The sequence below is a fragment of the Streptomyces sp. NBC_01012 genome, assembly GCF_045162755.1.
Taxonomy (GTDB): Bacteria; Actinomycetota; Actinomycetes; order Streptomycetales; family Streptomycetaceae; genus Streptomyces.
Genome location: NZ_CP108688.1, coordinates 6,057,633 through 6,114,207 on the forward strand (window position 1 = coordinate 6,057,633; position 56,575 = coordinate 6,114,207).

The 56,575-nt window shown below is 70.7% G+C and carries 51 protein-coding genes (2 of these 51 only partly in view); 33 read left to right on the plus strand and 18 right to left on the minus strand.

The genetic code is table 11. The features are described 5' to 3' along the window. The 3 genes from OG623_RS27215 to OG623_RS27225 form a co-directional block, all read left to right on the plus strand. Positions 1-457 carry the 3' portion of a slipin family protein gene (locus tag OG623_RS27215; protein WP_406150010.1) on the plus strand. The gene continues 635 nt to the left of window position 1, outside the view, so only the last 457 of its 1,092 coding nucleotides appear in the window; its start codon lies beyond the left edge, outside the window; the stop codon is at positions 455-457. Between the two features lie 126 nt (positions 458-583). Beyond that, entirely contained in the window at positions 584-3,472 is a 2,889-nt protein-coding gene (locus OG623_RS27220) for an SNF2-related protein (RefSeq protein ID WP_406150011.1), read from the plus strand. Further along, positions 3,469-4,746 carry an SWIM zinc finger family protein gene (locus OG623_RS27225; protein ID WP_406150013.1) on the plus strand — a complete coding sequence of 426 codons (1,278 nt, stop codon included), beginning with the start codon at positions 3,469-3,471 and terminating at the stop codon, positions 4,744-4,746. The genes OG623_RS27220 and OG623_RS27225 overlap by 4 nt, the downstream gene beginning before the upstream one ends. A gap of 15 nt (positions 4,747-4,761) precedes the next feature. Here the strand turns inward: OG623_RS27225 and OG623_RS27230 are convergent, their stop codons facing one another. Then, entirely contained in the window at positions 4,762-5,076 is a 315-nt protein-coding gene (locus OG623_RS27230; RefSeq protein ID WP_406150015.1) for a hypothetical protein, read from the minus strand. A gap of 111 nt (positions 5,077-5,187) precedes the next feature. Between OG623_RS27230 and OG623_RS27235 the strand changes: the two genes are divergently transcribed. Next, complete coding sequence (locus tag OG623_RS27235) at positions 5,188-5,712, plus strand: HXXEE domain-containing protein (protein WP_406150017.1); 525 nt, start codon at positions 5,188-5,190, stop codon at positions 5,710-5,712. Between the two features lie 62 nt (positions 5,713-5,774). On the opposite strand, the gene OG623_RS27240 is transcribed toward OG623_RS27235, so the two are convergent. The 3 genes from OG623_RS27240 to OG623_RS27250 form a co-directional block, all read right to left on the minus strand. Beyond that, a complete protein-coding gene (locus OG623_RS27240) occupies positions 5,775-6,284 on the minus strand; it encodes a DUF3574 domain-containing protein (protein ID WP_406150018.1) in 510 nt (169 codons plus the stop codon). Between the two features lie 164 nt (positions 6,285-6,448). Next, positions 6,449-7,648 carry a ricin-type beta-trefoil lectin domain protein gene (locus OG623_RS27245; RefSeq protein WP_406150019.1) on the minus strand — a complete coding sequence of 400 codons (1,200 nt, stop codon included), beginning with the start codon at positions 7,646-7,648 and terminating at the stop codon, positions 6,449-6,451. 280 nt (positions 7,649-7,928) lie between these two features. Continuing rightward, complete coding sequence (locus OG623_RS27250; RefSeq protein WP_406150021.1) at positions 7,929-9,140, minus strand: pyridoxal phosphate-dependent aminotransferase; 1,212 nt, start codon at positions 9,138-9,140, stop codon at positions 7,929-7,931. Positions 9,141-9,225: 85 nt separating this feature from the next. Here OG623_RS27250 and OG623_RS27255 point away from each other — a divergent pair, with 85 nt between their 5' ends. Then, positions 9,226-9,936 (plus strand): winged helix-turn-helix transcriptional regulator, encoded by a 711-nt coding sequence (locus tag OG623_RS27255; protein WP_406150023.1) that lies wholly within the window; start codon positions 9,226-9,228, stop codon positions 9,934-9,936. Positions 9,937-9,983: 47 nt separating this feature from the next. Further along, the gene (locus OG623_RS27260; RefSeq protein ID WP_406150024.1) at positions 9,984-10,553 is read left to right on the plus strand and encodes a cupin domain-containing protein; all 570 of its coding nucleotides are present in this window, start codon (positions 9,984-9,986) and stop codon (positions 10,551-10,553) included. Between the two features lie 82 nt (positions 10,554-10,635). Here OG623_RS27260 and OG623_RS27265 read toward each other — a convergent pair whose 3' ends face one another. Further along, on the minus strand, positions 10,636-11,001 hold the full coding sequence (locus OG623_RS27265) for a nuclear transport factor 2 family protein (protein ID WP_406150025.1): 366 nt from the start codon (positions 10,999-11,001) through the stop codon (positions 10,636-10,638). Positions 11,002-11,068: 67 nt separating this feature from the next. Here OG623_RS27265 and OG623_RS27270 point away from each other — a divergent pair, with 67 nt between their 5' ends. Continuing rightward, the gene (locus OG623_RS27270) at positions 11,069-11,737 is read left to right on the plus strand and encodes a uridine kinase (RefSeq protein WP_406150027.1); all 669 of its coding nucleotides are present in this window, start codon (positions 11,069-11,071) and stop codon (positions 11,735-11,737) included. Between the two features lie 55 nt (positions 11,738-11,792). Here the strand turns inward: OG623_RS27270 and OG623_RS27275 are convergent, their stop codons facing one another. Continuing rightward, positions 11,793-12,338, minus strand: coding sequence for a methylated-DNA--[protein]-cysteine S-methyltransferase (locus tag OG623_RS27275; RefSeq protein WP_406150029.1), 546 nt, complete (start codon positions 12,336-12,338; stop codon positions 11,793-11,795). A 48-nt stretch (positions 12,339-12,386) separates the two neighbouring features. Further along, complete coding sequence (locus OG623_RS27280; protein WP_406150030.1) at positions 12,387-13,259, minus strand: glycerophosphodiester phosphodiesterase; 873 nt, start codon at positions 13,257-13,259, stop codon at positions 12,387-12,389. Positions 13,260-13,473: 214 nt separating this feature from the next. Here OG623_RS27280 and OG623_RS27285 point away from each other — a divergent pair, with 214 nt between their 5' ends. The 5 genes from OG623_RS27285 to OG623_RS27305 all read left to right on the plus strand — a co-directional run bounded on the left by OG623_RS27285 (position 13,474) and on the right by OG623_RS27305 (position 20,546). Next, positions 13,474-14,346, plus strand: a complete 873-nt coding sequence (locus tag OG623_RS27285) for an MHYT domain-containing protein (protein WP_406150032.1) — start codon at positions 13,474-13,476, stop codon at positions 14,344-14,346. 39 nt (positions 14,347-14,385) lie between these two features. Next, positions 14,386-16,506: an excinuclease ABC subunit UvrB gene (gene uvrB, locus OG623_RS27290; RefSeq protein ID WP_406150033.1), complete on the plus strand. Its 2,121-nt coding sequence runs from the start codon at positions 14,386-14,388 to the stop codon at positions 16,504-16,506. Between the two features lie 151 nt (positions 16,507-16,657). Beyond that, the gene (locus tag OG623_RS27295) at positions 16,658-17,236 is read left to right on the plus strand and encodes a TerD family protein (protein ID WP_406150034.1); all 579 of its coding nucleotides are present in this window, start codon (positions 16,658-16,660) and stop codon (positions 17,234-17,236) included. Positions 17,237-17,354: 118 nt separating this feature from the next. Further along, the gene (locus OG623_RS27300) at positions 17,355-19,271 is read left to right on the plus strand and encodes a TerD family protein (protein WP_406150035.1); all 1,917 of its coding nucleotides are present in this window, start codon (positions 17,355-17,357) and stop codon (positions 19,269-19,271) included. A gap of 279 nt (positions 19,272-19,550) precedes the next feature. Next, complete coding sequence (locus OG623_RS27305) at positions 19,551-20,546, plus strand: TerC family protein (RefSeq protein ID WP_406150037.1); 996 nt, start codon at positions 19,551-19,553, stop codon at positions 20,544-20,546. A gap of 67 nt (positions 20,547-20,613) precedes the next feature. Here the strand turns inward: OG623_RS27305 and OG623_RS27310 are convergent, their stop codons facing one another. Further along, positions 20,614-21,270, minus strand: coding sequence for an MBL fold metallo-hydrolase (locus OG623_RS27310; protein WP_406150039.1), 657 nt, complete (start codon positions 21,268-21,270; stop codon positions 20,614-20,616). 10 nt (positions 21,271-21,280) lie between these two features. Then, positions 21,281-21,970 (minus strand): maleylpyruvate isomerase family mycothiol-dependent enzyme, encoded by a 690-nt coding sequence (locus OG623_RS27315; RefSeq protein WP_406150040.1) that lies wholly within the window; start codon positions 21,968-21,970, stop codon positions 21,281-21,283. A 175-nt stretch (positions 21,971-22,145) separates the two neighbouring features. Here OG623_RS27315 and uvrA point away from each other — a divergent pair, with 175 nt between their 5' ends. The 11 genes from uvrA to OG623_RS27370 all read left to right on the plus strand — a co-directional run bounded on the left by uvrA (position 22,146) and on the right by OG623_RS27370 (position 35,556). Continuing rightward, positions 22,146-25,178: an excinuclease ABC subunit UvrA gene (uvrA, locus tag OG623_RS27320; RefSeq protein ID WP_406150042.1), complete on the plus strand. Its 3,033-nt coding sequence runs from the start codon at positions 22,146-22,148 to the stop codon at positions 25,176-25,178. A 229-nt stretch (positions 25,179-25,407) separates the two neighbouring features. Then, positions 25,408-25,836, plus strand: a complete 429-nt coding sequence (locus OG623_RS27325) for a Rieske (2Fe-2S) protein (RefSeq protein ID WP_406150044.1) — start codon at positions 25,408-25,410, stop codon at positions 25,834-25,836. Between the two features lie 72 nt (positions 25,837-25,908). Continuing rightward, positions 25,909-27,987: an excinuclease ABC subunit UvrC gene (gene uvrC / locus OG623_RS27330; protein ID WP_406150046.1), complete on the plus strand. Its 2,079-nt coding sequence runs from the start codon at positions 25,909-25,911 to the stop codon at positions 27,985-27,987. Further along, positions 27,984-28,949, plus strand: coding sequence for an RNase adapter RapZ (gene rapZ / locus OG623_RS27335; protein WP_406150048.1), 966 nt, complete (start codon positions 27,984-27,986; stop codon positions 28,947-28,949). Before uvrC ends, rapZ begins: the two co-directional genes overlap by 4 nt. Beyond that, a complete protein-coding gene (gene yvcK / locus OG623_RS27340; RefSeq protein WP_406150050.1) occupies positions 28,946-29,980 on the plus strand; it encodes a uridine diphosphate-N-acetylglucosamine-binding protein YvcK in 1,035 nt (344 codons plus the stop codon). The genes rapZ and yvcK overlap by 4 nt, the downstream gene beginning before the upstream one ends. Next, positions 29,971-30,960: a DNA-binding protein WhiA gene (whiA, locus tag OG623_RS27345; RefSeq protein WP_362887330.1), complete on the plus strand. Its 990-nt coding sequence runs from the start codon at positions 29,971-29,973 to the stop codon at positions 30,958-30,960. The genes yvcK and whiA overlap by 10 nt, the downstream gene beginning before the upstream one ends. A gap of 669 nt (positions 30,961-31,629) precedes the next feature. Further along, positions 31,630-32,640 carry a type I glyceraldehyde-3-phosphate dehydrogenase gene (gene gap / locus OG623_RS27350; protein ID WP_406150052.1) on the plus strand — a complete coding sequence of 337 codons (1,011 nt, stop codon included), beginning with the start codon at positions 31,630-31,632 and terminating at the stop codon, positions 32,638-32,640. A 114-nt stretch (positions 32,641-32,754) separates the two neighbouring features. Further along, entirely contained in the window at positions 32,755-33,966 is a 1,212-nt protein-coding gene (locus OG623_RS27355; RefSeq protein WP_406150053.1) for a phosphoglycerate kinase, read from the plus strand. 6 nt (positions 33,967-33,972) lie between these two features. Then, complete coding sequence (gene tpiA / locus OG623_RS27360) at positions 33,973-34,761, plus strand: triose-phosphate isomerase (RefSeq protein ID WP_406150055.1); 789 nt, start codon at positions 33,973-33,975, stop codon at positions 34,759-34,761. A 113-nt stretch (positions 34,762-34,874) separates the two neighbouring features. After that, entirely contained in the window at positions 34,875-35,111 is a 237-nt protein-coding gene (secG, locus tag OG623_RS27365; protein WP_014156893.1) for a preprotein translocase subunit SecG, read from the plus strand. A 109-nt stretch (positions 35,112-35,220) separates the two neighbouring features. Further along, positions 35,221-35,556 carry an RNA polymerase-binding protein RbpA gene (locus tag OG623_RS27370; protein WP_099176117.1) on the plus strand — a complete coding sequence of 112 codons (336 nt, stop codon included), beginning with the start codon at positions 35,221-35,223 and terminating at the stop codon, positions 35,554-35,556. Here OG623_RS27370 and OG623_RS27375 read toward each other — a convergent pair. Further along, on the minus strand, positions 35,553-36,509 hold the full coding sequence (locus tag OG623_RS27375) for an IS481 family transposase (protein ID WP_406146123.1): 957 nt from the start codon (positions 36,507-36,509) through the stop codon (positions 35,553-35,555). The genes OG623_RS27370 and OG623_RS27375 overlap by 4 nt on opposite strands. A gap of 281 nt (positions 36,510-36,790) precedes the next feature. Here OG623_RS27375 and pgi point away from each other — a divergent pair, with 281 nt between their 5' ends. From pgi to OG623_RS27390, 3 genes are read left to right on the plus strand one after another with little or no spacing between them, the layout of a single operon-like run. Next, the gene (pgi, locus tag OG623_RS27380; protein WP_406150057.1) at positions 36,791-38,443 is read left to right on the plus strand and encodes a glucose-6-phosphate isomerase; all 1,653 of its coding nucleotides are present in this window, start codon (positions 36,791-36,793) and stop codon (positions 38,441-38,443) included. A 3-nt stretch (positions 38,444-38,446) separates the two neighbouring features. Next, a complete protein-coding gene (locus OG623_RS27385) occupies positions 38,447-38,950 on the plus strand; it encodes a PH domain-containing protein (RefSeq protein WP_406150058.1) in 504 nt (167 codons plus the stop codon). Continuing rightward, complete coding sequence (locus OG623_RS27390) at positions 38,947-40,455, plus strand: PH domain-containing protein (RefSeq protein WP_406150060.1); 1,509 nt, start codon at positions 38,947-38,949, stop codon at positions 40,453-40,455. The genes OG623_RS27385 and OG623_RS27390 overlap by 4 nt, the downstream gene beginning before the upstream one ends. A gap of 73 nt (positions 40,456-40,528) precedes the next feature. Here OG623_RS27390 and pgl read toward each other — a convergent pair whose 3' ends face one another. The 5 genes from pgl to tkt are packed head-to-tail and all read right to left on the minus strand — an operon-like array spanning position 40,529 to position 47,114. Next, a complete protein-coding gene (gene pgl, locus OG623_RS27395; RefSeq protein ID WP_406150062.1) occupies positions 40,529-41,311 on the minus strand; it encodes a 6-phosphogluconolactonase in 783 nt (260 codons plus the stop codon). Next, positions 41,308-42,339 (minus strand): glucose-6-phosphate dehydrogenase assembly protein OpcA, encoded by a 1,032-nt coding sequence (opcA, locus tag OG623_RS27400; RefSeq protein ID WP_406150064.1) that lies wholly within the window; start codon positions 42,337-42,339, stop codon positions 41,308-41,310. The genes pgl and opcA overlap by 4 nt, the downstream gene beginning before the upstream one ends. After that, on the minus strand, positions 42,336-43,868 hold the full coding sequence (gene zwf / locus OG623_RS27405) for a glucose-6-phosphate dehydrogenase (protein ID WP_406150066.1): 1,533 nt from the start codon (positions 43,866-43,868) through the stop codon (positions 42,336-42,338). The genes opcA and zwf overlap by 4 nt, the downstream gene beginning before the upstream one ends. A gap of 5 nt (positions 43,869-43,873) precedes the next feature. Continuing rightward, the gene (gene tal, locus OG623_RS27410; RefSeq protein ID WP_406150068.1) at positions 43,874-44,992 is read right to left on the minus strand and encodes a transaldolase; all 1,119 of its coding nucleotides are present in this window, start codon (positions 44,990-44,992) and stop codon (positions 43,874-43,876) included. A 34-nt stretch (positions 44,993-45,026) separates the two neighbouring features. Then, a complete protein-coding gene (tkt, locus tag OG623_RS27415; RefSeq protein ID WP_406150069.1) occupies positions 45,027-47,114 on the minus strand; it encodes a transketolase in 2,088 nt (695 codons plus the stop codon). 285 nt (positions 47,115-47,399) lie between these two features. Between tkt and OG623_RS27420 the strand changes: the two genes are divergently transcribed. From OG623_RS27420 to OG623_RS27435, 4 genes are all read left to right on the plus strand, one after another. After that, the gene (locus OG623_RS27420; protein ID WP_406150071.1) at positions 47,400-48,353 is read left to right on the plus strand and encodes a heme o synthase; all 954 of its coding nucleotides are present in this window, start codon (positions 47,400-47,402) and stop codon (positions 48,351-48,353) included. A 112-nt stretch (positions 48,354-48,465) separates the two neighbouring features. Further along, positions 48,466-48,849 carry a hypothetical protein gene (locus OG623_RS27425; protein WP_406150073.1) on the plus strand — a complete coding sequence of 128 codons (384 nt, stop codon included), beginning with the start codon at positions 48,466-48,468 and terminating at the stop codon, positions 48,847-48,849. A gap of 147 nt (positions 48,850-48,996) precedes the next feature. Beyond that, complete coding sequence (locus OG623_RS27430) at positions 48,997-49,650, plus strand: bifunctional 4-hydroxy-2-oxoglutarate aldolase/2-dehydro-3-deoxy-phosphogluconate aldolase (RefSeq protein ID WP_406150074.1); 654 nt, start codon at positions 48,997-48,999, stop codon at positions 49,648-49,650. Further along, positions 49,647-50,612, plus strand: coding sequence for a sugar kinase (locus OG623_RS27435; RefSeq protein WP_406150076.1), 966 nt, complete (start codon positions 49,647-49,649; stop codon positions 50,610-50,612). Before OG623_RS27430 ends, OG623_RS27435 begins: the two co-directional genes overlap by 4 nt. A 56-nt stretch (positions 50,613-50,668) precedes the next feature. On the opposite strand, the gene OG623_RS27440 is transcribed toward OG623_RS27435, so the two are convergent. The 3 genes from OG623_RS27440 to OG623_RS27450 all read right to left on the minus strand — a co-directional run bounded on the left by OG623_RS27440 (position 50,669) and on the right by OG623_RS27450 (position 53,449). Next, positions 50,669-51,682: a COX15/CtaA family protein gene (locus OG623_RS27440; protein WP_406150077.1), complete on the minus strand. Its 1,014-nt coding sequence runs from the start codon at positions 51,680-51,682 to the stop codon at positions 50,669-50,671. Between the two features lie 76 nt (positions 51,683-51,758). Further along, positions 51,759-52,526 carry an ABC transporter permease gene (locus tag OG623_RS27445; RefSeq protein ID WP_406150078.1) on the minus strand — a complete coding sequence of 256 codons (768 nt, stop codon included), beginning with the start codon at positions 52,524-52,526 and terminating at the stop codon, positions 51,759-51,761. Beyond that, positions 52,523-53,449: an ABC transporter ATP-binding protein gene (locus OG623_RS27450; RefSeq protein ID WP_406150079.1), complete on the minus strand. Its 927-nt coding sequence runs from the start codon at positions 53,447-53,449 to the stop codon at positions 52,523-52,525. Before OG623_RS27450 ends, OG623_RS27445 begins: the two co-directional genes overlap by 4 nt. A gap of 232 nt (positions 53,450-53,681) precedes the next feature. Between OG623_RS27450 and OG623_RS27455 the strand changes: the two genes are divergently transcribed. The 3 genes in view from OG623_RS27455 to sufD are tightly spaced (at most 60 nt apart) and all read left to right on the plus strand, a layout consistent with a single transcriptional unit that may run on beyond the window. Next, a complete protein-coding gene (locus tag OG623_RS27455) occupies positions 53,682-54,434 on the plus strand; it encodes a helix-turn-helix transcriptional regulator (protein ID WP_406150081.1) in 753 nt (250 codons plus the stop codon). After that, positions 54,431-55,852, plus strand: coding sequence for a Fe-S cluster assembly protein SufB (gene sufB, locus OG623_RS27460; protein WP_406150082.1), 1,422 nt, complete (start codon positions 54,431-54,433; stop codon positions 55,850-55,852). Before OG623_RS27455 ends, sufB begins: the two co-directional genes overlap by 4 nt. Before the next feature lie 60 nt (positions 55,853-55,912). Then, on the plus strand, positions 55,913-56,575 hold the 5' portion of the coding sequence (gene sufD / locus OG623_RS27465; protein ID WP_406150083.1) for a Fe-S cluster assembly protein SufD. 519 nt of this gene lie beyond the right edge of the window; only the first 663 of its 1,182 coding nucleotides appear in the window; the start codon lies at positions 55,913-55,915; its stop codon lies off the right edge, out of view.

Here is a 56,575-nt window from a genome sequence, read left to right on the forward strand (position 1 = left end):
CCAGCCGGCGGCGCTGCAGCTGCGGCTGCTGCAGACGGTGGTCGCGGTCGCGGCCGAGAAGAACTCCACGCTGGTCCTGCCCTTCCCGGTGGAGCTGCTCCGCTTCCTGGAGCGCGCGCAGGGGCAGCAGCAGCCCACCGCGGAGCAGCCCGCGCAGACGCCCGCTGCGGACCCCTCGACCGGGGACCCGGGTGTCGTGGGTGCGGACGTACCCGGTGCGGATGTGGCGGGTGCGGATCCGGTCGTGGAGCAGACCTTCACGGACCAACCGCTCCCGGACCAGCCCCTCGAAAGCGCGGTGCCGGAGCCGGGCGTGGTGCCGGAGTTCGACTCGGACGTGCTCCCCGAGTTCGAGACGCAGGGGACGCAGGAGACGGAGGAGACGGAGCGGTCGACGGGGGAGCCGTCGCAGGAGTCGTCCGGTCGCTCCCGTTTCGGCCGCCTCAGCCGTCACTGAGATCCTGGTGCTCGCCTTCGGAACGTATCCCGCCAGGCCACACACATGATCATTTGAAGGCACCGCCTAGACTCGCGAGGAGCGGGAGGAAGCATCGACGGAGCGAGTCGGGAGGGGGCGGTGGACATGGCGGACCAGGACCAGGACCAGGACGTCACCGAAGGCCGGCTGCTGCGGTGCGCCGCGGTCTTCCTGCCGGCGGCACTGCCCCGTGAGGGCAGGATCGCCTTCTGGGACCCCGAAGGCGCCGCGGTGTTCCCCGCCGCGGGTCAGGACCGTACCGTCACCCGGCTCACGGTCGTCGGCGCGCACGGCGGGGAGGTCCGCACCCGCACCGTGCCCGCCGTGGTGCTCCCCGTCGGAGAGGCCGTGCCCCTGCTCGCGCGCGCCCGGCACCGTGCGACGGCCCATCCCGCCACCCGCGCGTGGGGCGCCGCCGCTCTGCACGCGCTGACCCTCGTGGCGCGTGGCAGGCTGCTGCCCGGGCTGACGGCCGACGATCACGACGCCTGGCGGGCCGGGCCGCGTGACGCCGAGGACATCGCCCATCTGCGGGCCGTCGCCGCCTCCATGCCGCCCGAGGGACACGCCGTCCCGCTGGAGGGCACACCCCCGCGCGTCCCCGAACCCCGTGCCCTGCTCGGCGCGTTCATGGACGCCGTCGCCGACACCCTGCCCCGCACGCCCGCCGCCGCCCACGCCATGGGCGCGCCGTTCGCGGCCCGCGAGGCACAGCATCTGCCCGAAGCGCGGGCGTGGGCCGTCGATGTGGCCGCCGGACTCGACGCGGGGGTACGCGTCTCGCTGCGGCTCGACCTCTCGGCGTACGACCTCTTCGACTCCTCCGACGCCACCGGCGGTGACGCCACCGGCGGTGACGCCACGTCCGGCAGCGCGGCAGCGGCGCGCCATGCCGCCGCCGCGATCACCCAGGTGCACAGCCTGGCCGATCCGACGTACGTCACCGACGCGGCCACGCTGTGGAGCGGCGGTGCGGGTGAGCCCTTCGGGCCCAGGGCCCGTGTCGACGCCGTCCTCGCGCTGCGCCGCGCGGCCCGTGTCTGGCTGCCGCTGGAGCGGCTGCTTGACCAGCCCGTGCCCGATGTGCTCGCCGTCACCGAGGACGAGCTCCAGGAGCTGATCGGTGTGGCCGGAGCACGGCTCGCCGAGGCCGGGGTGGCCCTCCACTGGCCCCGGGAGCTCGCCCGCTCGCTCAGCGCGGCGGCCGTGGTCCGCCCGGCGCCCGGGTCGGCCACCGACGGCACGTCCTTCTTCGACGCCGAGCAGCTCTTCGCGTTCGACTGGCAGCTCTCCCTGGGCGACGACCAGCTCACCGAGGCGGAGATGGACACCCTGGCCGAGGCGCACCGGCCGGTGGTGCGCCTGCGCGACCAGTGGGTCGTCGTGGACCCCGAGCTCGTCCGCAAGGCACGTAAGCGGGGGCTCGGGCTCCTGGACCCGGTGGACGCGCTCGCCGTCGCCCTCACCGGCAGCGCCGAGGTCGACGGCGAGCAGGTCGAAGCCGTACCCGCCGGAGCACTCGCCGCGCTCCGCGCGCGCATCCTGGACGAGGACGCCACCCTCCCGGCGCCGCCCGGTCTGGACGCCACCCTGCGCGACTACCAGCTCCGCGGCCTGGCCTGGCTGGACCGTATGACGTCGCTCGGCCTGGGCGGCTGTCTCGCCGACGACATGGGCCTCGGCAAGACGATCACCGTCATCGCGCTCCATCTGCACCGCGGCCTCGCCGCACCCACCCTGGTGGTCTGCCCCGCGTCCCTCCTCGGCAACTGGCACCGGGAGATCAACCGCTTCGCACCCGGGGTCCCCGTGCGGCGCTTCCACGGTGCCGAACGCACCCTCGAAGGCTCCGACGGCGGTTTCGTCCTCACGACCTACGGCACCATGCGCTCCAGCGCCGAGCAGCTGGCCGGGCACACCTGGGGGCTGGTCGTCGCCGACGAGGCGCAGCACGTGAAGAATCCGCACGCGTCGACGGCCAGGGCGCTGCGCACCATCCCCGCCCCGGCCCGTGTCGCGCTGACCGGCACGCCCGTCGAGAACAACCTCTCCGAGCTGTGGGCGCTGCTCGACTGGACCACACCAGGACTGCTCGGCCCGCTCAAGGCGTTCCGCTCCCGGCACGCCAGGATCGTCGAGAACACCGGAACCGCCGCCGGCCTGGGCAACGAGGAGGCGGTCGAGCGGCTCTCCCGGCTGGTGCGCCCCTTCCTGCTGCGCCGCAAGAAGTCGGATCCGGGCATCGCGCCCGAGCTGCCGCCCAAGACCGAGACCGACCACCCGGTCTTCCTCACCCGGGAACAGGCCACGCTCTACGAGGCGGCCGTCCGCGAGACCATGGCGTTCATCGAGCAGTCGGAGGGCATCGCACGGCGCGGCCTGATCATGAAGCTGCTGGGCTCGCTCAAGCAGATCTGCAACCACCCCGCGCAGTATCTGAAGGAGCAGCCGACCCGGCTCGCGGGCCGCTCCGGCAAGCTCGCCCTGCTCGACGAACTCCTCGACACCATCCTGTCCGAGGACGGCTCCGTCCTGATCTTCACCCAGTACGTGTCGATGGCCAGGCTCCTCGCCGCTCACCTCGCCTCCCGTGCGATCCCCTCCCAGCTGCTGCACGGCGGCACGCCGGTGCCCGAGCGCGAGCGGATGGTGGACGGCTTCCAGTCCGGTGAGGTCCCCGTCTTCCTGCTCTCCCTCAAGGCGGCCGGGACGGGGCTGAACCTCACCCGGGCCGCCCATGTCATCCACTACGACCGGTGGTGGAACCCGGCGGTCGAGGAGCAGGCCACCGACCGCGCGTACCGCATCGGCCAGACCCAGCCCGTGCAGGTGCACCGGCTGATCGCCGAGGGCACCGTCGAGGACCGCGTCAGCGAACTGCTCAGGTCGAAGCGTGCGCTCGCCGACGCGGTGCTCGGCTCGGGCGAGAGCGCCCTGACCGAGCTCAGCGACCGTGACCTGGCCGATCTCGTCTCGCTCCGGAGGACGTCATGAGCCCCGGTGGGAGCCCCGCGGCCCGCCCGGGCCCCGACGACCTGCGGCGCACCTTCGAAGCGGTGCCCGCCCGTGCGTCGGACGCCGGGGGGCCCTTCGCCGACAGCTGGTGGGGCCGGGCCTGGGTGGACGCGCTCGAATCCCTCTCCATGGACGAGGGCCGGCTCGCCCGCGGCCGTACGTACGCCGACGGAGGCCATGTCGCCGCGGTCACCGTCACCCCGGGCCGGGTCATCGCCTACGTGCACGGCAGCCGCCCGCGGCCCTACCGCGCGGAGCTGCGCCTGCGTACGTTCTCGGCGTCCGACTGGGACACCCTCCTGGACGCCGTGGCCGCCAGGCCGGGGCATCTGTCCGCGCTCCTCGACAAGGAGATGCCGCACTCCCTGGTCGACACGGCGGGGGAGACCGGCGTCCGGCTGCTGCCCGCCGCGGGTGATCTGGACCCGGACTGCTCCTGCCCGGACCGGGGCTGGCCCTGCAAGCATGTGGCGGCGCTCTGCTTCCAGACGGCCAGGCTTCTGGACAGCGACCCGTTCGTCCTTCTGCTGATGCGCGGCCGGGGCGAGCGCGAGCTCCTCGAAGAGCTGGGCCGGCGCAACGCCGAGCACTCGGCGCGCGAGCGCCCCGAGACCCCCGCGATGCCCTCGCTCCCGGCCGACGAGGCACTCGGGGGACGCTTCCTGCCGCCACTGCCCGCACCGCTGCCCGTGCCGTCCCACCCGGGGGAGCCGCCGGCCTACCCCGAGCTGCCCGGCGCCCGCGACCCGCTCGGCCTCGACCACCTGGCCACGGACGCGGCGGCCCGCGCCCATGCGATGCTCACCACGGGCGACGACCCGCTCGGCGGGCTCAGCACCTGGCAGGACGCCGTGCGGATCGCCGCGTCCAGGCCCACCGCCGGGCTCACCGGCACGACCCGGGCGCTCTACCGTGAACTGGCCTTCGCCACCGGCCGCAGCACGACGGAGCTGGCCCGTGCCGTCGCCGCCTGGCGGCAGGGCGGCGCCGAGGGACTGGCGGTCCTGGAGGCGCCCTGGGACCCGCCGGCCGGCCCGTTCGACCGGGCGCGGCCCGCCCTCGCCGCGGCCGACCACCCGCGCTTGACGCCCTGGCGCAACCACCTGACCGACGCCTCGGGCACCCTCCAGCTCCGCTTCGGCCACGACGGCCGCTGGTACGGCTACGAATCCGACCCGGGCGAGGACGACTGGTGGCCCCGTGCCACCCCGGACCCCGACCCAGTCACCGCGCTCACATCGCTGCGGGGCTGACCTCGGGCGCGTACGTCAGCTCGCCAGGAACACCAGCAGGGCGATGAGGACGAACAGGACCGCGAACAGCGGGAGCGCCACCCCACGCGCCTTGCGGAAGGACTCGTTCTCCTGAGCGGCCCGTCCACGGGAGGCCTCGTGGGAATCGGCCAGATGCTCCCAGGCCATGGCGTCGAGCCTTCGCGTGGTCAGCAGGGACGGGGACCAGCCGCAGTGCGCGCAGACGAGGAAATCGCGGTAGGGGTCGTACCGGAAGTCACGCTCGATGTTCACCGTGAACACCTGGTCCCCGGGCCCGATGGCCGTGAAGTGGCGTATCGCCGCACCCATGTCGACTGCTCCCTGCTCTCGTGCCCGACGGTGAGCGCCGGTCCATGAACCCGGCTGCGGAACTGTAGCCAACGGGAGGACGATGGCGTCATCTGCGGACAGGGGGCGTGCATGAGCGGGAAGCCGGTGCCGGGCGTGGTGACATGGGGGCTGCTCGCCGCCTGGGCGCTGCACGATGCGGAGGAGCTGGCCACCATGGCCCGATGGGCCGCGGCGGCCGGGCCCCGCCTCCAGGAGCGCTTCCCTCGGGTGCCGGACGCGGTGTGGCGGCGGATGGACCTCTCACAGCGCGAGGTGAACACCGCCATCGGTCTGATGGGCGGGGTGATCGCCGCAGCCTCCGCCGCCGGCGCGCGCACGGGAGGCCGCAGCCCCTTCTTCGGGACGGTGCTGGCCGGCTTCGGGCTGCACGGGGCGGTCCACCTCGCCCAGTCGGCGGCGTACCGCGGTTACACCCCGGGTGTCGTCACCGCCCCGCTGGTCGTCATCCCGTACTCGGTCTGGGCCGTGCGGCGGCTGGCGGCGGCCGGCGTGCCGGTCGGGGGCGGGCGTTCGGCCGCCGTGGGTCTGGCGCTGTTCCCGGTCGTCGCCGGCGGAGTGCAGGGGCTCGCCCGGCTGCTGAGCAGGGGACGCTGAGCAGAGGCGCCGAGCAGAGGCGCCGAGCAGAGGCGCCGAGCGGCCGGCGGGCGGTGCGGGGCTCAGAAGTCGGCGAGGGTGCGTGCGTCGAGCCGGGCCACCGACTCCTGGGCGTACGCCTTCTCGTAGGCGGTCCGGATCCGCTCGATCTGCGGGTCCCGCCGGCGGGCCTCGGACGCCGGGTACAGCAGGATCAGTTCGTACGAACGCTCCCGCTCGATCACCCCGCCGGAGTCGCGCCACTGCCCCCGGCCCTCCTGGAACGTGAGGCCTTCAGGGAAGCGCGGGGTGACCACACGGTCGATGAACGACCGGAACTGCGCGTCCGTCACATCGGGCCCCCCGTCGGGGCGTTGGGTGCCGAAGAGGAGCCGGGTCTCGACATGGACCGTGCCCCGTCCGACGGGAGCGCCGCCCGCCGCGGTGGTGGGCGGCGCGTCGTCGCCGAGGGTGGCGTACGCGATCGGCGTCCCCCCGGCCAGCACGGCACAGGCCGTGACGGCGGCCGTGAGCGCGGTGCGCCTGCCGGAACGCTCCCGACGCGGCTCCCGCTGTGTACGCGGACGTGGCAAGACGGTCTCCAGGGACGGCCGGACAGGGGCGCGCCCACCGTGGCACGGGAGCCCCACGCCCACGCGGCGGAACAACCTGATCCCGGCCGAACCACCCGTAATGGTGAGCCGCTACGCGCCTGTTGCCGCACCACGGCGACTCACCCCCCGCCCGCGCCCCGCCACTACCCCGGCAGGGTCCACCGCTGGGCATCGGTGCCGTTGCAGTCGTAGATCTGGAGCCGGGTCCGGTCGGTGGTGGAGCCGGCGGGGTCGTCCAGACAGCGGCCGGACTGCGGGTTGACCAGGGAGCCGTTCGCACCGGCCTGCCAGCGCTGTGCGCCGCTGCCGTTGCATTCCCACAGCTGTACGAGCGTACGGTTCGCGGTGCCTCCGTCGGCCACGTCAAGACAGCCGCCCATGGCACGCAGGGTCCCGCCGGCCCCCGGGACGACCGCCCAGGACTGTGCGGCGGCGCCGTTGCAGCTGTAGAGCTGGACCGCCGTGCCGTTCGCCGTCCCGGAGCCGGCCACGTCCACGCACTTGTCGGCGAACGCGGAGCGGACCGGGCCGGTGCTTGTCGTGCCGGTGGCGGCGAGGGAGGTTTCGACCAGCCCCGCGGCGGCGTTCATCCCGGCCTCGTTCGGGTGGTAGGTCGCCCGGCCCGTGGCGGGTGTGTACGTCTCCACCCAGGGCGATGAGGAGCAGGCGTCGTGCCCGTGGCTCGCTCCTGCCAGGTCCACCAGGGTCGCGCCGGTCGCCTGTGCCGCCGTACTCGTCGCGTCGGCGAGCCGGGTGCCGATGCTGCGCTCGAACGCCGCCTGGTCGGCGGTGAGCGGAACTCCGGTGCAGACACCGGAATCGGGGAGGAGGGTGAAGTAGCTGACCAGCAGCACCTGTGCCTGTGGGGCGGTGGCGTGGACGGCGTTGACGACGTTCTCCAGCCGGCCTGTCAGGGTGTCGAAGTTCTTGTTGATCGCGTCCTGGTCGACGGTGCCGCAGTCGCTACCGCCGCTGGTCAGACAGGAGTAGACGTTGATGCTGCCCAGGTAGTCGACGTCGTTGCCGCCGATGGTCACCGTGACGAGTCGGGTGTCCGCGGTGACGGCGCTGATCTGCGGCGCCTGCCCGCCCTGGCTGTCGGTGAGGATGTTGGCGGTGGTGGCCCCGCTGCAACTGACGTCGGTGAGGCGTGCGCCGGTGTCACGGGCGATGACACTGGGGTAGTTGTTCGCCGACCGCGAGCACGAGGCGGCTCCGCTGCCGGACTGGACGGGCGGTATACCGGGGCCCGCGGCGAACGAACTGCCCATCGCCACATAGGCGAGGCCGGTGTCCGCTGTGGAATCAGCTGTGGCGGTGGTGACGGCCGGTCCCGTCAACACCAAGGCCAGTGCCGCAAGAACGGTGGAACAGAGCCTGAACCGGGAGAGGGGGCCAAAGGCGGTACCGCGTTGCTGCCTGCTGTGCGGAAAGCTCATGCGACCTCCGGATGCGTGCGGCGGAAGCGCTCGCGGCTCCCGCGTCTGGCAACGTTGTCGAACCGGAAGCTAGCAGTTCACGACCGGCCCGCCAACGGGGCAGGCCATACCGCACAGATGGCCTGCCCGGCGCGCGCGAGGCGAACCGCGTGAGCACGGGGGGAGCTTCAGGTCCGGCAGGTCGTCACTGGCGGTACCCGTTCAGGAAGCGGCCGATGCGGCTGATCGCGGCGTCCAGGTCGTCGGCGTGCGGGAGGGTGAGGATGCGGAAGTGGTCAGGGCGCGGCCAGTTGAAGCCGGTGCCCTGCACCACCTGGATCTTCTCCCGCAGCAGCAGGTCCAGGACGAACCGTTCGTCGTCGACGATGGGGTGGACCTTCGGGTCGATGCGCGGGAAGGCGTAGAGCGCGCCCTTCGGCTTCACGCAGGACACCCCCGGGATCTCGTTCAGCCGTTCCCAGGCCCGGTCGCGCTGCTCGTGGAGCCTGCCGCCCGGGGCGACCAGCTCCCGGATCGACTGCCGGCCGCCGAGCGCCGCCTGGATCGCGTACTGCGCGGGGGCGTTGGGGCACAGCCGCATGGAGGCGAGCATGGTGAGCCCCTCCAGATAGCTGCGGGCGTGCTGCCGCGGGCCCGACACCACCATCCAGCCCGAGCGGAATCCCGCGACGCGGTACGTCTTGGACAGTCCGCTGAAGGTGAGGCAGAGCAGGTCGGGAGCCAGCACCGCCACGCTGTGGTGCTCGGCGTCGTCGTACAGGATCTGGTCGTAGATCTCGTCGGCGAACACCATCAGCCCGTGCCTGCGCGCCAGGTCGAGCATCCCGTCGAGGACCTCACGGGAGTAGACGGCGCCCGTCGGGTTGTTCGGGTTGATGATCACCATGGCCCGGGTGCGGTCGGTGATCTTGGAGGCCATGTCGGCGAGGTCGGGGTTCCAGTCCGCGCCCTCGTCGCAGGTGTAGTGCACGGCCTTCCCGCCCGCGAGCGTGGTGACGGCGGTCCACAGCGGAAAGTCGGGGGAGGGGATCAGGATCTCGTCGCCGTCCTCCAGGAGCCCCTGCACGGCCATGGAGATCAGCTCGGACACCCCGTTGCCGAGGAAGATGTCATCCACGTCGACATCGGCGAGCCCCATCGCCTGGTAGCGCTGCGCCACGGCGCGGCGGGCGGACAGGATGCCGCGCGAGTCCGTGTAGCCGTGTGCCTGGGGGAGCATCCGGATCATGTCCTGGACGATCTCCTCCGGTGCCTCGAAGCCGAAGAGCGCCGGATTGCCCGTGTTGAGGCGGAGCACGCTGTGGCCCGCCTCCTCCAGGGCGTTGGCCTGCTCGATGACCGGCCCCCGGATCTCGTAACAGACCTCGTTGAGCTTGCTGGACTGCCGGAACTCCATGCGGTGCCTCCCCGACCCGATTGCGTTACTTGGTTTTACCAAGCTCGGGCTTGGAAAGTCCAACAACATGTCTAGACTGCGTCGTATGCCACGTCAGCAGCAGCCCGCACGTCCCGCCCGCCGCCGGAGCTACGACCAGTTCTGCGCCACTGCCCGTGCTCTCGACTCCGTCGGTGACCGGTGGACGCTGCTGATCGTCCGTGAACTGCTGGCGGGCCCCCGCAGGTACACGGATCTGCATGCCGACCTGCCCGGAGTCAGCACGGATGTGCTGGCCTCCCGGCTCAAGGACATGGAGCAGGGCGGCCTGGTGGAGCGCCGCCGCCTGCCACCGCCCGCCGCCGCCGCGGTCTACGAACTCACCGAGCACGGCCGGGGGTTGCTCCCGGTCCTCACCGCGCTCGCCCGGTGGGGCGGACCCGCGCTCGGTGTGCGCCGCCCCACGGACGCGGTCAGGGCCCACTGGTTCGCCCTGCCGCTGCTGCGGGCCCTGGACGGCCTCACCCACGGCGGGGTCGTCGAAGTCAGGCTCGCCGAGGGCGAGTTCCACATCCGTACCGGCGCGGAGGCGGCGACAGGCGACCCGTACGGATACGGACCCGCCGCGCACCCGGACACGTGCCTCGTGCTGGACGCGGAGGCCGCCCTGGCGCTCGGGCGCGGTGAGTACACCCTCGCGCGAGCCGTGGAGGAGGGCAGGGTCGAGGTGCTCGGCGAAGGGCCACTGGCCGACGAACTACGCGGGGCCCGATCCCCGCTCACTCAGCACGTCCCGCCCAACTCGCCGGTAGCGTAGGCGTCTTCACGGGGGGCTCTCACTGGACGGATGCTGAGGAGTCGGTCATGGGGTTCGGCGGCGTGGACGGTGCCAAGAGTGTGAAGGGCACGAGGGGCGCGAAGGGCGCCGGGATTGGGCACGGCGCCGGGTGGCGTGAGGGCGGCGCGAAACGGTGGGGGACGGTGCGCAAGGTCCTGCTCGTGGGCGTCGGCGTGGCAGCCCTGGGCCTCTTGCCGGCCGCGGCGGTCGCCACCCCCGGCAGCGGAGTGACCGGCACGGTCGTCGCCGAGGGCACATCCGAGGGCAAGCTCAAGGTCAAGACCCCTCCCGGGCGTACGGACGTCACCTTCCGGAAGATCACCGTGGAGCCCGGCGGTTCCACCGGCTGGCACACCCACGAAGGGCAGCTGATCGCCGTCGTCAAGGCCGGGACGCTCACCCGGACCCTCGACGACTGCACGGTCGAGGTGTCACCCGCCGGGACGACGTTCATCGAGCCGTCGGGGGCCGACCACCGGCACATCGGCCGCAATCTGGGCACCGAGCCCGTGGTGCTGTGGGTGACCTATCTGCTTCCCGAGGGAAGCGAACTCTCCGACGACGCCGACGCGGTGGAGTGCCCGGCGACCGGATGAGGCACGGCGGGGGCGCCCGGCCTGCGACGGTCGCCCCCGCGTGCGCTCCGGTGCACGTACCCGCGCGCGGCCCGGGTGTGCGTCAGACGGCTGCCGTCTCCCCGTATGCCCCGAAGCCGGAGACGACCAGCCCGTCGCGGAAGGTCAGCACCTCGTACACCCGGCCGCCGATCTGGTTGCGGTAGTCGATGACCAACGCGTCGACGCCCGCCCGCACGTCCATCACCTCGAACTCCAGGTCCGGGATCTTCTCCAGCCCCGCGGTCCAGTACGCGCGGAGCGCCGCCTTGCCGTGCAACGTCCCGGCAGGGGAGCCCGTCAGCCGGGCGATCATCGGCGAACTGAAGGTCACGTCCTCGTGGTAGTGGGCGAGGATGCGGTCCAGGTCGTGGGAGTTCCAGTCGTCCTGCCACCGGGAGGCGAACCTGCGGGCGTATGCGAGATCCATACGGAGAATGATGCGCCGGGCCTACCCGTGCGGGTGATCCGGGGCAGGGCATGGTGATGATGGACGGGTGCGATTCGAACCGATCACCTGGGAACGGCTGGCCGAAGCCCTGGCCGAGCACGCCGACGGAACGGCACCGGCCGACGGCGGGCCGTGGCTGAGGATCGGCATCGACGGCGCTCCGGCCGCACGGCCCGATGAGCCGGCCGCGCACCTCGCCGAGGCCCTGCGGGCCCGCGGGCGCCCGGTGCTCACCGTCTCCACCGGCGGCTTCCTGCGCCCCGCCAGCCTGCGCTACGAGTACGGCAAGGAGGACCCGGACTCCTACGCCGACAGCTGGTTCGACACCGGCGCGCTGTGGCGGGAGGTGTTCCGTCCGCTGGAACCGGGCGGCAGCGGCCGGGTCCTGCCCGACCTCTGGAACCCCGTGACGGACCGGGCGACCCGAAGCCCGTACCAGGTGCTGCCCGAGGGCGGCGTGCTCATCCTGCACGGTCCGCTGCTCCTCGGGCAGTGGTTCCCGTTCGACCTCGGCGTGCATCTGAGCCTGTCGCCGGGCGCTCTGCGGCGGCGCACGGCGGAGAGCGAGCGGTGGACGCTGCCCGCCTTCGCGCGGTACGAGGACGAGGCCACCCCGGCCGAACGCGCGGACGCGGTCGTACGGGCCGACGACCCGCACCACCCGGCCTGGACAGGGCTCGGCAACGGGACCGGTCATGGCACCCCGGACGGCTAGGGCGCCGGGACAGCGGCTGCACCGGAACGTCGGCTGTTCTAGCGCAGCCGCTGCGCTAGAACAGCGGCTGCGGGAGTATCCCCTCGATCGCCAGCAGCTGCCGCTTCGTCTCGAGACCGCCGCCGAACCCGCCCAGCTCTCCGTCGCTCTCCACCACCCGGTGGCACGGAACCACCACCGGCAGCGGGTTGGAGCCCATGGCCGCCCCCACGGCCTGGGCGCCGCCCGGCCTGCCGACCCGGCGCGCCAGGTCCCCGTAGCCCACGACCGTCCCGTACGGCACGCCGGAGGCCAGCTCGCGCAGCACCTCGCGGTGGAAGCCGGAGCTCAGCGACCAGTCGAGAGGCAGCGAGAAGTCCCGCAGCTCGCCGGCGAAATACGCGGCGAACCGGCGTATCGGCTCGGCGAGCAGCGCGGAGTCCGGAGCCTCCACCGGCTCCGCGCCCAGCCGTGTCCGCAGCTGCCCGAGCACCTTGTCCCGGACCGCCGGGCGGGCGTGGAAGGCCACGGTCACCAGGCCGGTCCGGGTCGCGGCCAGCAGGAGCGGGCCGATGCCGCTCGGCACGACGGACCACTCCAGAACCTGCTCACTGCTCTCCATGTGGCCCACCGTACGGCGGGCCACTGACAACGCCGGGCGGCCGACCGCTCAGCGGGTGGCGTCCCGGACGACATCGGGGTTGTTGGTGATGATGCCGTCCACACCGAAGCCGGCCACCTCCACGGCATCGGCCGCGTCGTTCACCGTCCAGGTGTTCACCCGGAGCGGCTTGCCGTGGGCGCCCTTGAGCTTCTGGACCGCCGCGACGTAGTCCGCGCCGATGTCCGTGTACGCCGGATTGATCTGGTCGGTGAACGCCGCGTACGAGGGAAGATCGGCCACCGCCGGGGTGCCGAGGAAGCCTGTCACGACGTCAGGGCGCTGCGCGTGGACAGTTTTCACACTCTCTGCACCGAAGCTCTGGACGATCAGCCTGTTCTTGACGTGATCACGATCGAGCCACCCCTGCTGGCGCAGGACGCGCAGAGTCTCCTTCTCGATGCCCGGGTAGATCTCGGGGCTCTTGATCTCCAGGAGCAGGTTCTGGTCGTTGCGCTCGATGCGGCGCAGGTACTCCTTGAACGTCGGAATCCGGGCGCCCGCGAAGTCCGCGCCGAACCAGCTGCCCGCGTCCAGCGTCGCGATCTCCGCCGCCGTGAAGTCCTTGACCGCCCAGGGCGCACGGTCGGGGAAGACCTCCTCGGCGTCGGTGGTCCTGCTGAGACTGGTGTCGTGCACGACGACCAGCACTCCGTCCTTGGTGAGCTGGACGTCGTTCTCCACCCAGTCGATGCCCAGGTCGTCGGCCGCGTCCACGGCGGCCAGGGTGTTCTCCGGAGCGTAGGCCGAGGCGCCCCGGTGGGCGTAGACGACCGGGCTGCCCTGGGCGTCCGATGCCTGGGCCTGGGTGGCGGGCAGCAGGACGCAGGCGCCGAGCAGGGCGGCGACGGCGCCGGAGGCGGTTGCTGTGCGTACGGACACGTGTACTCCTCGCGTCGGGATGCGGACAGCCAGAGAATCGCATCCGATACCCAACGGAGGGGAGGAGGATGATGGCCATGTTGTGAACGCCGTGCCGGAAGGCGGAGCGCCGGACCGCCCAGAGGCGGATAAAATGCCGCTCTTATGTTTGCTTGCCGGGCCTTGCCCTTTAGGGTCACCCCGAACCCGGGCACACCGCGAAGGGCATACCAGCATGCAGGGCACAGTCGACGGATTCACCTACGGCCTCGTGACGCCCGTCACGGCATTCCTCATGGCGTGCCTCGGCGCCGCGCTCGGTCTTCGGTGCACCACGCGCTCCCTGCGCACACGAGGCGCCTCCAGAGCCGGCTGGCTGGCCCTCGGCGCGACCTCCATCGGGTCGGGTATCTGGACGATGCACTTCATCGCGATGCTGGGCTTCTCCGTGAGGGAGGCGCCGGTGAGCTACGACAGGCCCCTGACCTACGCCAGCCTCGCCGTGGCCATCGTGATGGTCGGCGTCGGCATATTCCTCGTCGGCTACCGGGGCGCCACCCCGATGGCGCTGGTCACCGGCGGGACGATCACCGGTCTCGGGGTCGCCTCCATGCACTACCTCGGCATGGCCGGAATGAACTTCGCGGGACTCTTCGAATATCAGACGCTCATGGTCGCGCTCTCCGTCGTCATCGCCGTGGTGGCCTCCACCGTGGCGCTGTGGGCGGCCGTCAACATCCACGGCTTCCTCCCCAGTCTCGGCGCCAGTGTGGTCATGGGCGTGGCCGTGACCGGGATGCACTACACGGGCATGGCCGCGCTCCAGGTGCATCTGCACCCCGACGCGGCTCCGGCGGGGCCGGGGGAGGCCCCCACCTCGCTGCTCCTGCCGATGATGGTCGGACCCGGCTGCTTCCTGCTGCTCGCCGCGGTGATCGTGATGATCGACCCCCTGGTGGTGACCGACCCGTCCAGGGGGACGGGCCCGCTGCCGGGAACCGCTGCCAGGTGCGGTGGGGCGATGAGCTCGATCCCCGCCCAGCGACGCCCCGCAAGGCCCTACGAGACCGCCTCGCGCAGGGCGTACCGGCAGCCGCGGAACCGCTGATCCACCGCCGTTGTCAGTGGGGCGCCGTACGGTGGTTGCATGCGGCCAGTCTCGAAGATCGAACGTTCGGTGGCGCCTTTCGAGGTCGTCAGTCCCTACCAGCCCAGCGGTGACCAGCCGACGGCCATCGCCGAGCTGAACCGGCGCGTCCGCGCGGGTGAGAAGGATGTCGTCCTGCTCGGCGCGACCGGCACGGGCAAGTCGGCGACGACCGCCTGGATGATCGAGAAGCTTCAGCGGCCCACGCTGGTGATGGCGCCGAACAAGACGCTGGCGGCCCAGCTGGCCAACGAGTTCCGAGAGCTCCTCCCGAACAACGCCGTGGAGTACTTCGTCTCGTACTACGACTACTACCAGCCCGAGGCGTACGTCCCGCAGTCGGACACCTACATCGAGAAGGACTCCTCGATCAACGAGGAGGTCGAGCGGCTGCGGCACTCCGCCACGAATTCGCTGCTCACCCGGCGCGATGTCGTCGTCGTCGCGTCCGTCTCCTGCATCTACGGCCTCGGTACCCCGCAGGAGTACGTGGACCGCATGGTCCAGCTCAAGGTCGGCGACGAGATCGACCGGGACCAGCTGCTGCGCCGCTTCGTGGAGATCCAGTACACCCGCAACGACCTCGCGTTCACCCGCGGCACCTTCCGGGTGCGCGGCGACACCATCGAGATCTTCCCGGTGTACGAGGAGCTCGCCGTCCGCATCGAGATGTTCGGCGACGAGATCGAGGCGCTCTCGACCCTCCACCCGCTCACCGGCGAGGTCATCAGCGAGGACGCCTCGCTCCACGTCTTCCCGGCCAGCCACTACGTGGCGGGTCCCGAGCGCATGGAGAAGGCGGTCGGCGGCATCGAGCAGGAGCTGGAACAGCGCCTCGCCGAGCTGGAGAAGCAGGGCAAGATGCTGGAGGCCCAGCGGCTGCGCATGCGCACCACGTACGACATCGAGATGCTCCGGCAGATCGGCACCTGCTCCGGCGTCGAGAACTACTCCATGCACTTCGACGGCCGCTCGCCCGGCACCGCCCCCAACACCCTCCTCGACTACTTCCCCGAGGACTTCCTCCTCGTCCTGGACGAGTCGCACGTCACGGTCCCGCAGATCGGCGCGATGTACGAGGGTGACGCCTCCCGCAAGCGGACCCTCGTCGACCACGGCTTCAGGCTGCCGTCCGCCCTGGACAACCGCCCGCTGAAGTGGGAGGAGTTCCTCGAGCGTATCGATCAGACGGTCTACCTCTCCGCCACCCCGGGGAAGTACGAGATGTCCCGGGGCGACGGATACGTCGAGCAGATCATCCGGCCCACCGGCCTCGTCGACCCCGAGGTCGTCGTCAAGCCCACCGAGGGCCAGATCGACGACCTGGTCCACGAGATCCGCAAGCGGACCGAGAAGGACGAGCGGGTCCTGGTCACCACCCTCACCAAGAAGATGTCCGAGGACCTCACGGACTACTTCCTGGAGCTGGGCATCCAGGTCCGCTACCTCCACAGCGACGTCGACACGCTGCGCCGCATCGAGCTGCTGCGCGAGCTGCGCTCCGGTGAGTACGACGTCCTGGTCGGCATCAACCTCCTGCGCGAGGGGCTCGACCTGCCCGAGGTGTCGCTCGTGGCCATCCTGGACGCGGACAAGCAGGGTTTCCTGCGCTCCGGCACATCGCTGATCCAGACCATCGGACGTGCCGCCCGTAACGTCTCGGGGCAGGTCCATATGTACGCCGACAAGGTCACCCCGGCGATGGCGCAGGCCATCGACGAGACCAACCGCCGCCGCGAGAAGCAGATCGCCTACAACACCGAGCGCGGGGTCGACCCGCAGCCGCTCCGTAAGAAGATCAACGACATCGTCGCGTCCATCGCCCGCGAGGAGGTCGACACCGAGCAGCTGCTCGGTACGGGCTACCGGCAGGCCAAGGAGACCAAGACCGCGGTCCCCTCGCTGGGTGGCAAGGCGGCTGCCGGAGGCAGGACGAAGAAGGACGGCGCCGTGGTCACCGACCGGCCGGCGTCGGAGCTCGCGGGGATCATCGAGGAGATGACGGACCGCATGCGGGCCGCCGCCGCCGACCTGCAGTTCGAGGTGGCCGCCCGGCTGCGCGACGAGGTGGGGGAGCTGAAGAAGGAGCTGCGTCAGATGAGGGAGGCGGGGCTGGCCTGACCCCGTGGGGCCCGCGGTGTTCCCGGGGGCCCGCAGTGTTGCAGGACCGACACAAAAACGGCCCATGACTCCTTTCCGCCTCCCTGGACTGCGTAGGGTTCGGGGAAACCGCAGACCGACGGCTGCGGGGCAAGCGGAGAGGGGACAGCGCGTGACGGTCAACATGACCAAGGGCCAGGCCATCAGCCTGCAGAAGAGCGACGGGGGGACCCTGACCGCGGTACGGATGGGGCTCGGCTGGCAGGCGGCCCCGCGCCGCGGGCTGTTCGGCTCGCGCACCCGGGAGATCGACCTGGACGCCTCGGCGGTGCTCTTCGCCGACAAGCAGCCCGTGGACGTCGTGTTCTTCCGCCACCTCGTCAGCGACGACGGCTCGGTCACGCACACCGGCGACAACCTGGTCGGCGGCGCGGGCTCGGGCGGCGACGACGAGGCGATCCTCGTCGATCTGCAGCGTGTCCCGGTCCACATCGACCAGATCGTCTTCACGGTGAACTCGTTCACCGGCCAGACGTTCCAGGAGGTGCGACACGCCTTCTGTCGCATCGTCGACGAGACCAACGGCCAGGAGCTCGCCCGCTACACGCTGGACGGCGGCGGCCAGTACACGGCGCAGATCATGGCGAAGGTGCACCGTGTGGGCGGCGGATGGCAGATGACCGCCCTCGGCAACCCGGCCAACGGCCGTACGTTCCAGGACCTGATGCCGGCGATCCTGCCGCATCTGTAGACAGGGCAGGGGGCCACACCCGGCCCATGGATCCGCACGAGCAGCTCCCGGAGGCACCCGCCGCCGGGAGCTGCGCCCATGGCAGGGCACTTCCACCGAACGTCGAGGGGACAGGGCGATGACGGCCGAGCTGGTCCGGGGGCAGAACCACACCTTGCCCCAGACCCGTCTGGAGATCAGGGTGTCGGCGGGCTCACCCGTCGTGGCCGGGGCCACGCTCGGGGACGAGCGGGGCATCGTCAGGGGCGCGGAGTGGGTGGCCCACCCCGCGTCGCACCGGGTGCCAGGACTCGAGGTGTCCCGGCAGGCGGCGGCCGATCACCGGCTGGCCGTCGACCTGGACGCCCTGCCCGACGCGGTGCACCGCGTGACCGTGCTCCTCGCCCTTCCCACCGGGGCCGGGCAGCCGGGCAGATTCGGCGCGGTGGCCGCCCCCTTCGTCGCCGTCACCGGGCTCGACGGCACCGAGATCGTCACGTTCACCCTCACCGGCCTCGACACCGAGTCCGCCGTCTCGGCTCTTGAGCTCTACCGACGCCAGGGCGCCTGGAAGGTCCGCGCCGTCGGCCAGGGCTATGCCACGGGGCTGGCGGGGATGCTCGCCGACCAGGGGGTGGCCGAGGCCGCGCGGCTGGCCGACTCCATCCAGGAGGCCGTCGCCGCCGGGCTCGCCCGCTCCGTGCCGCCGCCCCGTACCCCCGACGGCGAGCGGGTGCGCCACCCCGCGGGCCCCGCGCCCTCGGGGGGCGGCGGGGCACCGCCGGCCGCCGCGCCGCCGGAAGAGCCCGCGCCCCCGCGCCCCGACTCATCGGGCGGACGCGTCGACTACGCGCATCCGCGCCGGCAGACCTCCGCCCCGCCCCCTGCGCCCCCGACGGCCCCGCCCTCCGCCCCGGGACAGCCCGCGCAGCCCGTCGCGGGTGACGCCACCGGCTGGTCCATGGACGAGCGCCTCTACAACCAGATCTGGGGCATGTTCGAGGACCTGGCGCGCGCTGTCGCCGCCTACCGGAGCGCCGTGGACTTCGCCGGGTCCCGGATGGACCAGGAGCTCGACCAGGCCCTCTCCGACCCGCGCGCCCGTATCGGCGGTGCGGGCGAACGCGCCCGCGACCAGGCCAGGGCCAAGCACGACGAACTCACCGGCCGGGCACGTGAGGCGCTCGACCGCGATCTCGGCCAGCTCGCCGCCGAGTCAGCCGTCGTGGAACCGGCCCTCCCCGCCGCGTACGCCGGCTGGGACAACCCCGTCTGGCACGGTTACCGGGTCCCGATGGAGAACCCGATGGCCCTGCGCATCGGCGACCTCGGACTGCCCGAGGACCCGGGCCTGCGCATCCCGCTGCTGGTGCGGCTGCCCCTGGAGCGGGGGATCTGGGTCGACAGCGGGCGTACGGCCTCCGACGCGGCCGCCGTGACGGCCGGGGACCAGCTGCGCACCCTGGCCATGGAGACCGCGGTCACGCTGGCCGCGCGGCTGCTCGCCGTCCACCCGGCGAACGAGTTCTCCGTGCACGTCATCGACCCCGCCGGTTCGGCCGCGGGCCCGCTCGCTCCCCTGACCGAATCCGGGGTGCTCGCCGGTCCGCCCGCGGCCGGGGCCGAGGGCGTGGCCTCGGTGCTCGCCCACCTCACCCGGCGGGTCGATCTGCTGCAGATGGCGGTCAGGGCCGGCGCAGCGGACGCGCTGCCACCGGACCTCGACGCGGGGGAGCAGCTGCTGATCGTCAACGACTTCCCGCACGGCTTCGACGACAGGACCGTCAACCAGCTGCGCTATCTGGCCGACGAGGGCCCCTCGGTCGGCGTGCATCTGCTCATGGTGGCCGACCGCGACGACACCCGCGCCTACGGGCCGGTCCTCGACCCGCTGTGGCGGTCCCTGCTGCGGATCACACCGGTGGCCGACGACCATCTCGCCGACCCCTGGGTCGGCCACGCGTGGACGTACGAGCCGCTGAGGACGCCCGAGGGCAGCCGGGTCCTGGAGCAGGTGCTCTCGCTGGTGGCCGCCGCCCGGCGCGCCCTCTACTGACCTGCTCCGCCCTGGACTTCCCCGATCTGCTCCGACCCGTTCCGAACCGCCCTGACCTGGCCTTTTGATCTTTCCTTGGTGGAGACTTTACCTTTTCTTGGTACTTCATGTACTGTTCTTGGTGCGGAGGGGAGTACTCCCGTCGCGGCGTTTCCGTCAGTACGGACTGTGACCGGTCCCGGGGCGCCGGCCCGGCGCGCATCCCGCGCTCCCGGGTGGAAGAGACCTCCGGCAGCGACGACGCTGATCCATAGCCCGTAGCGAACTGCCGGAGGCGCAGTGGACGTTTCATGGACTCTCTGGGCGCTGACCATCCTTGGTCTGTGCGCCCTCATCTCCGTCGACTTCTTCATCGGGCGCAAGCCCCATGAGGTGTCGACCAAGGAAGCCGGAATCTGGACGGTCGTCTGGATCGCCCTGGCCGTGCTCTTCGGGCTCGGCCTGCTGGTCTTCGGCGAGAGCCGGGCCTCGGGCGAGTTCTTCGCCGGCTTCATCACCGAGAAGTCGCTGAGCGTCGACAACCTCTTCGTCTTCGTCCTGATCATGGCGAAGTTCTCGGTGCCCTCCCACCTCCAGCAGCGAGTCCTGCTCTTCGGTGTGCTGATAGCGCTGGTGCTCCGAGCGATCTTCATCGCGGCCGGGGCCGCGGTCATCGCCAACTTCTCGTGGGTCTTCTACATCTTCGGCGCGTTCCTGATCTACACCGCCTGGAAGCTGATCCAGGAGGCACGGGCCGACGAGGAGGAGGACGAGTTCGAGGAGAACCGTCTCCTGAAGTCGATCGAGCACCGCTTCGGGGTCGCCGACAAGTACCACGGGACCAAGCTCTTCATCCGGAACAACGGCAAGCGCGTCCTCACCCCGTTGATGGTCGTCATGCTCGCCATCGGCACCACCGACGTGCTGTTCGCGCTGGACTCCATCCCGGCGATCTTCGGCCTGACCCAGGACCCGTACATCGTCTTCACCGCCAACGCCTTCGCCCTGATGGGCCTGCGTCAGCTGTACTTCCTCATCGGCGGTCTGCTGAAGAAGCTGGTCCACCTCAGCTACGGGCTCTCGGTGATCCTCGGGTTCATCGGCGTGAAGCTGGTGCTGCACGCCCTGCACGAGTCCGGGGTGCACGTCCCGGAGATCTCCATCCCCTTCTCCCTGACCGTGATCTGCGGCGTCCTGGTGATCACGACGATCACCAGCCTGATCGCCACCAGGAGGCAGGACGCGGCGAAGGGCGAGCGGGAGGACGACAGCGAGAGCGTCGGCGCGGAGAAGTAGCGCCGGAGGGACTTCGCGGACACACCGACGGCCGGGGCCCACGAGGGGCACCCGGCCGTCGGGCCGTTCACCAGCCGCGCTCGCGCCACGCCGGCAGCTGCGGGCGCTCGGCGCCGAGCGTGGTGTCGTGCCCATGGCCCGGGTAGACCCAGGTCTCGTCCGGCAGCCGGTCGAAGAGCTTGGTCTCCACATCGTGCAGCAGGCTCGCGAACGCCTCCGGGTCCTGGTGCGTGTTGCCCACACCGCCGGGGAAGAGGCAGTCCCCGGTGAACACGTGCGGGGCGCCGTGCGGGTCGTCGTAGACCAGGGCGATGGACCCGGGGGTGTGGCCGGTCAGATGCCTCGCGGTCAACGAGACCTCGCCCACCCGGATCGTGCCGTTGTCCTCGACGGGTTCGTCGGTCGGGACGGGGATGCCCTCGGCGTCGTACCGCCCGGCATACGTCCGCGCCGCGGTGGCGGCCACCACCTCGCCGAGCGCCTGCCAGTGGTCACCGTGCCGGTGCGTCGTGACGACGGACGCGATGCCGTCCTCGCCGATCAGCCGCAGCAGGGTCCCCGCCTCGGCCGCCGCGTCGATCAGCAGCTGCTCGCCGGTGGCCCGGCAGCGCAGCAGATACGCGTTGTTGTTCATCGACCCGACGGCGACCTTGGAGATCATCAGATCCGTCAGCTCGTGCACATCCGCAGGTCCGCCGACCTTGACCGCTCCGCTGTACGTCATGTGACGCAGCCTATAGCGGGGGCAGCGTGGGAAGACCGCCGCCTTCCACGGTCAGCGCGGAGCCGTCGCGGCGCCCGCAGAGCCAGCCGAGGATGTCGGCGGCCGTGCCCCGGACGGTGACCTGGGCACCATCGGCGCCGCCGCCCGTGGTCCACCGCAGGCCGTCCGGGGCGACCGCCGTCGTGCGGACGACGGCGGGGTGCCCGGCGAACCGGTCCGCCAGGAAGGCGTTCTCCCGGGTCACGAACTCCTCGGGCAGGTCCTCCAGCTCGTAGCCCACCCCCAGGTCGACGTGGTGCAGCTCGATCTCGATCCAGCGGCGGAAGGGGACCCGCGATGCCGAGTCCGTCACACCGTTGCGCAATGTCACCGTGCGTGACCAGTCGGCGGGTGTGTCGGCCACCGCGAGGAAGGCGGCACCGCTCGTGCGCAGATCGGCGAGCTGGGCGGCCAGGGGGCGGGGCGCGTCACGCTCGATGTCGGCGTCCCGGGTTTCGCTGTTCGCGTACATCGGGCGCCCCTGGAGAACATTTACGAGCGCGTCGGCGTTACGTGACAGGTGGGCAAGAACATGGCCGCGGCTCCAGCCCGGCAGACGCGACGGCTCGGCGACGACGCCGTCGTCCATGGTGCCCATGGCGCTGAGCAGTCGATCGGTCGCTTCACGTACAGCTTCCAGGTCGCGCGCATGATCAGTCATGGACCGAGCCTAGACCTCACCACTCGTTCGGGTGATGGAGTCTTCACTCGGCCGTAAATCGAATGCGCGTGCTATACGCTCGGAGTCGAAAGCTTCGTACATCGCTGTGGCGCCCCCCATACCCTGGGAGAGGGGCTCAGTTCCCCCATTTCTCTCCAGAAAGGTGCGGACCGGCGTGGCCGACCGTCTCATCGTCCGTGGCGCGCGCGAGCACAACCTGAAGAACGTCTCGCTCGATCTCCCCCGTGACTCCCTCATCGTCTTCACCGGGCTCTCCGGATCGGGCAAGTCGTCGCTCGCCTTCGACACGATCTTCGCCGAGGGCCAGCGGCGCTACGTGGAGTCGCTCTCCTCGTACGCCCGGCAGTTCCTCGGCCAGATGGACAAGCCGGACGTGGACTTCATCGAAGGCCTCTCGCCCGCCGTCTCCATCGACCAGAAGTCGACCTCGCGCAACCCGCGCTCGACGGTCGGCACCATCACCGAGGTCTACGACTACCTCAGGCTGCTCTTCGCCAGGATCGGCAAGCCGCACTGCCCCGAGTGCGGGCGCCCCATCGCGCGCCAGTCGCCGCAGGCCATCGTCGACAAGGTGCTGGGACTTCCCGAGGGCAGCCGCTTCCAGGTGCTCTCCCCGCTGGTGCGCGAGCGCAAGGGGGAGTTCGTCGACCTCTTCGCCGATCTCCAGACCAAGGGCTACAGCAGGGCCAGGGTCGACGGCGAGACGGTCCAGCTGTCCGAGCCGCCCGCGCTGAAGAAGCAGGAGAAGCACACCATCGAGGTGGTCATCGACCGGCTCACGGTGAAGGACAGCGCCAAGCGCCGGCTGACCGACTCCGTCGAGACGGCGCTCGGCCTGTCCGGCGGCATGGTCGTGCTCGACTTCGTCGACCTCGACGAGGACGACCCCGAGCGTGAGCGGATGTACTCCGAGCACCTCTACTGCCCGTACGACGACCTCTCCTTCGAGGAGCTGGAGCCCCGCTCCTTCTCCTTCAACTCCCCCTTCGGCGCCTGCCCCGAATGCACGGGCATCGGCACGCGGATGGAGGTCGACCCGGAGCTGATCGTCCCGGACGAGGACAAGTCCCTGGACGAGGGCGCGATCCACCCCTGGTCGCACGGGCACACCAAGGAGTACTTCGGGCGCCAGATCAGCGCGCTGGCCGACGCCCTCGGATTCCGTACGGACATCCCCTGGGCCGGACTGCCGCAGCGCGCCAAGAAGGCCCTGCTCCACGGCCACAAGATCCAGACCGAGGTCCGCTACCGCAACAGGTACGGACGCGAGCGCGCCTACACCACGCCCCGCTTCGAGGGCGCGGTCCAGTTCGTCAAGCGGCGTCACTCCGAGGCCGAGAGCGACTCCAGCCGTGAGCGCTTCGAGGGCTACATGCGCGAGGTGGCCTGTGCGGCCTGTGAGGGGACCCGGCTCAAGCCGCTGGTCCTCGCGGTGACGGTGATGGAGAAGTCCATCGCCGCGGTGGCCGCGATGTCGATCAGCGAGTGCGCCGAATTCCTCGGCCGGCTCAAGCTGAACGCCCGCGACAAGAAGATCGCCGAGCGGGTCCTCAAGGAGGTCAACGAGCGGCTGAGGTTCCTCGTCGACGTCGGCCTCGACTACCTCTCGCTGAACCGCGCCGCGGGCACCCTGTCCGGTGGCGAGGCCCAGCGCATCCGCCTCGCCACCCAGATCGGCTCCGGACTCGTCGGCGTGCTGTACGTGCTGGACGAGCCGTCCATCGGCCTGCACCAGCGCGACAACCACCGGCTGATCGAGACCCTGGTGCGGCTCCGGGACATGGGCAACACGCTCATCGTCGTCGAGCACGACGAGGACACCATCAAGGTCGCCGACTGGGTCGTCGACATCGGCCCCGGCGCCGGCGAGCACGGCGGCAAGGTCGTCCACTCCGGCTCGCTCGACGAGCTGCTGGCCAACAAGGAGTCGATCACCGGCCAGTACCTCGCGGGCCGGCGGATGATCGAGACGCCGGACATCCGGCGTCCCGTCGACCCCGGGCGCAGGCTCACGGTGCACGGCGCCCGGGAGAACAACCTCCAGGACATCGACGTCTCCTTCCCGCTCGGTGTGCTCACCGCGGTCACCGGTGTCTCGGGCTCGGGGAAGTCGACCCTGGTCAACGACATCCTCTACACCCACCTCGCGCGTGAGCTCAACGGCGCCAAGTCGGTCCCCGGGCGGCACACCAGGGTCGAAGGCGACGACCTCGTCGACAAGGTGGTCCATGTCGACCAGTCGCCGATCGGCCGTACGCCCCGCTCCAACCCGGCCACGTACACCGGAGTCTTCGACCATGTCCGCAGGCTGTTCGCCGAGACGATGGAGGCGAAGGTGCGCGGCTACCTGCCCGGCCGCTTCTCCTTCAACGTCAAGGGCGGCCGCTGCGAGAACTGCTCCGGTGACGGCACGATCAAGATCGAGATGAACTTCCTGCCCGACGTGTACGTCCCGTGCGAGGTCTGCCACGGTGCGCGCTACAACCGGGAGACCCTGGAGGTCCACTACAAGGGCAAGTCCATCGCCGAGGTGCTGGACATGCCGATCGAGGAGGGCCTGGAGTTCTTCGAGGCCGTCCCCACGATCGCCCGCCACCTGCGCACGCTCAACGAGGTCGGCCTCGGATACGTCAGGCTCGGCCAGTCCGCGCCGACGCTCTCCGGTGGCGAGGCGCAGCGGGTGAAGCTGGCGAGCGAGCTGCAGAAGCGCTCCACGGGCCGCACGGTGTACGTCCTGGACGAGCCGACGACCGGTCTGCACTTCGAGGACATCAGCAAGCTCATCTCGGTCCTCTCGGGCCTGGTCGACAAGGGCAACACGGTGATCGTCATCGAGCACAACCTCGATGTCATCAAGACCGCCGACTGGGTCGTCGACATGGGCCCCGAGGGCGGTAACGGCGGTGGTCTCGTCGTCGCCGAGGGCACCCCGGAGGAGGTCGCCGCGGTGCCGGCCAGCCACACCGGGAAGTTCCTCCAGGACGTCCTGGGGGCGGACCGGGTCGGGCGGGCCGCGGTGCCCCAGGCCCGTAAGGCCCGCAAGGCGCCGGCGAAGAAGGCCGTCGCGGCGAAGACGCCCACGGCCCGCAGGACCGCCACAGCGCGTACGGCGGGGAAGGCCGGGGCGGAGAAGGCCGGGGCGGAGAAGCCCGCGCCGAAGAAGGCCGCCCGCGCACGGAAGGCCTGACACCGTCCGGGCGGAGCGGCACCCTCACTCTCGGGGCAGCTCCGCCCGGAAGCCTCCCGGACCTCGCCCGTCCGCGAGGTCCGGGGCCGGGCGAAGGGCCGTCGCCTTCCGCCGGTATGGTCGGGTCTGTCGCCCGTGCCTTCAGGTGCGGCCCGTGCCCGGGATCCCCGGCACCCGGTGCCCCGGACGGTGACGGCGGCTCTCTGTCCCCCCGACCAGTGGAGACCGCATGCCCGGCCTGCCCGCCGCCCGCCGTACCGTCCTGAAGGGCGCCGCTCTCGCCGGTGCCGCCGGTCTGGGAGCGGCAGCCTGTTCGACCGATTCGAAGCTCGGCCACGCGAAGACCCCCACGCCCACCGCGCCCGTGGAGCTCGGCGCCCCCGACGAGGTCCCGGTCGGTGGGGCCAAGCTCTACCGCGAGCAGCGGGTCGTCGTGAGCTGCCCGGCCGCCGGGCAGTACAACGCCTTCAGCGCGCAGTGCACCCACGCCGGCTGCCTCCTGGACAAGGTCGAGGACGTCGAGGGCCACTGCCCCTGCCACGGCAGCCGCTTCGACGTGACCACGGGCAAGGTGGTGCACGGCCCCGCGACCGTGCCGCTGCCCTCTGTCCCGGTCAAGGTCGTGAGCGGGAAGCTGATCGCGGGCCCCGGAGCCTGACCCGGAGTTCTCCCCGGCCTCCCGCACCCCGGACATGCCGCTCTGTCACTGCCCGCAAGTAGGGTGTGAGACATGGCAGACCCCTCCAGCTACCGCCCCAAGCCGGGACAGATCCCCGACTCCCCGGGGGTCTACAAATTCCGCGACGAGCACCGCCGGGTGATCTACGTCGGGAAGGCGAAGAACCTGCGCCAGCGCCTGGCCAACTACTTCCAGGACCTGGCCGGTCTTCACCCGCGTACCCGCACCATGGTCACCACGGCCGCCTCCGTGGAATGGACCGTGGTCTCCACCGAGGTCGAAGCGCTTCAGCTGGAGTACTCCTGGATCAAGGAGTTCGACCCCCGGTTCAACGTCAAGTACCGCGACGACAAGAGCTACCCCTACCTCGCGGTCACGCTCAACGAGCAGTTCCCGCGCGTCCAGGTCATGCGCGGCGCCAAGAAGAAGGGCGTGCGCTACTTCGGCCCGTACGGCCACGCCTGGGCGATCCGCGAGACCGTCGACCTGATGCTCCGGGTCTTCCCCGTGCGCACCTGCTCCGCCGGTGTCTTCAAGAACGCCGAGCGGACCGGCCGCCCCTGCCTCCTCGGCTACATCGGCAAGTGCTCCGCGCCCTGCGTCGGGCGGGTCACCCCCGAGGAACACCGGGATCTCGCCGAGGACTTCTGCGACTTCATGGCAGGCCGCACCGGGACGTACATCCGCCGTCTCGAGAAGGACATGACGGACGCGGCCGAGGAGATGGAGTACGAGCGGGCGGCCAGGCTGCGCGACGACGCGGAGGCCCTGAAGCGGGCCATGGAGAAGAGCGCCGTCGTCCTCGCCGACGCCACCGACGCCGACCTGATCGCCGTCGCCGAGGACGAGCTGGAAGCGGCCGTCCAGATCTTCCACGTCCGTGGCGGCCGGGTGCGGGGCCAGCGCGGCTGGGTCACCGACAAGGTCGAGGCCGTCGACACCTCGGGCCTGGTCGAGCACGCGCTCCAGCAGCTCTACGGGGAGGAGTCCGGCGACGCCGTCCCCAAGGAGGTGCTGGTCCCGGCACTCCCCGAGGACCCCGACTCGGTGTCCCAGTGGCTCGCGGACCGCAGGGGGTCCCAGGTCAGCCTGCGCATCCCGCAGCGCGGCGACAAGAAGGACCTGATGGGCACGGTCCAGCGCAATGCCCAGCAGGCGCTGGGGCTGCACAAGACGAAGCGCGCATCCGACCTCACGACGCGTTCCCGTGCCCTGGAGGAGATCGCCGAGGCACTCGGTCTCGGGACGGCTCCGCTGCGCGTCGAGTGCTTCGACATCTCGCACCTCCAGGGTGACGACGTCGTCGCGTCCATGGTCGTCTTCGAGGACGGCCTCGCACGCAAGAGCGAGTACCGCCGGTTCCAGATCAAGGGCTTCGAGGGCCAGGACGACGTCCGCTCGATGCACGAGGTCATCGGCCGCCGCTTCAAGCGCTACCTCCAGGAGAAGGAGCGGACGGGGGAGTGGGAGGAGCCCCCGGCCCCCGGCGGCCCCGCAGGCGCAGCGACCACAGGCCCCGCCCCCGGCGGCCCAGCCCCCACAGGCCCCGTCCCCGCGGTGCCGGACGACATCCCCGGCCGGGAGGAGCCCCGCGAGGACGACGGCCGCCCCAAGCGCTTCGCCTACCCGCCCCAGCTCCTCGTCGTCGACGGCGGGCAGCCCCAGGTCGCCGCAGCCAAGCGCGCCCTGGACGAGCTGGGCATCGACGACATCGCCGTCTGCGGTCTCGCGAAGCGCCTCGAAGAGGTCTGGCTGCCCGATGACGACGACCCGGTGGTCCTGCCCCGCTCCAGCGAGGGCCTCTACCTCCTCCAGCGCATCCGGGACGAGGCCCACCGCTTCGCCATCACCTACCAGCGGGCCAAGCGGGCCAAGCGCATCCGCAGCAGCCCCCTGGACGACGTCCCCGGTCTCGGCGATACCCGCAAGCACGCGCTGATCAAGCATTTCGGCTCCGTCAAGAAGCTGCGGCAGGCGACAATCGACCAGATCTGCGAGGTGCCGGGCATAGGGCGCAGGACCGCGGAATCGGTGGCCGCCGCCTTCGCCCAGGCCGCCCCTGCCGCGCCCGCCGTGAACACCGCCACCGGAGAGATCATCGAAGAGGACGACGGGGGAAGCAGCACATGACCGAGCACGCGAACGAACACCAGGACGAACGCGGCCGAGCAGACGGAGCAGCAGACGTGAGTACGGGAAGCACCAAGGAGAAGGCCGAGGCCACCGCGCCCGCCATCCCCGAGCTGGTGATCATCTCCGGAATGTCGGGCGCGGGGCGCAGCACCGCGGCCAAGTGCCTGGAGGACCTCGGCTGGTTCGTCGTCGACAACCTGCCGCCCGCGCTGATCCCCACGATGGTGGAGCTCGGCGCCCGGTCCCAGGGCAATGTCGCGCGTATCGCCGTCGTCGTCGACGTGCGGGGCCGTCGCTTCTTCGACAACCTCCGGGAGTCCCTCGCCGACCTGGAGGCCAAGCACGTCACCCGGCGCATCGTCTTCCTGGAGTCCTCCGACGACGCCCTCGTGCGCCGGTTCGAATCGGTCCGCCGTCCGCATCCGCTCCAGGGCGACGGCCGCATCGTCGACGGCATCGAGGCCGAGCGTGATCTGCTGCGTGAGCTGCGCGGTGACGCCGACCTCGTCATCGACACCTCCAGCCTCAACGTGCACGAGCTGCGGGCCAAGATGGACGCCCAGTTCGCCGGCGACGAGGAGCCGGAGCTGCGGGCGACGGTGATGTCGTTCGGCTTCAAGTACGGCCTGCCGGTCGACGCCGACCTCGTCGTCGACTGCCGCTTCCTGCCGAATCCGCACTGGGTCCCGGAGCTCCGCCCCTTCACCGGGCTCAACGAGGAGGTGTCCGACTACGTCTTCGACCAGCCGGGCGCCAAGGAGTTCCTCAACCAGTACACGGAGCTGTTGCAGCTCATCGCCGCAGGTTACCGCCGTGAGGGCAAGCGTTACGTCACCATCGCCGTCGGGTGTACGGGCGGCAAGCACCGTTCCGTGGCCATGTCGGAGAAGCTGGCCTCCCGGCTGGCCACCGAGGGGATCGAGACCGTCCTCGTCCACCGGGACATGGGGCGAGAGTGAGCAGTCGCCATCTGCGTCAGCGCCGGCTGAGCAGGGCCACGGCCGCGCTCTCCGGCCGTAAGCGCGGCGCACAGCCCAAGGTCGTCGCGCTCGGCGGCGGCATGGGGCTCTCCGCCTCGCTCACGGCGCTGCGCCGGATCACCGGCGACCTCACGGCCGTGGTGACCGTCGCCGACGACGGCGGGTCCAGCGGCCGGCTCCGCGAGGAGCTCGGCGTCCTCCCGCCGGGCGACCTGCGCAAAGCGCTCGCCGCGCTCTGCGGCGACGACGAGTGGGGCCAGACCTGGGCCCAGGTCATCCAGCACCGCTTCGAGTCCAAGGGCGACCTCCACGAGCACGCGGTGGGCAATCTGCTCATCGTCGCCCTCTGGGAACAGCTGGGCGATCACGTCCAGGCACTCGACCTGGTCGGCAAGCTGCTCGGCGCGCACGGCAGGGTGCTGCCGATGTCCGCCGTCCCCCTGGAGCTCCAGGCGCTCGTGCGCGGCCATGACCAGGAGCGCCCCGATGAGACCGTCACGGTGCGCGGGCAGGCGACGGTGGCGCTGACCCCCGGCGAGGTGCAGTCCGTCCATGTCGTCCCTGTCGACCCGCCGGCGGTCCCGGAAGCGGTGGCCGCCGTGCTCGACGCCGACTGGGTGGTGCTCGGCCCCGGCTCCTGGTTCTCGTCCGTGATTCCGCACCTGCTGGTGCCCGAACTGCTCGACGCACTGGTCACCACGAAGGCGCGTAAGGTCCTCTCGCTGAACCTCGCACCACAGCCCGGTGAAACAGATGGCTTCTCACCGCAGCGTCATTTGGAGGTTTTGGGACGACACGCCCCTAAACTCGCCATGGACGTGGTGCTGGCCGACGAGGCCGCCGTGCCCGACCGCGAGTCCCTCGCCGACGCCGCAGAGCGGCTCGGAGCCGCGGTCGAGCTGGCCCCCGTGGCCTCACCCGACGGCGTTCCGATTCACGATCCGGAGCTGTTGGCCGCCGCGTACGACCGTATTTTTCGGATGCATGGAAGGATCGGCCCATGGCGATGACGCCAGCGGTGAAGGACGAAGTCTCTCGGCTTCCCGTGACCCGGACCTGCTGCAGAAAGGCAGAGGTTTCGGCGATTCTTCGGTTCGCGGGCGGGCTGCACCTGGTGAGCGGCCGGATTGTGATCGAGGCCGAGCTGGACACGGCCATGGCGGCCCGCCGGCTCAAGCGGGACATCCTCGAGATCTTCGGGCACAGCTCGGAGCTGATCGTGATGGCTCCCGGCGGACTGCGCAGGGGCTCCCGCTACGTCGTACGGGTGGTGGCGGGCGGAGACCAGCTGGCCCGCCAGACCGGCCTGGTGGACGGCCGCGGCCGTCCCATCCGCGGCCTGCCCCCGCAGGTGGTCTCGGGGGCCACCTGCGACGCGGAGGCGGCCTGGCGCGGCGCCTTCCTGTCACACGGCTCGCTCACCGAGCCGGGACGCTCCTCTTCGCTGGAGGTGACCTGCCCGGGTCCGGAGGCCGCGCTCGCCCTGGTCGGCGCCGCCCGCAGGCTCTCCATCGCGGCCAAGGCGCGGGAGGTGCGCGGCGTCGACCGTGTCGTCGTCCGTGACGGTGACGCGATCGGTGCCCTGCTGACCCGCCTCGGCGCCCATGAGTCGGTGCTGGCCTGGGAGGAGCGCCGGATGCGGCGCGAGGTCCGCGCCACGGCCAACCGGCTCGCCAACTTCGACGACGCCAACCTCCGCCGCTCCGCCCGCGCGGCGGTCGCCGCCGGAGCCCGGGTGGGACGCGCGCTGGAGATCCTCGGCGAGGAGGTCCCCGAGCACCTCGCGGCGGCCGGACGGCTGCGCATGGAGCACAAGCAGGCCTCCCTGGAGGAGCTGGGAGCGCTCGCCGACCCGCCGCTCACCAAGGACGCGGTCGCCGGCCGGATCAGGCGCCTGCTGGCGATGGCCGACAAGCGGGCCCAGGACCTCGGTATCCCGGGCACGGAATCGACGCTCAGCGAGGAGCTGGCCGACGGCCTCGTGAGCTGAGGGCGGCAGAAGAGCCCGGCTCGCCCCGGAGAGGGCGGCGCCCCCCCGCCCCGGGACCCGGCCTCGCGGGCCGGGCCCCGGAGACGGAGACCGTGCGGTATTCATCCGCCGGGTGCGGGAGTCATTCCACGACCGGTGGGGCGAGAAGTATTTCCGGATGATTTCGAGCGCCACCCCGCACAATTGAGCGGTTGCTCTCCGGGGGTTCACCCGATCGTGTGCCCGAAAGGGCGTACTCGCCCGGCGATTCCATCGAACGAGTGCCGGTCCGCGCAATTGAGCGTGATGGCCCGCAGCTGACCGCCGCGCACTTCGCCGAATGGGTCGTGGGGGCGGCTGTGGCTGTTTCCGCGGGGGTGGAACGCCGCTGGTCGGCCTCGCGCAGGTGACGCCCGGTGATGGTGTGCCGTCGGCCGTCCGTGCGCCGCAAGGGCGCCCGCCCCGCCGGGTGTTGACGCTTGGTGACCGTGTCGCGGAGGGTGGTCGCCCCGATGGTCCGGCCTACCGGAATCCCTTACTCCTACTGGTCGGTAAGGAGATCCCTATTCGTACCTCGGCTCTCGATGTCACTCCGGGGCCTTCGGAGAGGTAGGGTCGGAGGCGGTCGGGGACATCCCTAATAAAACTCGCCGGCATCGAAACCGGCGTTCCTAACGAGGAGATCGGTTCGTGACGATCCGCGTAGGCATCAACGGCTTTGGCCGCATCGGTCGTAACTACTTCCGCGCGCTGCTGGAGCAGGGTGCGGACATCGAGATCGTGGCTGTCAACGACCTGGGTGACACTGCGACCACGGCTCACCTGCTGAAGTACGACACCATTCTGGGTCGTCTCAAGGCCGAGGTCAGCCACACCGCCGACACCATCACCGTCGACGGTCACACCATCAAGGTGCTCTCGGAGCGCAACCCGGCCGACATCCCCTGGGGTGAGCTGGGCGTCGACGTCGTCGTCGAGTCGACCGGCATCTTCACCAAGAAGGCCGACGCCGAGAAGCACATCGCCGGTGGCGCCAAGAAGGTCCTCATCTCGGCTCCGGCCAAGGACGAGGACATCACCATCGTGATGGGCGTCAACCAGGACAAGTACGACGCGGCCAACCACCACGTCATCTCCAACGCCTCCTGCACCACCAACTGTGTGGCGCCGATGGCCAAGGTTCTCGACGAGAACTTCGGCATCGTCAAGGGCCTGATGACGACGGTCCACGCGTACACGAACGACCAGCGCATCCTGGACTTCCCGCACTCGGACCTGCGTCGCGCCCGCGCCGCCGCCGAGAACATCATTCCGACCACGACGGGCGCCGCCAAGGCGACCGCCCTGGTCCTCCCGCAGCTCAAGGGCAAGCTCGACGGCATCGCGATGCGCGTCCCGGTCCCGACCGGTTCCGCCACCGACCTGGTCGTCACCCTGCAGCGCGAGGTCACCAAGGACGAGGTCAACGCCGCGTTCAAGAAGGCCGCGGACGACGGCGACCTCAAGGGCTTCCTGACGTACACCGAGGACCCGATCGTGTCCTCGGACATCGTCGGCGACCCGTCCTCCTGCACCTTCGACTCCTCCCTGACCATGGTCCAGGAGGGCAACTCGGTGAAGATCCTCGGCTGGTACGACAACGAGTGGGGTTACTCCAACCGCCTCGTCGACCTGACCGTCTTCGTCGGCGGCCAGCTCTGATCCTAGGATCGGCAGGCATCCAGGTGTGATGCGAGGGGCTCGGACGGCGCGACGCGGCGCCGTTCGGGCCCCCTCGCATGCTCATCCGTCCTTCCAAGGAGTATGGGAACAGAGATGAAGACGATCGACGAACTTCTCGCCGAAGGGGTCGCGGGCAAGCGGGTATTCGTCCGCGCCGACCTCAACGTGCCGCTGGACGGCACCACGATCACCGACGACGGCCGCATCCGCGCCGTCCGGCCGACGGTCGCCCGGCTCGCCGCGGCCGGTGCGCGGGTCATCGTCGCCTCGCACCTCGGCCGCCCCAAGGGCGCCCCGGACCCGGCCTTCTCACTGGCCCCGGCCGCCGCGCGCCTCGGTGAGCTGCTCGGCACGGAGGTCGCCTTCGCGACCGACACCGTCGGCGAGTCCGCCCGCGCCACGGTCGCCGCCCTCACCGACGGCCAGGTCGCCGTCATCGAGAACCTCCGCTTCAACGCCGGTGAGACCTCGAAGGACGACGCCGAGCGCGGCGCCTTCGCCGACCGTCTCGCCGAGCTCGCCGATGTGTATGTGGGTGACGGCTTCGGTGCCGTCCACCGCAAGCACGCCTCGGTCTTCGACCTCCCGGCCCGGCTGCCGCACGCGGCCGGCGATCTGATCGCCACCGAGGTCGGCGTCCTCAAGAAGCTCACCGAGGACGTCACGCGCCCCTACGTCGTGGTCCTCGGAGGCTCCAAGGTCTCCGACAAGCTCGGCGTGATCGACCACCTGCTGGAGAAGGCCGACCGCATCCTCATCGGCGGCGGAATGGCCTACACCTTCCTCAAGGCCCAGGGCCACGAGGTCGGCAGCTCCCTCCTCCAGGAGGACCAGATCCCGGCGGTGCTCGGATACCTCGAGCGCGCGAAAGAGAGGGGCGTGGAGTTCGTGCTCCCCGTCGACGTCGTCGTCTCGGAGCAGTTCCCCGACCTCAAGGCCAAGACCCCTGGCCACCCCGCCACGGTCGCCGCCGACGCCATTCCGGCCGGTGTGATGGGCCTGGACAACGGCCCGGAGACCAACAAGCTCTACGCATCGAAGCTCGCCGACGCGGCCACCGTCTTCTGGAACGGCCCGATGGGCGTCTTCGAGCACCCCGACTACGCCGAGGGCACCAGGGCGGTCGCCCAGGCCCTCATCGACTCCGATGCCTTCACCGTCGTCGGCGGCGGTGACTCCGCGGCCGCCGTCCGCATCCTGGGCTTCGACGAGAACGCATTCGGCCATATCTCGACCGGTGGCGGCGCCAGCCTCGAATACCTCGAGGGCAAGACGCTTCCCGGCCTCGCCGCACTGGAGGACTGACCTTTCATGACTGCTACCGCACAAGGCCGTACCCCGCTCATGGCGGGCAACTGGAAGATGAACCTCAACCACCTCGAGGCCATCGCCCACGTCCAGAAGCTCGCCTTCGCCCTGGCCGACAAGGACTACGAGGCCGTCGAGGTCGCCGTCCTGCCGCCCTTCACCGACCTGCGCTCCGTGCAGACGCTGGTCGACGGCGACAAGCTGAAGGTCAAGTACGGCGCCCAGGACATCTCGGCCCAGGACTCCGGCGCGTACACCGGTGAGATCTCCGGCCCGATGCTCGCCAAGCTGAAGTGCACCTACGTGGCCGTCGGCCACAGCGAGCGCCGCCAGTACCACGGCGAGAGCGACGAGCTCTGCAACGCCAAGGTGAAGGCCGCCTACAAGCACGGCCTGACCCCGATCCTCTGCGTCGGCGAGGGCCTGGACATCCGCAAGGCCGGTGACCAGGTCTCCTACACGCTGGCGCAGCTCGACGGCGCCCTGAAGGACATCCCGGCCGAGCAGGCCGAGTCCATCGTGATCGCCTACGAACCGGTCTGGGCCATCGGTACCGGCGAGGTCGCCACCCCCGAGGACGCCCAGGAGGTCTGCGGCGCGATCCGCGGCAGGCTCGCCGAGCTGTACTCGCAGGAGCTGGCCGACGCGGTCCGTATCCAGTACGGCGGCTCGGTGAAGTCCGGCAACGTCGCGGCCATCATGGCGCAGCCCGACGTGGACGGCGCCCTCATCGGCGGCGCCGCGCTCGACGCCGACGAGTTCGTCAAGATCGTCCGCTTCCGCGACCAGTGAGTATGCGGTAGCGCGGATCCGTCGTACCCTTGCGGGGGCCGAGGGGGGTCTACCCCCGGGCCCCCGCTGTTCGTACATGCAGTCCAAGGAATTCCGGAAAGTAGGGACCAGCCGTGGTTTTGGCGTTCGAGATCGCCCTGATCGTCTTCAGCCTGCTGCTGATGCTGCTGGTGCTGATGCACAAGGGAAAGGGAGGCGGCCTTTCCGACATGTTCGGTGGTGGAATGCAGTCCTCCGTGGGCGGCTCGTCGGTCGCCGAGCGGAACCTCGACCGCATCACCGTCGTGGTCGGTCTGGCCTGGTTCGCGTGCATTGTCGTCCTTGCTCTGCTCATCAAGCTGGACAGCTGACCGGGCGTTCGCGATTCCCGGTGACGGTGTAACTCCTTTCACTGGACGCGCGTTGGGCCTTACGTAGACTGGGGCATCTTCGAGCACCATCACGCAGGGAGTTACGACCGTGGCAAGTGGCAACGCGATCCGGGGAAGCCGGGTCGGAGCGGGGCCGATGGGGGAGGCCGAGCGAGGCGAGTCCGCCCCGCGCGCCCGCATCTCCTTCTGGTGCTCGAACGGGCACGAGACGCAGCCGAGCTTCGCCCATGACGCGCAGGTACCGGAGACCTGGGACTGCCCGCGCTGCGGCTTCCCGGCCGGACAGGACAGGGACAGCCCGCCCGCCCCGCCCCGCACCGAGCCGTACAAGACGCACCTGGCGTACGTGCGCGAGCGGCGCAGCGACGCGGACGGCGAGGCGATCCTCGCCGAGGCCCTCGCGAAACTCCGCGGCGAGATCTAGGTGTATTGACCCGCAGCGTTGTTCACTCGGCTGATCGGGGGTTGGCCTCCGAGTGCGGTGTGGCAGCGGTGGTGGTTGTAGGTGTGGAGGAAGTCTGCCAGGGCTGTGGTCCGTTCGTCATTTGACGTGTAGGGCCGTTGGTAGGCCCATTCGTCGGCGAGGGTGCGGTTGAAGCGTTCGACTTTGCCGTTGGTCTGGGGCCGGTAGGGGCGGGTGAGTTTGCTGGTCGCGCCGAGTTCGGCCAGGGCGGCCTTCCAGGCCAGGCCCTTGCGGTAGGCCCAGGCGTTGTCCGTGAGGACTCGTTCGATGCGGGTGATGCCCTGACTGTGGAAGAAGGCGGCCGCGCGGGTGAGGAAGCCCGCGCAGGTCGCGACTTTCTCGTCCGGGTGGATCTCGCTGTAGGCCAGGCGGGAGTGGTCGTCCACGGCGGAGTGGACGTAGTCGAAGCCCATCTGGCTGCGGGTGGCCCGGCCGGCCTGGCGGCCCAGGACCTTGTGGCCGCCGCCGTCGGGGATCCGGCCGAGCTTTTTGACGTCGACGTGGATGAGTTCGCCGGGCCGTTCACGTTCGTAGCGGCGGATCACCGTGCCGGTCGGCCGGTCGAGCCAGGCCAGCCGATGGAGTCCCTGGCGGGTCAGGATCCGGTGGACCGTCGAGGCCGGGAGGCCCAGGATCGGGCCGATCCTGGCCGGTCCCAGTTTGCGGGACCGCCGCAGGTCGCAGACCTGCGCCTCGATGGCGGCCGGAGTCCGGTGCGGTGTCGTGAGTGGGCTGCTGGAGCGGTCGTGCAGGCCAACCTCGCCTTCGGCCCGCCACCGCCGCATCCATTTGTGGGCCGTGGCCCGCGATATGCCCATCTCGGCTGCGACATGGGCGACCGGGCGGCCCGAGCAGACCCGCTCGACCAGCAGGCGCCTACCGAAAACGGTCAGCCGGGCATTACGGTGGGACACGAAGACCTCCGTGCGGTGAGTTCCTAGACAGCTCCCACCACACCGGAGGTCTTCGTCATGTTCAAGACCCACTGAGTGTCAACAACGCTCGTGATCAATACATCTAGGGCGTGTCGTCCTAGGACCCCTGACGTTCACCGGCCGGTCACCCCCTGGGTGCCCGGCCGGAATCCGTATGCCGTCCACCAGCTCGCCGGTGCCCCGCCGCACCCCCAGGATCAATTAGGTTGGAGGGGCAGCGGGGAAGGTTGCAGGTACGAGAGAAGTGGACGATTTCCGGGATGAACGCACAAAGCCGAACCAAGCTCAACCAGTTGCCCGAGTGGACGGCTCTCGGCAAGCACCGTGAGGAGTTCGGCGAGACGCGTCTGCGGCAGCTGTTCGCGGATACGCCGGAGCGTGGGGAGCGCTACACCCTGCGGGTCGGCGACCTCCACATCGACTACTCCAAGCACCTCGTCACCGACGAGACGCTGCGTCTGCTGCGCGAGCTGGCCGCCGCCACGGACGTGGCCGGGCTGCGGGACGCGATGTTCCGCGGCGAGAAGATCAACACCACCGAGGACCGCGCCGTCCTGCACACCGCGCTCCGTGCCCCGCGTGGCGCCGTGATCGAGGCCGACGGCGAGAACGTGGTGCCGGCCGTGCACGCCGTCCTCGACAGGATGGCGGCCTTCTCCGACCGGATCAGGGCGGGGGAGTGGACCGGCCACACCGGCAAGCCGATCAAGAACATCGTCAACATCGGGATCGGCGGCTCCGACCTCGGACCCGCCATGGCGTACGAGGTGCTGCGCTCCTTCACGGACCGCTCGCTCACCGTCCGCTTCGTGTCGAACGTCGACGGCGCCGACCTCCACGAGGCCGTCCAGGGCCTCGACCCGGCCGAGACGCTCTTCATCGTCGCGTCCAAGACCTTCACGACGATCGAGACCATCACCAACGCCACCTCCGCCCGCGACTGGCTGCTCACCGAGCTGAGGGCCGGTCAGGAGGCCGTGGCCAAGCACTTCGTGGCGCTGTCGACGAACGCGGAGAAGGTCGCGGACTTCGGCATCGACACGGCCAACATGTTCGAGTTCTGGGACTGGGTCGGAGGCCGGTACTCCTACGACTCGGCGATCGGCCTCTCGCTGATGATCGCCATCGGCCCCGAGCGGTTCCGCGAGATGCTCGACGGCTTCCACCTCGTCGACGAGCACTTCCGCACCGCCCCCGCCGAGGAGAACGCCCCGCTGCTGCTGGGACTCCTCGGCGTCTGGTACGGCCAGTTCTTCGACGCCCAGTCGCACGCGGTGCTGCCCTACAGCCACTATCTGTCCAAGTTCACCGCGTATCTTCAGCAGCTGGACATGGAGTCCAACGGCAAGTCCGTCGACCGGGACGGCAATCCGGTGGAGTGGGAGACAGGCCCGGTCGTCTGGGGCACCCCCGGCACCAACGGACAGCACGCCTACTACCAGCTGATCCACCAGGGCACGAAGATCATCCCGGCCGACTTCATCGGCTTCGCCGCACCGGTCCACGACCTGCTGCCCGGACTGATCGCCCAGCACGACCTGCTGATGGCCAACTTCTTCGCCCAGACCCAGGCCCTGGCCTTCGGCAAGACGCCCGACGAGGTCCGCGCCGAGGGCGTGCCCGAGGAGCTCGTGCCGCACAAGACGTTCCGCGGCAACCACCCGACGACCACGATCCTCGCGGACCGTCTCACCCCCTCGGTGCTCGGCCAGCTGATCGCGCTCTACGAGCACAAGGTCTTCGTCCAGGGCGCCGTCTGGAACATCGACTCCTTCGACCAGTGGGGTGTCGAGCTCGGCAAGGTGCTCGCCAAGAAGATCGAGCCGGTCCTCACCGAGGGCACCGGAGGCGAACAGCTGGACAGCTCCACCGCCGCGCTCGTCGCGACGTACCGCTCGCTGCGCGGCCGCTGAGCGATGACCACGGGGGAGGGGGCGGTACGGCTCAGGCCACCGCGTCACCAGCCGGCCCGCGGAGCCGTCGGCTGGTGGCGGACCCGGTGGCTCCTGCTGACGGCGGCCCCGGTCGGGGTCCTGGGCGTCATCGGCGCGTTCGTCGCCCCGGCCAGGTTCTGGCTGTGGACGCCCGCCGCCGTGCTCGCGGTCATCGGGCTGTCCTGCGCCGTCCTCTTCCCCCTCTGGTGGTTCCGCACCCACCGCTGGGAGGTCACCGACGAGGCGGTCTACGTACGGACCGGGGTCTTCCTGCGGGAGTGGCGGATCGCGCCGATGTCCCGCATCCAGACCGTGGACACCGTGCGCGGCCCGCTGGAACAGCTCTTCGGGCTGGCCACGGTCACCGTCACCACCGCCTCGGCCAAGGGCGCCGTGAAGATCGAGGGCCTCGGGCACGCGACGGCCGCCGATCTCGTCGAGCGGCTCACCCGGATCACCCAGGACACCCCCGGTGACGCGACATGAGCACCGCCGCCGACGCGACGGGACCCGGGTGGCTGCGGATCGACCGGCGTACGGTCCTCGTCACCGCCCTCGTCACGGCGGGGGTGGCCTTCGGCGCCGCGGTGCCGGCCGTCGCGGGGCTGTCCGGGCGGCTGGGATACCCGGCGGCCATCGGCTGGGCCCTGGCCGGCGCCGCGCTGCTCATCGGCTGTGCGGCAGCCGGTGACTACGTGCGCTGGCGCCGCACCCGTTACCGCGTGGGCGGCGAACGCGTCGAGCTGCACACCGGTCTCCTGCTGGTCAAACGGCGTTCGCTGGCCCGCGAGCGGATCCGCAGCGTCGACCTGACCGCCGATCCGCTGCAACGGATGCTCGGTCTCGTCGTGGTACGGATCGGCACCGGCGAGCAGACCGGCGAGTCCACACTGGAGCTCGATCCCGTCACCCGCGCCGAGGGGGAGCGGCTGCGCGGCGAACTCCTCGACCGGATCGCCGTCGCGTCCCCGGGCACGCACCGCGAGGGCGAGTTGGCCAGGCTCGATCCCCGCTGGATCCGCTACGCACCGGTCTCCTTCGTCGCGCCCATGCTCGGTGGCGCGGCCGCCGGTGGTGTGATGCAGGTCAGCGACTGGGTCGGCGCACAGGGCGAGGTGATCGACTGGGTCGCGGACCGCTTCCGCGAGACCCCGCTGGTCTGGGCGATCATCGTCCTGGTCGCGGCGGCGCTGGTCGCCGGTGTCGTCGGTGCGCTCGGTCTGTGGATCGAGATGTGGTGGAACTACCGCCTGGAGCGGGAGCCGGGCGGCACCCTGCGGGTGCGGCGCGGGCTGCTGACCGCGCGCTCGCTGTCCGTGGAGGAGCGGCGGCTGCGCGGGGTGGACCTGGTGGAGCCCCTGGGCGTACGGCTGGCGGGTGCCGCCCGGGTGGACGCCATCACCACGGGCCTGGCGAAGGACGAGGAGAGCCAGGGCGCCGATCACAACACCCTGCTGCCCGCCACGCCACGCCCCTTCGCCGACGCGATCGCGGCGGAGGTCCTGCGTGAGCCCGTCTCACCGACCGGCGCCCCGCTCACCCCGCACCCCGCGGCCGCCCGTGGCCGGCGGCTGCGACGGAACATCGCCGGGGTCCTCGCCCCCGTGGTGGTCCTGGCGGTCCTGGGCGTCCTGCTGACACCCGTCCTGCTGTGGATCGCGCTCGGCTGCGCGGTCGTGGGCGCCCCGCTCGCGGTGGCGGGTGCACTCGACGCGTACCGGTCCCTGGGACACACGCTGAGCGGCACGTACCTCGTCACCCGCTCAGGTTCGCTCCGCCGCTCCACGGCGGCCCTCCAGCGGGAGGGCGTGATCGGCTGGACCGTGCGGCAGTCCTGCTTCCAGCGCAGGGCCGGGCTGCTGAGCGTCACCGCCACGACGGCCGCGGGGGCGGGCGCCTACACGGCGTACGACACGGACGCGTCCGAGGGCCTGGTCTTCGCCGCCGATGCCGTGCCCGGACTGCTGGAGCCCTTCCTCGACCGGTCCTGAGACATGGGGACGCACAGAAGAGGCCCGGTTCCGCCCCAGGGGGAGCGGAACCGGGCCCTCGACCGGTATGTGCCTACGCCGAGGCGGGCGGATACAGCGCGCGCGGCAGCCGCGAGGCCGCCGGAGCGTCCAGCAGCCACAGCGTGCGGCTGAGGCCGTAGGCCCCCGCCGCCGGTGCCTGGATCTCCCCTGCACCGGACAGCGCGATCTCGGCCGCCTCCGCCTTGTCCTCACCCGCGGCCAGCAGCCACACCTCGCGCGCCGCCCGGATGGCGGGCAGCGTGAGCGAGACACGAGTGGGCGGCGGCTTGGGAGCGCCGTGCACACCGACGACGGTGCGCTCGGTCTCCCGCACCGCGGGCAGCTCGGGGAAGAGCGAGGCGACATGGGTGTCGGGTCCCACGCCCAGCATCAGCACGTCGAACGCCGGCACCGGCCCGTGGTCCTCGGGGCGGGCCGCCGCGGCGAGCTCCGCCGCGTACCCCGCCGCAGCCGAGTCGGCGTCGCCGCCGTACGGCCCGTCGGACGCGGGCATCGCGTGGACCCGGGCGGGATCCAGACCCACCTTGTCCAGCAGGGCCTCGCGGGCCTGCGTGACATTGCGCTCCGGATCGCCCTCGGGCAGGAACCGCTCGTCGCCCCACCACAGATCGAGCCGCGACCAGTCGATCGCGTCCCGGGCGGGCGAGCCGGCGAGCGCGGCCAGCAGGCCGTTGCCGTTGCGCCCGCCGGTCAGGACCACCGAGGCGGAACCGCGAGCGGCCTGGGCGTCCACCACCTTCGTGATCAGCCTGGCCGCCGCGGCCTGAGCCATCAGCTCCTTGTCGCGGTGCACGACGAGCTGCGGAGCAGTCACTTCGACGCCGCCTTCTTGGCCGCCGCCTTCTTCGCGGCAGGAGCCGCGGAACCCGTGGGCTCCTGCTTCTTCTGCCCCGTACCGACGGCCGAAGGCTCCGTGGGCCCGCCGAGGCGCTCCACGCCGAACTTCACCGTGGCCTCGTAGATGTTGTCCGGGTCCAGACGGCGCAGCTCCTCCGCGAGGAGCTCGGCGGTCTCCCGCCGCTTGAGCGCCACCGCACGGTCCGGCTGCCCGGCCATGCAGAGCGTCGCCAGCGAGCCGTCGGGCCGGTCGAGGACGATCGTGCCGTTCTTGGTCTCCATGCGTACGGCCGTCAGACCGGGTCCGCCGGAGAGCGTGCGCTCCACCGGGACCCCGAGCCGGTCCGCGAGCCACATGGCCAGCAGCTCGCAGCTCGGGTTGTCGGACTCGCCCTCGACCGTCGCCGAGACGATCTGCGCGGGCTGCTGGTCGAGCGCCGCCGCCAGCATGGAGCGCCAGGGCGTGATGCGCGTCCAGGCCAGGTCGGTGTCGCCCGGCCGGTACGTCGCCGCACGCACCGACAGCTCGTCGAGCGGGTGCTCGGCGGAGTAGGTGTCGGTGATACGACGCTGGGCGAGCGCGCCGAGCGGGTCCCTGGCCGGGTCGGCCGGGGCGTCCTCGGGCCACCACACCACGACCGGGGCGTCCGGCAGCAGCAGCGGCAGGACGACCGACTGGGCGTGGTTGGCCAGCTCGCCGTGGAGCCGCAGCACGACGGTCTCGCCCGAGCCCGAGTCGGAACCGACCCGGAGCTCGGCGTCGAGCCGTGCGTCGCGCCGGGCGCGCGGGGACTTGCTGACCCGCTTGATCACCGCGATGATCCGCGACGGGTGCTCCCGGGAGGAGTCGCTCGCCGCCCGCAGCGCGTCGTAGGCGTTCTCCTCGTCGGTGACGATGACGAGGGTGAGCACCATGCCGATGGCGGGCGTGCCGATGGAACGGCGCGCCGAGACCAGCGACTGGTTGATCTTGCTGGACGTGGTTTCCGTGAGATCGATCTTCATGGCCGGCGCCAGCTCCGTCCGTCGCGTGCGAGCATCTCGTCGGCCTCGGCCGGTCCCCACGTGCCGGCCGGGTACTGGGCGGGCTTGCCGTGCTTGTCCCAGTACTCCTCGATCGGGTCGAGGATGTTCCAGGAGAGCTCGACCTCCTGGTGGCGCGGGAAGAGGTTGGCGTCACCGAGCAGCACATCGAGGATGAGCCGCTCGTACGCCTCCGGGCTGGACTCCGTGAAGGACTCGCCGTAGGCGAAGTCCATCGTGACGTCCCGCACCTCCATGGACGTGCCGGGCACCTTGGAGCCGAAGCGCACCGTGACCCCCTCGTCCGGCTGCACCCGGATGACCAGGGCGTTGCCGCCGAGCTCCTCCGTCGCGCCGGACTCGAAGGGCAGATAGGGGGCGCGCTTGAAGACGACCGCGATCTCGGTGACACGGCGGCCGAGGCGCTTGCCGGTACGGAGATAGAACGGCACACCCGCCCAGCGGCGGTTGTTGATCGTCAGCTTGATCGCGGCGAAGGTGTCGGTCTTCGACTTGGGGTCGATACCGTCCTCCTCCAGATAGCCGAGCGCTTCCTCGCCGCCCTGCCAGGCGTGCGCGTACTGACCGCGCACCGTGTGCTTGCCCAGGTCGTCGGGCAGCTCCACCGCGGTGAGCACCTTGAGCTTCTCGGCGACCAGCGCCTTGGGGTGGAAGGAGCCGGGCTCCTCCATCGCCGTCAGCGCCAGCAGCTGGAGCAGGTGGTTCTGGATGACGTCACGGGCGGCGCCGATGCCGTCGTAGTAACCGGCCCGGCCGCCGATGCCGATGTCCTCGGCCATCGTGATCTGGACGTGGTCGACGTACGACCTGTTCCAGATCGGCTCCCACATCGTGTTGGCGAAGCGCAGCGCCAGGATGTTCTGGACCGTCTCCTTGCCGAGGTAGTGGTCGATACGGAAGACCTCGTTCGGCGGGAAGACGTCGTGCACGAGCTGGTTCAGCTCCTGCGCGCTCTCCAGGTCGTGGCCGAAGGGCTTCTCGATGACGGCCCGTCGCCAGCTGCCTTCCTTCTGGTCGGCCAGCCCGTGCTTCTTGAGCTGCTGGACGACCTTGGGGAAGAACTTCGGCGGCACGGAGAGGTAGAAGGCGAAGTTGCCGCCCGTGCCCTGCGCCTTGTCGAGCTCCTCGATCGTGGCCCTGAGGGTCTCGAACGCGACGTCGTCGTCGAAGTTGCCCGGGACGAAGCGCATGCCCTGGCTGAGCTGCTGCCAGACCTCTTCGCGGAAGGGGGTGCGGGAATGCTCCTTGACGGCATCGTGGACGACCTGGGCGAAGTCCTCGTCCTCCCAGTCGCGGCGCGCGAAGCCGATGAGCGAGAAGCCCGGTGGCAGCAGGCCGCGGTTGGCCAGGTCATAGACGGCGGGCATCAGCTTTTTACGGGACAAATCGCCCGTGACGCCAAAGATCACCAGGCCCGACGGCCCCGCGATACGCGGGAGCCGTCGGTCCTGGGCGTCACGGAGCGGGTTGGCTCCGGGAACACCAGACAAGGTGGTCAGCCCTCCGAAGGGGCGAGGCGCTTGAGCTCCGCCTCGGTCGAGTTGAGCAGGTCGATCCAGGCGGCTTCGAACTTCTCGACGCCCTCGTCCTCCAGTACCTGGACGACGTCGTCGTAGCTGACCCCGAGCTTCTTGACCGCTTCGAGGTCGGCACGCGCCTGGTCGTAGCCACCGGCCACGGTGTTGCCGGTGATGTCACCATGGTCGGCCACGGCGTCCAGCGTCGCCTCCGGCATGGTGTTGACGGTGTTCGGCGCGACGAGGTCGTCGACGTACAGGGTGTCCTTGAGGGACGGGTCCTTGACGCCGGTGGAGGCCCACAGCGGGCGCTGCTTGTTGGCGTGCTCCCTGTCCAGGGCGGCCCAGCGGTCGCTCGCGAAGACCTCCTCGTACGCCTCGTAGGCCAGACGGGCGTTGGCGAGGGCCGACTTGCCCTTCGCGGCCTTCGCCGCGTCGCTGCCGACCGCGTCCAGGCGCTTGTCGATCTCGGTGTCCACACGGGACACGAAGAAGGACGCCACGGAGTGGATCCGGGAGAGGTCGAGACCCGCGGTCTTCGCCTTCTCCAGGCCCGCCAGGTAGGCGTCCATGACCTCGCGGTAGCGCTCCAGCGAGAAGATCAGCGTGACGTTGACGCTGATGCCACGCCCGATGGTCTCGGTGATGGCGGGCAGGCCCGCCTTCGTCGCCGGGATCTTGATGAGCGTGTTCGGCCGGTCCACCAGCCACGCGAGCTGCTTGGCCTCGGCGATGGTGGCCCGCGTGTTGTGGGCCAGGCGCGGGTCGACCTCGATGGAGACCCGGCCGTCCTGGCCGTCGGTGGCGTCGAAGACGGGGCGCAGGATGTCGGCCGCGTCGCGTACGTCCGCGGTCGTGATCATGCGGATCGCTTCTTCGACGGTGACCTTGCGGGCGGCGAGGTCGGTGAGCTGCTGGTCGTAACCGTGGCCCTGGGAGATCGCCTTCTGGAAGATCGACGGGTTCGTCGTCACACCGACGACATGGCTCTGGTCGATGAGCTCGGCGAGGTTGCCGGAGGTGATCCGCTTGCGCGAGAGGTCGTCCAGCCAGATCGCCACGCCCTCGTCGGAGAGGCGCTTGAGTGCGTCTGTCATGAGAATTGCATCTCCTACTAGTCGTATATCCGCGTCAGCGCGCGGCGGCGGCGAGAGATTCCCGGGCGGCTTCCACGACGTGTGCGGCGGTGAAGCCGAACTCGCGGAAGAGGACCTTGGCGTCCGCCGACGCACCGAAGTGCTCCAGCGAGACGATCCGGCCCGCTTCGCCCACGTACCGGTACCAGGTGAGGCCGATGCCCGCCTCGACGGCGACCCGGGCCTTCACGGACGGCGGCAGCACGCTGTCCTTGTACGCCTGGTCCTGCTCCTCGAACCACTCGACACACGGCATGGAGACCACACGGGTCGGCACACCGGCCGCCTGGAGCTCGTCGCGGGCCTCGACGGCCAGCTGGACCTCGGAGCCCGTGGCGATCAGGACCGTCTGCGCGTCGCCGCCCTCGGCGTCGAGGAGGACGTAGCCGCCCTTGGCCGCGTTCTCGTTCGCCGGGTAGGTCGGCAGACCCTGGCGGGACAGCGCCAGGCCGTGCGGGGCGCTCCTGCCGAAGTCCTTCTTGCCGCGCCTGAGGATCTCGCGCCAGGCGATGGACGTCTCGTTGGCGTCACCGGGACGGACGACGTTGAGGCCCGGGATCGCGCGCAGCGAGGCGAGGTGCTCGACGGGCTGGTGCGTGGGGCCGTCCTCGCCGAGACCGATCGAGTCGTGCGTCCAGACGTACGTCACCGGCAGGTGCATCAGCGCGGAGAGGCGCACGGCGTTGCGCATGTAGTCGGAGAACACCAGGAAGGTGCCACCGTAGATACGGGTGTTGCCGTGCAGCGCGATGCCGTTCATGGCCCCGGCCATGGCGTGCTCGCGGATCCCGAAGTGGATCGTCCGGCCGTACGGGTCGGCCTCGGGCAGCGGGTTGCCCGCCGGGAGGAACGACGACGTCTTGTCGATCGTGGTGTTGTTCGAGCCGGCGAGGTCGGCGGAGCCGCCCCAGAGCTCGGGGATGACCCCGCCGAGCGCCTGAAGGACCTTGCCGGACGCCGCACGCGTGGCGATCGAGTGCCCGGCCTCGAAGACGGGGAGCTCGTTCTCCCAGCCCGCGGGCAGCTCGCCGGCGTCGACGCGGTCGAGGTCGGCGGCGCGCTCCGGGTTGGAGGTGCGCCAGGCGGCGAAGGACTTCTCCCACTCGGCCTTGGCCTCGCGGCCGCGGTCCAGCGCCTCACGGGTGTGCGCGATGACCTCGTCGGAGACCTCGAAGGTCTTCTCCGGGTCGAAGCCGAGCACCCGCTTGGTGGCCGCGATCTCGTCGTCGCCGAGCGCCGAGCCGTGCGAGGCGCCGGTGTTCTGGGCGTTCGGCGCGGGCCAGGCGATGATCGAGCGGGCCGCGATGAACGACGGGCGCTCCGTCTCGGCCTTGGCGGCCAGCAGCGCGCGGTACAGACCCTCGGGGTCCAGGTCGCCGCTGGGCAGCTGGTCCACCCGCTGGACGTGCCAGCCGTAGGACTCGTAACGCTTCAGGGTGTCCTCGGAGACCGCGGTCTCCGTGTCACCCTCGATCGAGATGTGGTTGTCGTCCCACAGCAGCACCAGGTTGCCGAGCTTCTGGTGGCCGGCCAGCGAGGACGCCTCGGCCGAGATGCCCTCCTGGAGGCAGCCGTCACCGGCGACGACCCAGACGGTGTGGTCGAACGGGGAGGTACCGGCGGGCGCCTGCGGGTCGAAGAGACCGCGCTCGTAGCGGGCGGCCATCGCCATGCCCACGGCGTTGGCGACACCCTGGCCCAGCGGGCCGGTCGTGGTCTCGACACCGGTGGTGTGGCCGTACTCCGGGTGGCCCGGGGTCTTGGAGCCCCAGGTGCGGAACGACTTGAGGTCGTCCAGCTCCAGGCCGTATCCGGCGAGGTAGAGCTGGATGTACAGCGTCAGGCTGGAGTGGCCCGCGGACAGCACGAAGCGGTCGCGTCCGGTCCAGTCCGCGTCCGCCGGGTCGTGGCGCATCACCTTCTGGAAGAGGGTGTATGCGGCAGGAGCGAGGCTCATCGCCGTGCCCGGGTGGCCGTTTCCGACTTTCTGTACGGCATCCGCGGCGAGGACACGGACAGTGTCCACGGCCCGCTGGTCCAATTCGGTCCACTGGAGGTCTGTGGTGGTCGGCTTGGTGCTCACCCTGAGTCAGGGCTCCTCTCCACTGTTGTAAACCGGTGACTGGATACCGCACCGGGCATTGCCGAGCCTACCCCCGTCGCACGGCCCTGCTTTCGCCCTTTCCACAGTGCGGGCGACCTGCGGAGTTCGCCTCCCGTATGAGCACCCGCGTTCACTTCTGCGCCACCCCAACACGACCCCACCCCCGCGAAGAGCGGTGTGTGCCCAACGTCTACAGTGGTCTGGTTCGCGCAAGTCTTTACCGGGTCCTCAGGCCTGGAGCTTGCTGGGATTTCTCTGTCAGGGGTGTGCGTGACGGCCGTCGAGTCCCGACCCGCAGGGGTCGCCTTGACTCCGAGCCCAGTGGGCCATCGCCCGTTCGGGGCCCGCATCAAGGCATTCGTGGCTCTTACCAAGCCGCGCATCATCGAGCTGCTGTTGATCACCACCGTTCCGGTGATGTTCCTCGCCGCTCAGGGCGTGCCCGATCTATGGCTCGTAGTGACCACCACCATCGGCGGATATCTCTCCGCGGGTGGTGCCAATGCGCTCAACATGTATATCGACCGTGACATCGACGCGCTGATGGACCGTACGTCCCAGCGACCGCTGGTCACGGGCATGGTGAGCCCGCGGGAGTGCCTCGCCTTCGGAATCGCTCTCGCGGTGATTTCAACGGTCTGGTTCGGATTCTTCGTCAACTGGCTCTCCGCGGCGCTCGCGCTCGGCGCACTTCTGTTCTACGTCGTCGTCTACACGATGGTGTTGAAGCGCCGTACTTCGCAGAACATCGTCTGGGGCGGAATCGCCGGCTGCATGCCCGTCCTCATCGGCTGGTCCGCCGTGACCAATTCGATGTCCTGGGCCGCGGTCATTCTTTTCGCCGTCATCTTCTTCTGGACGCCGCCGCACTACTGGCCGCTGTCGATGAAGGTGAAGGAGGACTACGCCCGGGTCGGTGTGCCGATGCTTCCGGTCGTCGCCTCCAACAAGGTGGTCGCCCGCCAGATCGTCATCTACAGCTGGGTGATGGTGGCCGTCTCGCTGCTCCTGACCCCGCTGGGCTACACCGGCTGGTTCTACACGGCGGTGGCGCTGCTGACCGGCGGATTCTGGCTCTGGGAGGCGCACGGCCTGCAGAACCGGGCGAAGTCCGGCGTGACCGGCGGCAAGCTCAAGGAGATGCGGCTGTTTCACTGGTCCATCACCTATGTCTCGCTCCTCTTCGTCGCCGTCGCGGTCGACCCCTTCCTGAGGTAGCTCCTGGGGCACTCCCGCGCGTACCGAATCTCCGCCGACGGGCGGGGGACGTGGCCGATGCCACGCCCCCCGCCCGTCGCCAGTTGATCTACCCGTCGGTAGCATCCTGTTCATGGCAGAGACGGCAGAGCACCGGACCCAGCAGACGGACGACGGCGAGCAGGCGGCCGAGAGCAGGCGCGCGGCCCGCGCGGAGCGCAAGGCCGCCAGGCTCGCCAAGCAGATCGGTTCCTTCGCCAAGGCGCACGGCGGAGCCGAGGGGCAGCTCGCCCACCTCGGCCAGATGGGCACCCGCATCGTGCTGGTCGGCGAGGACGGCGGCTGGGGCGACCTGGTCGCGCCCTCCTACGCCGTGGCCGAGAGCGCCACGCGGAAGGCGGGCATCACGGTCCACGAGAACTTCGACGGCGACTTCGCGGCCAAGGTCAGGACCGGGCCGTACGAATGGTCCCGGATGGCCGGCATCCAGGTCGGCGGACCGTCCGACAAGGCCTGAGCCCGGCCTGTCCAAGGCCCGCGTGGCCAGGGGGAATCGTCGACCCGTGCCCCGCGCGACGGCGAGGTGTGCCGGTGCGTCATCGTGACCGCGGAAACCGTGACAGAGACAGCAACCCTCCGTACCGAAGGAACCGTGAATGCGCACATGGATCTGCTGACCGCACTGCGCACCCACCGGATCGTCGCCATCGTGCGCGGCGACGACCCGGACGCCGCGCTCAGGACCGTACTCACCCTGGCCGACGAGGGCCTGGCGCTCATCGAGGTCTCCCTCAGCGGCAAGGACGCGCTCGATGTCATCCGGCGGGCCCGTGCCGCCCTCGGCCCCACCGCACCGCTCGGCGCGGGCACCGTCCTGACCGGTGCGGACGCGAGCGCGGCAGAGGAGGCGGGGGCCGACTTCGTCGTCACCCCTGCCGTGTGCGAGGGCGTCAGCGAGGCGAAGCGTCTCGGGCTGCCCGTACTGGCGGGGGTGATGACCCCCACCGACATCGTGGCCGCACAGCGGCTCGGCGCCGACGCGTACAAGCTCTTCCCGGCGGCGCAGGCCGGCGGACCCGGCTATCTGAAGGCCCTGAGCGGGCCGTTCCCCGACGCGCCGTTCGTGCCGGTCGGGGGAGTGGATGCCGAACTGGCCCGTGGCTATCTCGCCCAGGGTGCCATCGCCGTGGGTGTCGGCTCCCCGCTGATCGGAGACGCCGCCGACAGCGGCACCGACGGCGGTGGCGCCGAAGCGCTGCGTGCCCGTGCCCGCGGCTTCCTCGATGTCGTGCGTCTCCCCACGGACAGCGGGCGATGAACGCCCGTCCCCCGGTCACCTGCATCGGCGAGACCATGGCCGCACTCGTGCCGGAGCCGGCCGCCCCGCTGGAGGGCGCAGGACACCTCGGAGTACGGATCGCCGGCGCGGAGTCGAACGTGGCGATGTATCTCGCCGACCACGGGGTGCCGGCCCGCTGGGTCTCCGCCCTCGGCGACGACCCGTTCGGCCGCCGGATCCTCGGCGAAGTGGCCGCCTCCGGTGTCGATGTCAGCGGGGTGCGCACCGACCCGCACCGGCCGACCGGGCTCCTCGTCAAGGACCCCGGCACCGAAAGCACCCGGGTCCACTACTACCGCCGCGGCTCCGCCGCTTCGGCCCTGACCCCGGACCTGCTCACCGGCGACGCGGTGCGCACCGCCGGACTCGTCCACCTCAGCGGCATCACCCCGGCGCTCTCCGCGAGCTGCCGCGACCTGGTCGCCGCGCTGCTGGATCCTCCCGCGGCCGAACGCCCCTGCCCCGTCAGCTTCGACGTCAATCACCGGCCCGCCCTGTGGCCGGACGGCACGGCCCCCGCCGTGCTGCTGGCCTTCGCCCGGCGGGCGGACATCACCTTCGTCGGCCTCGACGAGGCCCAGGCCCTGTGGGGGGAGGAACTGCGGGACGCGGCCGATGTGCGCGAGCTCCTGCCCGAGCCCCGTGTCCTGGTCGTCAAGGACGGCGGACGGGCCGCGACCGCCTTCGACGGCGGCAGGACCCACACCGTGCCCGCACCCCGGGTCGACGTCGTCGAACCGGTCGGCGCGGGTGACGCGTTCGCCGCCGGGTTCCTCGCCGGACTGCTGCGCGGCGAGGAACCTGTACGCGCGCTGCGGCTCGGCCACCTCACCGCGGGAGCCGCGCTGCGGGTCACCGGGGACCACGGACCGCTTCCCGGCCCTGGCCGGCTCGCCGCGCTGCTGGACGCGGCGCCGGAGGAATGGGCATCAGGCCGGTGATGTCGCCACGGGCCTGAAGCGTGGTGGCGGCCGGGGCTCGACCCGGCGGCCGGGGCTCAGCCCGCGGCGGCGGGCTCGGGCCGCTCGGCCGCAGGGCCGGGCACCTGGGGAACGGACACGGGCCGCTCGCGCTGCGACAGCAGCACGCGCACGACGCCGATCCAGACCAGGCACGAGCCGAACATGTGCAGCCCGACCAGGATCTCGGGGGTGTCGGTGAAGTACTGCACATAGCCGATGACGCCCTGCGCCATCAGGATCAGGAACAGGTCCCGGGTGCGGTGCAGCGGGCCGACGGGGGCGTCGACGGCCTTCAGGACGAACCAGAGCGCGACGGTCAGCGCCACCACGACCCAGGCGAGATCGGCGTGGAGCTGCGCGATCATCTTCCAGTCGATCGGGATGCGGTGGACGTCGCTGGAGTCCCCGGCGTGCCGTCCGGCCCCCGTGACCACCGTGCCGACCGCGATCAGCAGCCCGGCCGCGACCACCAGCAGCCAGGTCAGCTGCGAGACCGCCTTGCCGACCAGCGGGCGGGGTTCGGTGTCGCCCTCCCGGACCCGCTGCCAGGTCAGCAGGGCGAGGGTGAGGAGGGCGGTGGAGAGCAGGAAGTGCGCCGCCACGGTGTACGGGTTGAGGCCGACCAGCACGACGACGCCGCCGAGAACGGCGTTGCTCATGACCACCCAGAACTGCGCCCAGCCGAGCCGGGTGACCCCGCGCCGCCACGGCTTCGCCGACCGGCCGGCGATGATCGCCCAGCCGACCGCCGCGCACAGGACGTACGTCAGCATCCGGTTGCCGAACTCGATGACGCCGTGGAAGCCCATCGCGCTCGTCGCGGTCAGGCTCTCCTCGGTGCACTTGGGCCAGGTGGGGCAGCCGAGACCGGAACCGGTCAGCCGCACCGCACCGCCGGTGACGACGATCACGACCGCCATGACGACGGCCGACATCGCCGCACGGCGCACCGTCCGGGGGGACGGAGTCCAGCGTTCGGCGATGAAGAGGAGCGGGTTCCGCACGGCTTGAGCGACTTCGGCTCGGGTCAGCTTGGGCACGCGGACCATCGTAGGCGGCCGCTTGTGCAAGCTTTCACGAGGGGGAGGAGTACGCCCGCACCTGCGACGGAGCGCGTCGGGACGCTCACTCCCAGCGGAAGAACCGTGCCGCCGCGCCCAGTCCCACGACCGACCAGACGGCCAGGACCGCGGCGTCGCCCCAGGGCATCGCCGCGCCGTGCTGGAGGACGTCCCTCAGCCCGTCCGAGAGCGCCGCGATCGGGAGCAGGCCCAGCACCGACTGCGCCGCGTCCGGGAACTTGTCCAGCGGCACGATGACCCCGCCGCCGACCAGCAGCAGCAGGAAGACCAGGTTGGCCGCGGCCAGCGTCGCCTCGGCCTTCAGCGTCCCCGCCATCAGCAGCCCGAGCCCGGAGAAGGCCACGGTGCCCAGCGTCAGGAGCAGCAGCACCGCGAAGGGGTTGCCCTCGGGCGACCAGCCGAGGGCGAAGGCGATCACCGTCAGCAGGACGATCTGCAACACCTCCGTGACCAGCACCGAGAGTGTCTTCGCCGTCATCAGGCCCCAGCGGGGCAGGGGCGATGCGCCCAGCCGCTTGAGCACCCCGTAGCGGCGCTCGAAGCCGGTCGCGATGGCCTGGCCGGTGAAGGCCGTGGACATCACCGCGAGGGCCAGGACCCCGGGCGCCAGGAAGTCGACCGGCTCGGCCGCACCGGTGTCGACGATGTCGACCGCGCTGAACAGCACGAGCAGCAGGGTCGGGATGACCACGGTGAGCAGCAGCTGTTCGCCGTTGCGCAGCAGCATCCGCGTCTCCAGCGCGGCCTGCGCGGCGATCATGCGGGGCAGCGGGGCGGCGCCGGGGCGCGGGGTGTACGTACCGGCGCTCATGCGCGCAGCTCCTTGCCGGTCAGTTCCAGGAAGACGTCCTCCAGGGTGTGCCGCTCCACCGCGATGCCGTCCGGCATCACCCCGTGCTGGGCGCACCAGGAGGTGACGGTCGCCAGCAGCTCCGGGTCGATCTGCCCGGTGATGCGGTAGGCGCCGGTGGTGAGCTCGGCCGCCTCGCTGCCGTCGGGCAGCGCCTTCAGCAGCGAGCCGAGGTCCAGGCCGGGGCGGCCGGTGAAGCGCAGGGTGTTCTCGGCGCCCCCGCGGCACAGCTGCTCCGGGCTGCCCTGGGCCATGACCCGTCCCGCGTCGATGACGGCGACGTCGTCGGCGAGCTCCTCGGCCTCGTCCATGAAGTGGGTGGTGAGGACGACCGAGACGCCGTCGGCACGCAGCTCCCGGACCAGGTCCCACGTCGAGCGGCGGGCCTGCGGGTCGAGACCCGCCGTCGGCTCGTCGAGGAAGAGCAGCTCGGGGCGGCCCACCACGGCCATGGCCAGGGCGAGACGCTGCTGCTGGCCGCCGGAGAGCCTGCGGTAGGTGGTCCGGCCGCAGCTGCCGAGCCCGAGGCGCTCGACGAGCGCGTCGACGTCCAGCGGGTGGGCGTGCAGCTTGGCCATGTGGCGCAGCATCTCGTCGGCGCGGGCGCCGGAGTAGACGCCGCCCGACTGGAGCATCACGCCGATGCGCGGGCGCAGCGCGGCGGCGTCGGCGACCGGATCGAGGCCGAGGACCCGTACGGTCCCCTCGTCCGGACGGCGGTAGCCCTCGCAGGTTTCGATCGTGGTGGTCTTGCCGGCGCCGTTGGGGCCGAGGACCGCGGTCACGGCGCCCGCCGCGACCTCCAGATCGAGGCCGTCCACCGCCGCTTCCGTGCCGTACCGCTTGACCAGGCCCCTGGCCTGTACGACGGGCTCGCTGCTCATGGCGGGCAATTCTAGGCCGGTGGGGGAGGGGTCCGACGCGCCGGGTTCCCTCCGGGTTCGCGGAGCGTTCCGGCTGCCGCGCCGCCGGCCGCCCGGAGGGCACCGACCTGCGACGGCCTGCTTGATCATCCGTTTTCGCAGGTCAACTTAGGTCTGCCTAAGTGATGAAGGGCACCGTGCCCGGCTCCGAGGCGGGTTGTCACGCCCGAAGGAATTACGCAACAATGGCGTTGTGAAATACGATGGCGAGGCTCCTCAGGAGGAACTCGCGACCGGGGAGCGCTCGACGCGCAACCGGGTCGCGCGCTCCATCCTGGACCACGGCCCGTCCACCGTGGCCGATCTGGCCAAGCGCGTCGGTCTGACCCAGGCCGCCGTGCGCCGTCACCTCGACGCGCTCGTCTCCGACGATGTGGTCGAAGCCCGCGAACAGCGGGTGTACGGGGCGCGGACCCGGGGCCGTCCGGCCAAGGTGTTCGCCCTCACCGACTGCGGCAGGGACGCCTTCGACCAGTCCTACGACAAGCTCGCCGCCGACGCGCTGCGCTGGATCGCCGACACGGCGGGGGACGAGGCGCTCGTCGCCTTCGCCCGCGCCAGGATGGCCGCCCAGGCGGAGGTGTACCGCGCGGTGGTCGAGGCCGCCGAACCCGAAGCGCGTACCGAGGCCCTCGCCAGGGCCTTGTCGGCCGACGGGTACGCTGCTACGGCGCGCAGCGCACCGGGTCAGCAGCAGGGCGAGCAGCTCTGCCAGCACCACTGCCCGGTCGCGCACGTAGCCGAACAGTTCCCGCAGCTGTGCGAGGCGGAGACGGAATTCTTCTCCAGCCTGCTCGGGACCCATGTGCAGCGTCTCGCCACCCTCGCCCACGGCGACGGGGTGTGCACGACGTTCGTTCCGCGCAGCAGCCCCACGGCAGCACAGACTTCACAGACAGCACAGAACACCCATTCAGCAAGTACGGCCGGGAGGAACCCCGCATGACGCTCCCTACGGAGACTGCCCACCCTGAGCTCGATGGCCTGGGCACGTACGAATTCGGCTGGGCCGACTCCGACGCGGCAGGCGCGGCGGCGAAGCGCGGCCTGTCCGAAGCTGTCGTCCGCGACATCTCGGAGAAGAAGAACGAACCGGAGTGGATGCTGAAGCTCCGGCTCAAGGGCCTGAAGCTGTTCGGCAAGAAGCCCATGCCGAACTGGGGCTCGGACCTCTCGGGCATCGACTTCGACAACATCAAGTACTTCGTGCGGTCCACGGAGAAGCAGGCGGAGTCCTGGGAGGACCTGCCCGAGGACATCAAGAACACGTACGACAAGCTCGGCATCCCCGAGGCGGAGAAGCAGCGCCTGGTCGCCGGTGTCGCCGCGCAGTACGAGTCCGAGGTGGTCTACCACCAGATCAACGAGGAGCTGGAGTCGAAGGGTGTCATCTTCATGGACACCGACACCGCCCTCAAGGAGCACCCGGAGCTCTTCAAGGAGTACTTCGGCACCGTCATCCCCGTCGGTGACAACAAGTTCGCCTCGCTGAACTCCGCCGTGTGGTCCGGTGGTTCCTTCATCTACGTGCCGAAGGGCGTGCACGTCGAGATCCCGCTCCAGGCCTACTTCCGTATCAACACGGAGAACATGGGCCAGTTCGAGCGGACGCTGATCATCGTCGACGAGGACGCCTACGTCCACTACGTCGAGGGCTGCACCGCGCCGATCTACTCCTCGGACTCGCTGCACTCCGCGGTCGTCGAGATCATCGTGAAGAAGGGCGGCCGCTGCCGCTACACGACCATCCAGAACTGGTCGAACAACGTCTACAACCTGGTCACCAAGCGCGCCGTGGCGTACGAGGGCGCGACCATGGAGTGGGTCGACGGCAACATCGGCTCCAAGGTCACCATGAAGTACCCGGCCGTCTACCTGATGGGCGAGCACGCCAAGGGCGAGACCCTGTCCATCGCCTTCGCGGGCGAGGGCCAGCACCAGGACGCCGGCGCCAAGATGGTCCACATGGCACCGAACACCTCCTCCAACATCGTCTCCAAGTCGGTGGCGCGAGGCGGCGGCCGTACCTCCTACCGCGGTCTCATCGAGATCGGTGAGGGTGCGCCGGGCGCCAAGTCCAACGTGCTGTGCGACGCGCTGCTCGTGGACACCGTCTCGCGCTCGGACACCTACCCGTACGTCGACGTCCGCGAGGACGACGTGTCGATGGGCCACGAGGCGACCGTCTCCAAGGTCTCCGAGGACCAGCTCTTCTACCTGATGAGCCGCGGGATGACCGAGTTCGAGGCCATGGCGATGATCGTGCGCGGCTTCGTCGAGCCGATCGCGAAGGAGCTCCCCATGGAGTACGCCCTCGAGCTCAACCGGCTGATCGAGCTGCAGATGGAGGGTTCGGTCGGCTAGCAGGCCCGCCGACCGGATCCCGAAGAGTTCTTGACTGAGAAAGCGAGCACTACGACAGCCATGGCTGAGGCTCAGATTTCCCCGGTGGGCTCCACCACCGCCGGTTCCATCGCGGTGGCGGCCGAGTCCACCGTCGCCACGCGCATGAGCGCGCCCCCGTCCTTCGACGTCGCGGACTTCCCGGTCCCGCACGGCCGGGAGGAGGAATGGCGGTTCACCCCGCTGGAGCGGCTGCGCGGTCTGCACGACGGCACAGCGGTCGCCACCGGTGACGGGGTCAAGGTCGTCGTCGAGGCGCCCTCGGGCGTCACCGTCGAGACCGTCGGCCGGGACGACGCCCGGCTCGGCAAGGCCGGCATCCCGGTGGACCGCGTCGCCGCCCAGGCGTACTCCTCCTTCGAGCACGCCTCGGTCGTCACGGTCGAGAAGGAGGCCGTGCTCAGTGAGCCGGTCCGGATCACCATGCACGGCGAGGGCGGCGTGGCCTACGGCCACCAGCTCATCGAACTGGGCGCCTTCGCCGAGGCCGTCGTCGTCATCGACCACACCGGTGACGCCGTGCTCGCGGCCAACGTCGACTACGTCCTGGGTGACGGCGCCAAGCTGACCGTCGTCTCCGTGCAGGACTGGGCCGACACGGCCGTCCACGTCGGCCAGCACAACGCGCTGGTCGGCCGCGACGCGTCCTTCAAGTCGATCGTCGTCACCTTCGGCGGGGACCTC

What these genes read in the sequence shown, in the direction of transcription:
- OG623_RS27220 (WP_406150011.1), top strand. Translation starts at nt 584, where the DNA reads ATGGCGGACCAGGACCAGGACCAGGACGTCACCGAAGGCCGGCTGCTG.
- OG623_RS27225 (WP_406150013.1), top strand. Translation starts at nt 3,469, where the DNA reads ATGAGCCCCGGTGGGAGCCCCGCGGCCCGCCCGGGCCCCGACGACCTG.
- OG623_RS27230 (WP_406150015.1), bottom strand. Translation starts at nt 5,076, where the DNA reads ATGGGTGCGGCGATACGCCACTTCACGGCCATCGGGCCCGGGGACCAG.
- OG623_RS27235 (WP_406150017.1), top strand. Translation starts at nt 5,188, where the DNA reads ATGAGCGGGAAGCCGGTGCCGGGCGTGGTGACATGGGGGCTGCTCGCC.
- OG623_RS27250 (WP_406150021.1), bottom strand. Translation starts at nt 9,140, where the DNA reads ATGGAGTTCCGGCAGTCCAGCAAGCTCAACGAGGTCTGTTACGAGATC.
- OG623_RS27255 (WP_406150023.1), top strand. Translation starts at nt 9,226, where the DNA reads ATGCCACGTCAGCAGCAGCCCGCACGTCCCGCCCGCCGCCGGAGCTAC.
- OG623_RS27260 (WP_406150024.1), top strand. Translation starts at nt 9,984, where the DNA reads ATGGGGTTCGGCGGCGTGGACGGTGCCAAGAGTGTGAAGGGCACGAGG.
- OG623_RS27265 (WP_406150025.1), bottom strand. Translation starts at nt 11,001, where the DNA reads ATGGATCTCGCATACGCCCGCAGGTTCGCCTCCCGGTGGCAGGACGAC.
- OG623_RS27275 (WP_406150029.1), bottom strand. Translation starts at nt 12,338, where the DNA reads ATGGAGAGCAGTGAGCAGGTTCTGGAGTGGTCCGTCGTGCCGAGCGGC.
- OG623_RS27285 (WP_406150032.1), top strand. Translation starts at nt 13,474, where the DNA reads ATGCAGGGCACAGTCGACGGATTCACCTACGGCCTCGTGACGCCCGTC.
- uvrB (WP_406150033.1), top strand. Translation starts at nt 14,386, where the DNA reads ATGCGGCCAGTCTCGAAGATCGAACGTTCGGTGGCGCCTTTCGAGGTC.
- OG623_RS27300 (WP_406150035.1), top strand. Translation starts at nt 17,355, where the DNA reads ATGACGGCCGAGCTGGTCCGGGGGCAGAACCACACCTTGCCCCAGACC.
- OG623_RS27310 (WP_406150039.1), bottom strand. Translation starts at nt 21,270, where the DNA reads ATGACGTACAGCGGAGCGGTCAAGGTCGGCGGACCTGCGGATGTGCAC.
- OG623_RS27315 (WP_406150040.1), bottom strand. Translation starts at nt 21,970, where the DNA reads ATGACTGATCATGCGCGCGACCTGGAAGCTGTACGTGAAGCGACCGAT.
- OG623_RS27325 (WP_406150044.1), top strand. Translation starts at nt 25,408, where the DNA reads ATGCCCGGCCTGCCCGCCGCCCGCCGTACCGTCCTGAAGGGCGCCGCT.
- uvrC (WP_406150046.1), top strand. Translation starts at nt 25,909, where the DNA reads ATGGCAGACCCCTCCAGCTACCGCCCCAAGCCGGGACAGATCCCCGAC.
- rapZ (WP_406150048.1), top strand. Translation starts at nt 27,984, where the DNA reads ATGACCGAGCACGCGAACGAACACCAGGACGAACGCGGCCGAGCAGAC.
- whiA (WP_362887330.1), top strand. Translation starts at nt 29,971, where the DNA reads ATGGCGATGACGCCAGCGGTGAAGGACGAAGTCTCTCGGCTTCCCGTG.
- OG623_RS27355 (WP_406150053.1), top strand. Translation starts at nt 32,755, where the DNA reads ATGAAGACGATCGACGAACTTCTCGCCGAAGGGGTCGCGGGCAAGCGG.
- tpiA (WP_406150055.1), top strand. Translation starts at nt 33,973, where the DNA reads ATGACTGCTACCGCACAAGGCCGTACCCCGCTCATGGCGGGCAACTGG.
- pgi (WP_406150057.1), top strand. Translation starts at nt 36,791, where the DNA reads ATGAACGCACAAAGCCGAACCAAGCTCAACCAGTTGCCCGAGTGGACG.
- OG623_RS27385 (WP_406150058.1), top strand. Translation starts at nt 38,447, where the DNA reads ATGACCACGGGGGAGGGGGCGGTACGGCTCAGGCCACCGCGTCACCAG.
- OG623_RS27390 (WP_406150060.1), top strand. Translation starts at nt 38,947, where the DNA reads ATGAGCACCGCCGCCGACGCGACGGGACCCGGGTGGCTGCGGATCGAC.
- opcA (WP_406150064.1), bottom strand. Translation starts at nt 42,339, where the DNA reads ATGAAGATCGATCTCACGGAAACCACGTCCAGCAAGATCAACCAGTCG.
- tal (WP_406150068.1), bottom strand. Translation starts at nt 44,992, where the DNA reads ATGACAGACGCACTCAAGCGCCTCTCCGACGAGGGCGTGGCGATCTGG.
- OG623_RS27425 (WP_406150073.1), top strand. Translation starts at nt 48,466, where the DNA reads ATGGCAGAGACGGCAGAGCACCGGACCCAGCAGACGGACGACGGCGAG.
- OG623_RS27430 (WP_406150074.1), top strand. Translation starts at nt 48,997, where the DNA reads ATGGATCTGCTGACCGCACTGCGCACCCACCGGATCGTCGCCATCGTG.
- OG623_RS27435 (WP_406150076.1), top strand. Translation starts at nt 49,647, where the DNA reads ATGAACGCCCGTCCCCCGGTCACCTGCATCGGCGAGACCATGGCCGCA.
- OG623_RS27440 (WP_406150077.1), bottom strand. Translation starts at nt 51,682, where the DNA reads ATGGTCCGCGTGCCCAAGCTGACCCGAGCCGAAGTCGCTCAAGCCGTG.
- OG623_RS27445 (WP_406150078.1), bottom strand. Translation starts at nt 52,526, where the DNA reads ATGAGCGCCGGTACGTACACCCCGCGCCCCGGCGCCGCCCCGCTGCCC.
- OG623_RS27450 (WP_406150079.1), bottom strand. Translation starts at nt 53,449, where the DNA reads ATGAGCAGCGAGCCCGTCGTACAGGCCAGGGGCCTGGTCAAGCGGTAC.
- sufB (WP_406150082.1), top strand. Translation starts at nt 54,431, where the DNA reads ATGACGCTCCCTACGGAGACTGCCCACCCTGAGCTCGATGGCCTGGGC.